The organism is Bacillus sp. JJ1773 (assembly GCF_036962035.1).
Taxonomy (GTDB): domain Bacteria; phylum Bacillota; class Bacilli; order Bacillales; family Cytobacillaceae; genus Cytobacillus.
This window is the reverse complement of record NZ_JBALNX010000067.1, coordinates 3,189-47,205: the sequence shown is the minus strand read 5'-3', so window position 1 is coordinate 47,205 and position 44,017 is coordinate 3,189. Positions and strand designations below refer to the sequence as shown.

At 37.8% G+C, this 44,017-nt stretch carries 45 protein-coding genes; 38 read left to right on the top strand and 7 right to left on the bottom strand.

The window, feature by feature from the left end; all coding sequences use genetic code 11:
• From V7127_RS19525 to cysK, 4 genes are all read right to left on the bottom strand, one after another.
• Nucleotides 1–1,037, bottom strand: a 1,037-nt coding sequence (locus V7127_RS19525; protein WP_335488780.1) for an aliphatic sulfonate ABC transporter substrate-binding protein, incomplete at its 3' end; no start/stop codon positions are given.
• Nucleotides 1,022–1,774 (bottom strand): ABC transporter permease, encoded by a 753-nt coding sequence (locus tag V7127_RS19520; RefSeq protein ID WP_335488777.1) that lies wholly within the window; start codon nucleotides 1,772–1,774, stop codon nucleotides 1,022–1,024. The genes V7127_RS19525 and V7127_RS19520, both read right to left, overlap by 16 nt.
• Entirely contained in the window at nucleotides 1,707–2,549 is an 843-nt protein-coding gene (locus V7127_RS19515; protein WP_335488774.1) for an ABC transporter ATP-binding protein, read from the bottom strand. Before V7127_RS19515 ends, V7127_RS19520 begins: the two co-directional genes overlap by 68 nt.
• A gap of 88 nt (nucleotides 2,550–2,637) precedes the next feature.
• Nucleotides 2,638–3,567: a cysteine synthase A gene (gene cysK / locus V7127_RS19510; RefSeq protein ID WP_335488771.1), complete on the bottom strand. Its 930-nt coding sequence runs from the start codon at nucleotides 3,565–3,567 to the stop codon at nucleotides 2,638–2,640.
• A 205-nt stretch (nucleotides 3,568–3,772) separates the two neighbouring features.
• Between cysK and V7127_RS19505 the strand changes: the two genes are divergently transcribed.
• The 19 genes from V7127_RS19505 to V7127_RS19415 all read left to right on the top strand — a co-directional run bounded on the left by V7127_RS19505 (nucleotide 3,773) and on the right by V7127_RS19415 (nucleotide 23,578).
• The gene (locus V7127_RS19505; protein ID WP_335488768.1) at nucleotides 3,773–4,417 is read left to right on the top strand and encodes an HD domain-containing protein; all 645 of its coding nucleotides are present in this window, start codon (nucleotides 3,773–3,775) and stop codon (nucleotides 4,415–4,417) included.
• Complete coding sequence (locus tag V7127_RS19500) at nucleotides 4,414–6,291, top strand: ABC-F family ATP-binding cassette domain-containing protein (RefSeq protein ID WP_335488803.1); 1,878 nt, start codon at nucleotides 4,414–4,416, stop codon at nucleotides 6,289–6,291. The genes V7127_RS19505 and V7127_RS19500 overlap by 4 nt, the downstream gene beginning before the upstream one ends.
• Nucleotides 6,292–6,410: 119 nt before the next feature.
• Nucleotides 6,411–7,538, top strand: coding sequence for a conserved virulence factor C family protein (locus V7127_RS19495; protein WP_335488765.1), 1,128 nt, complete (start codon nucleotides 6,411–6,413; stop codon nucleotides 7,536–7,538).
• Between the two features lie 94 nt (nucleotides 7,539–7,632).
• Nucleotides 7,633–8,067 carry a BrxA/BrxB family bacilliredoxin gene (locus V7127_RS19490; RefSeq protein WP_335346302.1) on the top strand — a complete coding sequence of 145 codons (435 nt, stop codon included), beginning with the start codon at nucleotides 7,633–7,635 and terminating at the stop codon, nucleotides 8,065–8,067.
• A 60-nt stretch (nucleotides 8,068–8,127) separates the two neighbouring features.
• Nucleotides 8,128–8,904, top strand: a complete 777-nt coding sequence (locus tag V7127_RS19485; RefSeq protein WP_335488762.1) for a class I SAM-dependent methyltransferase — start codon at nucleotides 8,128–8,130, stop codon at nucleotides 8,902–8,904.
• 363 nt (nucleotides 8,905–9,267) lie between these two features.
• Nucleotides 9,268–10,446, top strand: a complete 1,179-nt coding sequence (locus tag V7127_RS19480; RefSeq protein ID WP_335354510.1) for an LL-diaminopimelate aminotransferase — start codon at nucleotides 9,268–9,270, stop codon at nucleotides 10,444–10,446.
• Between the two features lie 22 nt (nucleotides 10,447–10,468).
• On the top strand, nucleotides 10,469–11,074 hold the full coding sequence (locus tag V7127_RS19475) for a YpjP family protein (RefSeq protein WP_335346300.1): 606 nt from the start codon (nucleotides 10,469–10,471) through the stop codon (nucleotides 11,072–11,074).
• A 269-nt stretch (nucleotides 11,075–11,343) separates the two neighbouring features.
• Nucleotides 11,344–11,925, top strand: coding sequence for a TerD family protein (locus V7127_RS19470; RefSeq protein WP_335346299.1), 582 nt, complete (start codon nucleotides 11,344–11,346; stop codon nucleotides 11,923–11,925).
• A gap of 180 nt (nucleotides 11,926–12,105) precedes the next feature.
• Nucleotides 12,106–12,873 carry a TerC family protein gene (locus tag V7127_RS19465; RefSeq protein WP_335346298.1) on the top strand — a complete coding sequence of 256 codons (768 nt, stop codon included), beginning with the start codon at nucleotides 12,106–12,108 and terminating at the stop codon, nucleotides 12,871–12,873.
• A gap of 98 nt (nucleotides 12,874–12,971) precedes the next feature.
• Nucleotides 12,972–14,183, top strand: a complete 1,212-nt coding sequence (locus V7127_RS19460) for an HpcH/HpaI aldolase/citrate lyase family protein (protein ID WP_335346297.1) — start codon at nucleotides 12,972–12,974, stop codon at nucleotides 14,181–14,183.
• The gene (locus V7127_RS19455; RefSeq protein ID WP_335488759.1) at nucleotides 14,110–15,492 is read left to right on the top strand and encodes a phosphoribosyltransferase family protein; all 1,383 of its coding nucleotides are present in this window, start codon (nucleotides 14,110–14,112) and stop codon (nucleotides 15,490–15,492) included. Before V7127_RS19460 ends, V7127_RS19455 begins: the two co-directional genes overlap by 74 nt.
• On the top strand, nucleotides 15,485–16,600 hold the full coding sequence (locus V7127_RS19450) for a cysteine protease StiP family protein (RefSeq protein WP_335488756.1): 1,116 nt from the start codon (nucleotides 15,485–15,487) through the stop codon (nucleotides 16,598–16,600). Before V7127_RS19455 ends, V7127_RS19450 begins: the two co-directional genes overlap by 8 nt.
• Nucleotides 16,600–17,409 (top strand): HAD family hydrolase, encoded by an 810-nt coding sequence (locus V7127_RS19445; protein WP_335488753.1) that lies wholly within the window; start codon nucleotides 16,600–16,602, stop codon nucleotides 17,407–17,409. Before V7127_RS19450 ends, V7127_RS19445 begins: the two co-directional genes overlap by 1 nt.
• A gap of 477 nt (nucleotides 17,410–17,886) precedes the next feature.
• Nucleotides 17,887–19,524 (top strand): YceG family protein, encoded by a 1,638-nt coding sequence (locus V7127_RS19440; protein ID WP_335488750.1) that lies wholly within the window; start codon nucleotides 17,887–17,889, stop codon nucleotides 19,522–19,524.
• Nucleotides 19,525–19,528: 4 nt separating this feature from the next.
• The gene (locus tag V7127_RS19435; RefSeq protein WP_335488747.1) at nucleotides 19,529–20,641 is read left to right on the top strand and encodes a toxic anion resistance protein; all 1,113 of its coding nucleotides are present in this window, start codon (nucleotides 19,529–19,531) and stop codon (nucleotides 20,639–20,641) included.
• Nucleotides 20,642–20,737: 96 nt separating this feature from the next.
• The gene (locus V7127_RS19430; protein WP_335488745.1) at nucleotides 20,738–21,346 is read left to right on the top strand and encodes a TerD family protein; all 609 of its coding nucleotides are present in this window, start codon (nucleotides 20,738–20,740) and stop codon (nucleotides 21,344–21,346) included.
• A gap of 192 nt (nucleotides 21,347–21,538) precedes the next feature.
• Entirely contained in the window at nucleotides 21,539–22,240 is a 702-nt protein-coding gene (locus tag V7127_RS19425; protein WP_335488742.1) for an anthrax toxin lethal factor-related metalloendopeptidase, read from the top strand.
• Nucleotides 22,241–22,301: 61 nt separating this feature from the next.
• A complete protein-coding gene (locus V7127_RS19420; RefSeq protein WP_335488739.1) occupies nucleotides 22,302–23,096 on the top strand; it encodes a thymidylate synthase in 795 nt (264 codons plus the stop codon).
• Nucleotides 23,093–23,578: a dihydrofolate reductase gene (locus V7127_RS19415; RefSeq protein WP_335488736.1), complete on the top strand. Its 486-nt coding sequence runs from the start codon at nucleotides 23,093–23,095 to the stop codon at nucleotides 23,576–23,578. Before V7127_RS19420 ends, V7127_RS19415 begins: the two co-directional genes overlap by 4 nt.
• Before the next feature lie 29 nt (nucleotides 23,579–23,607).
• On the opposite strand, the gene V7127_RS19410 is transcribed toward V7127_RS19415, so the two are convergent.
• Nucleotides 23,608–23,844 (bottom strand): hypothetical protein, encoded by a 237-nt coding sequence (locus V7127_RS19410; protein ID WP_335348497.1) that lies wholly within the window; start codon nucleotides 23,842–23,844, stop codon nucleotides 23,608–23,610.
• Nucleotides 23,845–24,083: 239 nt separating this feature from the next.
• Between V7127_RS19410 and ilvA the strand changes: the two genes are divergently transcribed.
• The 4 genes from ilvA (at nucleotide 24,084) to V7127_RS19390 (ending at nucleotide 26,952) form a co-directional block, all read left to right on the top strand.
• Nucleotides 24,084–25,352: a threonine ammonia-lyase IlvA gene (gene ilvA, locus V7127_RS19405; RefSeq protein WP_335488733.1), complete on the top strand. Its 1,269-nt coding sequence runs from the start codon at nucleotides 24,084–24,086 to the stop codon at nucleotides 25,350–25,352.
• 178 nt (nucleotides 25,353–25,530) lie between these two features.
• Entirely contained in the window at nucleotides 25,531–25,725 is a 195-nt protein-coding gene (locus V7127_RS19400) for a twin-arginine translocase TatA/TatE family subunit (protein WP_066299667.1), read from the top strand.
• Between the two features lie 76 nt (nucleotides 25,726–25,801).
• On the top strand, nucleotides 25,802–26,560 hold the full coding sequence (gene tatC / locus V7127_RS19395) for a twin-arginine translocase subunit TatC (RefSeq protein WP_335488730.1): 759 nt from the start codon (nucleotides 25,802–25,804) through the stop codon (nucleotides 26,558–26,560).
• Between the two features lie 137 nt (nucleotides 26,561–26,697).
• Nucleotides 26,698–26,952 (top strand): DUF2535 family protein, encoded by a 255-nt coding sequence (locus V7127_RS19390; protein ID WP_335488800.1) that lies wholly within the window; start codon nucleotides 26,698–26,700, stop codon nucleotides 26,950–26,952.
• A gap of 82 nt (nucleotides 26,953–27,034) precedes the next feature.
• Here the strand turns inward: V7127_RS19390 and V7127_RS19385 are convergent, their stop codons facing one another.
• Nucleotides 27,035–27,544 carry a PCYCGC motif-containing (lipo)protein gene (locus V7127_RS19385; RefSeq protein ID WP_335488727.1) on the bottom strand — a complete coding sequence of 170 codons (510 nt, stop codon included), beginning with the start codon at nucleotides 27,542–27,544 and terminating at the stop codon, nucleotides 27,035–27,037.
• 332 nt (nucleotides 27,545–27,876) lie between these two features.
• Here V7127_RS19385 and V7127_RS19380 point away from each other — a divergent pair, with 332 nt between their 5' ends.
• From V7127_RS19380 to V7127_RS19360, 5 genes are all read left to right on the top strand, one after another.
• Nucleotides 27,877–29,379: an ATP-binding protein gene (locus V7127_RS19380; protein ID WP_335488724.1), complete on the top strand. Its 1,503-nt coding sequence runs from the start codon at nucleotides 27,877–27,879 to the stop codon at nucleotides 29,377–29,379.
• 96 nt (nucleotides 29,380–29,475) lie between these two features.
• Nucleotides 29,476–30,465, top strand: coding sequence for a nucleoside hydrolase (locus tag V7127_RS19375; protein WP_335488721.1), 990 nt, complete (start codon nucleotides 29,476–29,478; stop codon nucleotides 30,463–30,465).
• 103 nt (nucleotides 30,466–30,568) lie between these two features.
• The gene (locus V7127_RS19370; protein WP_335488718.1) at nucleotides 30,569–31,150 is read left to right on the top strand and encodes an SCO family protein; all 582 of its coding nucleotides are present in this window, start codon (nucleotides 30,569–30,571) and stop codon (nucleotides 31,148–31,150) included.
• Nucleotides 31,151–31,299: 149 nt separating this feature from the next.
• Nucleotides 31,300–32,076 (top strand): SGNH/GDSL hydrolase family protein, encoded by a 777-nt coding sequence (locus tag V7127_RS19365; protein ID WP_335488715.1) that lies wholly within the window; start codon nucleotides 31,300–31,302, stop codon nucleotides 32,074–32,076.
• A complete protein-coding gene (locus V7127_RS19360; protein ID WP_335488712.1) occupies nucleotides 32,073–32,690 on the top strand; it encodes a YpmS family protein in 618 nt (205 codons plus the stop codon). The genes V7127_RS19365 and V7127_RS19360 overlap by 4 nt, the downstream gene beginning before the upstream one ends.
• Before the next feature lie 57 nt (nucleotides 32,691–32,747).
• Here V7127_RS19360 and V7127_RS19355 read toward each other — a convergent pair whose 3' ends face one another.
• The gene (locus V7127_RS19355; RefSeq protein ID WP_335488710.1) at nucleotides 32,748–33,512 is read right to left on the bottom strand and encodes a DUF4397 domain-containing protein; all 765 of its coding nucleotides are present in this window, start codon (nucleotides 33,510–33,512) and stop codon (nucleotides 32,748–32,750) included.
• A 332-nt stretch (nucleotides 33,513–33,844) separates the two neighbouring features.
• Here V7127_RS19355 and rsgA point away from each other — a divergent pair, with 332 nt between their 5' ends.
• The 10 genes from rsgA (at nucleotide 33,845) to V7127_RS19305 (ending at nucleotide 43,878) form a co-directional block, all read left to right on the top strand.
• Entirely contained in the window at nucleotides 33,845–34,927 is a 1,083-nt protein-coding gene (rsgA, locus tag V7127_RS19350; protein WP_438824037.1) for a ribosome small subunit-dependent GTPase A, read from the top strand.
• Nucleotides 34,928–35,097: 170 nt separating this feature from the next.
• A complete protein-coding gene (locus V7127_RS19345) occupies nucleotides 35,098–35,319 on the top strand; it encodes a YjcZ family sporulation protein (protein ID WP_335488705.1) in 222 nt (73 codons plus the stop codon).
• Between the two features lie 186 nt (nucleotides 35,320–35,505).
• The gene (locus tag V7127_RS19340; protein WP_335488703.1) at nucleotides 35,506–36,867 is read left to right on the top strand and encodes an aspartate aminotransferase family protein; all 1,362 of its coding nucleotides are present in this window, start codon (nucleotides 35,506–35,508) and stop codon (nucleotides 36,865–36,867) included.
• Nucleotides 36,860–37,552, top strand: coding sequence for a CoA transferase subunit A (locus V7127_RS19335; RefSeq protein WP_335488700.1), 693 nt, complete (start codon nucleotides 36,860–36,862; stop codon nucleotides 37,550–37,552). The genes V7127_RS19340 and V7127_RS19335 overlap by 8 nt, the downstream gene beginning before the upstream one ends.
• Nucleotides 37,537–38,199 (top strand): 3-oxoacid CoA-transferase subunit B, encoded by a 663-nt coding sequence (locus V7127_RS19330; RefSeq protein ID WP_335488697.1) that lies wholly within the window; start codon nucleotides 37,537–37,539, stop codon nucleotides 38,197–38,199. The genes V7127_RS19335 and V7127_RS19330 overlap by 16 nt, the downstream gene beginning before the upstream one ends.
• A gap of 42 nt (nucleotides 38,200–38,241) precedes the next feature.
• The gene (locus V7127_RS19325; RefSeq protein ID WP_335488694.1) at nucleotides 38,242–39,510 is read left to right on the top strand and encodes a peptidase; all 1,269 of its coding nucleotides are present in this window, start codon (nucleotides 38,242–38,244) and stop codon (nucleotides 39,508–39,510) included.
• 58 nt (nucleotides 39,511–39,568) lie between these two features.
• Nucleotides 39,569–40,426: a putative beta-lysine N-acetyltransferase gene (ablB, locus tag V7127_RS19320; RefSeq protein WP_335488691.1), complete on the top strand. Its 858-nt coding sequence runs from the start codon at nucleotides 39,569–39,571 to the stop codon at nucleotides 40,424–40,426.
• Between the two features lie 101 nt (nucleotides 40,427–40,527).
• Nucleotides 40,528–41,949 (top strand): sigma-54 interaction domain-containing protein, encoded by a 1,422-nt coding sequence (locus tag V7127_RS19315; RefSeq protein ID WP_335488688.1) that lies wholly within the window; start codon nucleotides 40,528–40,530, stop codon nucleotides 41,947–41,949.
• Nucleotides 41,950–42,154: 205 nt separating this feature from the next.
• Nucleotides 42,155–43,579 (top strand): lysine 2,3-aminomutase, encoded by a 1,425-nt coding sequence (gene ablA / locus V7127_RS19310; RefSeq protein WP_335488685.1) that lies wholly within the window; start codon nucleotides 42,155–42,157, stop codon nucleotides 43,577–43,579.
• A 14-nt stretch (nucleotides 43,580–43,593) separates the two neighbouring features.
• Nucleotides 43,594–43,878, top strand: a complete 285-nt coding sequence (locus tag V7127_RS19305; RefSeq protein ID WP_335488682.1) for a YokU family protein — start codon at nucleotides 43,594–43,596, stop codon at nucleotides 43,876–43,878.
• Nucleotides 43,879–44,017: the final 139 nt, after the last annotated feature.

Sequence of the window (44,017 nt, the reverse complement as noted above, 5' to 3'; positions counted from 1 at the left end):
CCTAAATCTTGAAGATGTTTTAGATTAATCAGCCCATCAATATTGTTACTCGGAATATAGCCAGCTTCTTTACTTATATCGGCCATTTCTTGAATTACCTGTTCGTTCACATTTGTTGTTACTTGCAGCCTATTAAAAGCGGCAGTTGTCTCTTCCTTATTAATTTCTTTTCCTGTTAAATCTTTAATATGCTTGATAACCAGTTCTTTAGCTTTTTCTGGGTTCTCTTGAATAAAGGCAACCGCTTTTTTATGCGCAGTTAAATATGCTTGAACAAGCTCTTTATTTTCTAAGAATTCGTCAGTTGCTGCGACTACTGTATTTGTTGATTCTTTGCCCCAAGCAAACTGGTCCCAGTCAAGCAATAGCTTTCCATTTGCCTGCGTTTCTAGAAAATAACCCCACGGTTCTTGAGTGGCAGCCGCATCTACAGAATTTTGGACGAAAAGTGTAGCTGTATCTGCTGGAGCAGCTGCAAATAGTTCAACAGTTCCGCCGTTCGTTGTTGTATTTAAGTTCACATCCTGCAAGGCTTTCCTTAACATAACATCCTGAGTGCTTCCGATAACAGGAATGGCGACTCTTTTTCCATCAAGGTCTGAAAGCTTTTCGATTTGGCTTCCTTCATTGGCGACAAGCACTGCTCCGCCATTTACTGCCCCGGATATTATATGGAATTTAGGGTTTTTTACATAGAAATTCAGCAGAGGACCAGGACCGACCGTTCCCACATCGATTGCTTTCGTTGTCATGGCTTCCATAAATAAACCGCCATTACTAACTGTTTTCGTTTCAATTTTGATACTCTCTCCAAATTCATCTTTAAAATAATTATTTTCAAGCGCAACGATTGTAGCGATATGGGTCAAGTTGGGGAAATACCCGATTTTGACCGTTTGTTCCTCGGCTTGACTACTAGCTTCTTTACCATTTTGTGTGCAAGCACTTAGAAGACCGATTAATAAAAAAGCACTGACAGCGATTAATAACTTTTTCAACTCACTCCAACTCCCTTTAATAGTTAATTCATTCCCCATTTTGTTTGTACAGATCGTTCCAGTCGGACAAATACAATGTTATCCATGATTGTTCCTATGATGGCAATCACGATCATTACGGATATAACAAGGTCCATTTGTCCAAGCGACCTTCCTGTTTCTAAAAGTTTTCCAAGTCCACCGCCTGCTCCAAGCAATTCACCAGCCATTAATGCTCTCCACGAAAAAGCCCATGCAATTCGGAGACCCGATAGTAATTGCGGAACAGAAGCAGGCATAATGACTGTCCGAATAAAATGAAAGCCAGTGGAACCAAATGTCCTTGCCACACGCTGATACAGCTTTGGCACATTTTTAAATCCGCTCGTGGCACTGATTGTCATTGTCCACGTAGCACCAATCGTAACGATAAAAAGAATGGCAAAATCATTCAGTCCAAACCAGATAATCGCCAGAGGAAACCACACGATGCTTGGGATTGACTGGAGTGCCGTCACCAAGAAGCCAAGTGTATCTTCAACGAATTTATACTTCCAAATTAAATAGCCCATGAATGTGCCTAAAATTATTGCAATCAAGAAGCCAATTAAAATTCTGCTGAAGCTAACGCCAATGGCTGCCGTTATTTGTCCGTTTACGATCCCATTGAACATTGTTTCGAATATTTGCGTTAGCGGCGGAAACATAAACGCGGGGAGACCTGAAAATCTAGATGTGATTTCCCAAATCGCCGCTATGATTACTATGAAGCCGATCCGCCTTAAAGCTGTAGTCATCACCCATTTCCTCCTTCAGCACTTTTTCTATTTCCTCTTCTAAAATCGACAAGATTCTTTGTTCGGAATGAAGTGTAATACTGTCTGGCATGACTCCATCTTTAGCCGACTGAACAGTAATGATTTCTTTTACTTTTCCCGGACGAGTGGCAAACACAATGACTTTTTCCGAAAGTAACACAGCTTCGCGAATATTATGAGTGATAAAAAGAATCGTCACTTTTGTTTTACGCCAAATGTCAAGCAGCTCCTTATGAAGGACCATCCTTGTTTGTTCATCAAGCGCCGAAAAAGGTTCATCCATAAGTAAAATGTCTGGCTCCATCACAAGTGCGCGTGCAATGGCCACTCTTTGCTTCATTCCGCCGGAAAGCTGATGGGGATAGGAATCGGTATAGCGGCTCAAATGAACCATTTTTAATATTTCAAGTGCCTTCGCTTCTGCTTGTTTTTTCGGGATTTTTTTTAGAAGTAAGCCGTAAGTTACATTTTCGAGTACGGTCAGCCATGGAAATAATCCAGCCTCTTGAAAAACAACTACTCTATCAGGTCCTGGATGAGTTACCCTTTTCCCATCCATCTTGATTTCGCCTTCATCAGCTTTTTCCAGCCCTGCAATCAAATAAAGCAATGTTGATTTACCACAGCCAGAAGGACCTACAATCGAAATAAAACTTCCTTTTTCAATGTTTAAATTGATGTTATCTAAAACTTTGATTCTATCATTCTTTTCGTTATTAAAACTTTTACTAATGCGATCGATAGTTAAGTACATGTTTTCACCTCAACTTTATCATAATTATTCATATGAAATTAATCGGATATAGGTGTAAAGAAAACAGGATGAAAAGACCATCCCGTTATTAATATTCAAAAAGATCACTTGATAAATATCTTTCACCAGTATCAGGAGCGATACAAACGACAGTATCTGACTGCGTTAATCTTTCTGCCACTTTAAGGGCGGAAAATACCGATGCTCCACCAGAGGGACCTAGTAAAATTCCTTCTAGGGCTGCAAGCTTTCTTACAGTTTCATATGCTTCTTCATCTTTTATCTGAAAAATTTCATCGTACACAGACGTATTTAAAATAGGAGGGACGAAGCCTGGGCTCGTGCCAACTAGCTTATGTTTACCAGGCTCTCCGCCTGACAATACTGGAGAACCTGCGGGCTCCACAACATGTACAGTTATCGAAGGGTCATATTTTTTTAATTCCTCACCTGTACCTGTAATCGTTCCACCCGTCCCCGAAGTTCCAACAAACGCAGCCAGCTTCTTCCCGTTTTCTTCCATAGCCTCAATGATTTCTATGGCTGTAGTAATGCGGTGAATATTAGGGTTTGCTTCGTTTTCAAACTGCATAGGTACAAAGCTGTTTTTCGTTCCAGCTGCAATTTCCCTAGCTTTGTTTATAGCACCGGGCATTTTTTCATCACTAGGTGTAAGCACTACTTCTGCTCCGTATGCTTTTAAAATATTTATTCTTTCCGCCGTAGCTGAATCGGGCATAACAATAATTGCTCGATACCCTCTAGCAGCCGCATTCATAGCAATACCAATCCCTGTATTACCGGATGTCGGTTCGATAATCGTTGCACCGCTTTTTAAGAGTCCAGCATTTTCCGCTTCGACAATCATATTATAAGCAGCCCGATCTTTCACGCTGCGGCTTGGATTAAAGTACTCGAGTTTCACATAAACCTCTGCTCCATCTTTGGAAGGCAGTCTATTTAATTTAACTAATGGGGTTTCACCAATTAATTCAGCTATATTATTTACAACCTTCATCGTCTCACCTGCATTCGTTTTTTGAAAATTATCATTTTTATATATATTACCAGATTAATATCACATTAACCATACCTTTTTACTGAGGATTATACAAAACACTAAATTTTATAGTTTGGTTGTCATGCAGGCTACGTAATTTTTTTAACTATCCTCTTCCTTCATGGTAAAATGGTTCTTGATGATAAGTGAAGGTGGAGTTGTTATGCAGGCTGTTATACAAAAAACAGAAAGCTTTGTACGAGATCTTCTTGGAGAAGACTGTACAGGTCATGATTGGTTTCATATTGAACGAGTTCGCAGAAATGCTTTATATATATGTGAAAAGGAAAACAAAGGTGACCCATTTATTATTGAAATGGCTGCCTTGCTCCATGACGTTCCTGATGAGAAGCTTAATTCTTCTAAAGAAGAAGGGGATAGAAAGCTATTTGAATTTCTTGAAGCACTTCCACTTGAACAAATAGCTCGGGATCAAATTATTGAGATTATTGGTTCTATTTCTTTTAAAGGCGGAAAAAAATCCGAATTAACAAGTATTGAAGCTAAAATTGTGCAGGATGCTGACAGGTTGGATGCGATCGGTGCGATTGGAATTGCGAGAACCTTTGCTTTCGGAGGGAAGAAGGGCCAGCCCATTTATTCCCCTGATTTTCAAATAAGAGAGGCGATGACAGAAGAGGAATATCGCAAAGGAAAGTCATCCTCTATTCACCATTTTTACGAAAAGCTGTTAAAGCTGAAGGACTTGCTGAACACTGATACTGCAAAGGAAATAGCTGAAAAACGCCATCAATTGATGGAAAATTATCTTGAAGAATTTTTTAATGAATGGAATGGTCAATCATGAAAATGATTTCAGTCGAAAATATTACAAAAACATATGGGGAGAAGGAGCTATTTAACGATATCTCATTCACAATTTCAGAAAAAGACAGAGTTGGTTTAATCGGTGTTAATGGTACAGGGAAGTCATCCTTGTTAAAAATTGTAGCGGGATTGGATTTGTCGGATTCTGGAGAAATCATGACACCGAAGGATTATACGATCTCTTATTCGGAACAAGAGCCTGATTTGGACCCTCATATGACCGTGTTAAATCAAGTATTTGCGGGTGATGCGCCGGTTCTTATTTTGTTGCGGGAATATGAGCAGGCATTGATCCAAATGAACAAAGACCCTGAAAATCAAGTTTTTCAAGAAAAGCTATTTGAGCTGCAGAAGCGAATGGATGCGTTGAATGCTTGGGATGCAAGCACAAATGCAAAATCGATTTTAACGAAGCTCGGAATTGAAGACTTTAATAAGAAAATTGGGGAGCTTTCTGGTGGACAAAAGAAAAGGGTTGCTCTCGCACAAAGCTTAATTCAATCACCAGATTTGCTTATTCTTGATGAGCCGACAAATCATCTTGATTATGATTCCGTCAAATGGCTTGAAGAATATTTAGGCAGATATCAGGGCGCACTTTTATTAGTTACCCATGATCGTTATTTTCTTGACCGAGTGACGAACAGAATGTTTGAGCTAGAAGGCGGAAAGCTATATAGCTATAAAGGGAATTATGCGGCCTTTTTAGAAGCGAAAGCGATTCGCGAAGAAAATGAGGCAGCAACAATTGATAAACAAAAAAATCTATATAGAAGAGAATTAGAATGGATAAGAAGGGGAGCAAAGGCGCGGACAACGAAGCAAAAGGCGAGAATACAGAGATTTGAAAGCTTAGATAACGAGCTCGCGTCTGTGAAGTCGTCCGAAAAGCTCGACATGTCATTAAGCGGCAGCCGGCTCGGAAAGCAGGTTTTTGAACTGAAATCTGCCTCAAAGAAATATGGAGATCAAGTCATCTTTAATGATTTTGATCTGCTCGTAAAGCCAGGAGACCGGATTGGCATCATCGGAAAAAATGGCTCTGGAAAATCAACGCTTATGAATGTTCTTGCTGGAAAAATCCCGTTAGATTCTGGTGAGGTTATTATCGGCCAGACTGTCAAAATCGCTTATTATACACAGGAAAGCGAAGACATGGATGAAAATAAGCGAATGATTGAATATTTAAAGGAAACAGCAGAAGTTGTTGAAACATCGGATGGGAAGACCATTTCCGCGGCGCAAATGCTGGAAAGATTTTTATTCCCATCCTATACTCACGGAACACCAATTAGAAAACTCTCTGGAGGAGAGAAACGCCGGTTATATTTATTGAAAATATTAATGTCTGAGCCGAATGTATTACTGCTTGATGAACCAACGAATAATTTGGATACACAAACTTTAACGGTCTTAGAGGATTATCTCGAAGATTTTCCTGGTGTAGTCATAACTGTATCACATGATCGCTATTTTCTCGACAAAGTCGCTGATCAGCTTCTCGTCTTAAATGGGAAAGGGCTTATTGGTTCCTTCTACGGAAACTACACGGAATATCTAGAAAAGGAAGCTGAGAAATCCAATATCCAGGAAAAAGCGGCAGCTCCAGTACAGAAGGAAAGAGAAAAACCGAAGAAGAAAAAGCTTAGCTATAATGAGCAAAGAGAATGGGACGGAATTGAAGATGCAATCGCAGGGGTCGAAGCTCGATTAGAAGAAATTGCCGAAGAAATGGCGAACACAGGAAGCGATTTTGAAAAAGCGCAAAAACTTATGGACGAGGAAGCAGAATTAAACGAAAAACTAGAACATTTGATTGAGCGTTGGACATATCTTTCTGAGCTTGTAGACTAATAGTCTATATCGAACACGATAAGTTGGTAGTCGAAGCTTGTAAATGCTGTTTTTTCACCACTTTATGTTAAAATAAATGTAATTAACATGCTGATTATAGTGTAAAGGGTGATTTTGCCGTGAAAATATTGTCAATTGAACCAACTCCAAGTCCAAATACGATGAAGGTTATTTTGGATGAAGAGCTGCCTATGGGGAAAAGCAATAATTATAAAAAGGAAAAGCAAGAAGGTGCTCCAAAAATCATTCAACAGATCCTTATGATTGATGGAGTGAAAGGTGTATATCATGTAGCAGACTTTTTAGCGGTGGAAAGGAATGCTAAATTTGACTGGAAAGAAATTCTTCCTCAAGTTAGAGTGGCATTCGGTGAATCTGCAGAAGCGGAAAAAAATGATGGGCCGAAGACAAATGACCACTTTGGTGAAATCAAAGTATTTGTACAAAAATATAAAGAGATCCCCATGCAAGTGAAGCTGACAGATGGAACGGAAGAAAGGCGCTTTGGACTGCCGGATGTGTTTATGAATGCTATTTCGGCAGCTCAGTCAAAAGAGGATAACGTTGTATTAGTACGTAAATGGGTGGAAGTTGGAGTACGCTACGGTGACTTTGATCAAGTAGGGAAAGAGGTTGTTGAAGAGTTAATGGCAGCCTATCCGGATAGCCGTCTTAACCTGTTTGTTGAGCAAGCTAAAAATCCTGAAAAAAGCAATCAAAAGCTTGTTCGCAATCTAATAAAAATTAATCTTAATGATTTAGATGACCAAGATTGGCGCATCCGTTACCAGAAGCTTGAGCAAATGGATGATCCCGAAATTTCTGATTTGCCAGTATTGGAAAAAGCTTTACATGATGAAAAGGCCTCTATTAGAAGATTAGCAACCGTTTATTTAGGAATGATTGAAGATAAAAAAGTTCTTCCGCTGCTCTATAAAGCGTTGAAAGACAAAACTGTCACTGTAAGAAGAACCGCAGGTGACTGTCTTTCTGATTTAGGATTTAAAGAAGCCATGCTAGAAATGATGCAAGCCTTAACGGATAGCAGTAAGCTTGTTCGTTGGCGTGCAGCCATGTTTCTGTACGAGGTTGGAGATGAATCAACTCTTCCTGCACTTAAAGCAGCTGAAAATGATCAGGAATTTGAGGTAAGTATGCAAATAAAACTTGCTATCGAAAGAATCGAGCAAGGAGAAGAAGCGAAGGGTTCTGTTTGGAAGCAGATGACGGAAGCCAGAAAGAATTAACTTTATCTTTATCGATCCAGATAATATTTTTGAAATTGAGCATAGGTTATAGTATTCTAACCATATAAAATGACAAACGGGAGATGTGTGAAAAATGTCAATGGCTTATGAAGAATATATGAAACAAATGGTTAAACCAATGAGACAAGAGCTTGTACAGGCGGGTTTCAAAGAATTATTGACAGTTGAAGAGGTTGAACAATTTGTAGAAAACGCAGAAGGAACGACACTTGTCGTTGTCAACTCTGTTTGCGGCTGTGCAGCAGGCCTAGCTCGTCCAGCAGCAACTCAAGCAGTGCTAAGAACGGAGAAAAAACCTGATCATTTAGTAACTGTTTTTGCTGGCCAGGAAAAAGATGCGACTGCGAAAATGAGAGAATACTTCGAAGGATTCGAGCCATCTTCTCCATCAATGGCTTTATTAAAAGGAAAAGAAGTGGTTCATTTTATTCACCGTCATGATATTGAAGATCATTCAATGGAAACCATTATGGAAAATCTTCTTGCTTCATTTGAAGCAAATTGTTAAATACGAATTGACTAGGATGTCTTATGACGTCCTTTTCTTTTTAGATACAGGTGACGTGAGATGATTATAACAACAGCTGGCAGAACAAATGAAGACATGACTACTTACGCAATTAATATAGCAAAAGAATTAGAAAGTAATTACGTTGAGAGAAAAAAGCGTTCTGTTGCGGCTATTCAAAAGATTGAAAAAGATGATTGTATCGTTGTTGGGAAAGAGAGACTTGAGCTTTATCCTATCGGTGAAAAAGACCCTTTCTTTTTTCATCCGAATTCAGCCATGTTCAGAATAAAGAGGATCATGAAAGGAGAACATGATCCTTTTATTGAGGCAGCGTCCATATGTTCAGGGAAAACAGTTCTTGATTGCACATTAGGACTTGCATCAGATAGTATAGTGGCAAGCTTCGTGGCAGGGAAGGAAGGGAAAGTAACGGGAATAGAAGCAAATCCCTTTTTGGCTTATATGGTTAATAAGGGTCTGAAATCTTGGAATGCGGACATACCCATGATGAATGAAGCTATGAAGCAAATAAGGGTAGTAAATATGTTCTCTCTATCCTATCTCGAAAGTCTTCCAGATCATTGCTATGATATCGTTTATTTTGATCCGATGTTTGAAGAGCATATTCTAGAATCTGATGGCATAAAGGCGTTAAGCCGTTTTGCAGTCTACGAGGATATCACCCAGAAATTAATAGATGAAGCTTTAAGAGTCGCAAGGGAACGGGTCGTATTGAAGGATCATTTTCGCAGCTCTAGATTTGAAAGGTTTAAATTTGACGTAAATATAAGAAAATACTCCAAGTTTCATTTTGGAGTATTGAAAAAAGCTTGATGTACTAAGGAAGGAAATATTTTTACATACTCCCTTCCTTTTTGTTTTGGCATTAATCTGCGATGGCTAAATAAACAAAATACCCTAGCATAATAAAAATAATGAATGTGATAACAAGTGACAAATCCACAGAAATATCCCCTTTCACTGTTATTATTTAAGTTATATGGAATTTTCAGTATACTATACCCGAAAATACTTGCAACTATACAAGCTTTATACTTTTAATATCTTTGCTTTTTTGAAAAATAAATCCATAATTATTATTTTTATTTAAAAGTGAAACCATTTTTCCTTTTTATCGTAAAAGCAAGTATAATAGAATAATAGTATTGATACCGTATAAATAGAGAGGGAACCATGATGAAAATAACAATGGCAGAGAGAATGAATTCTTTTCAGGAAAGTATCTTTTCAGAATTAGCTTATTATAAAAAATTAAAGCTTTCAGAAGGACAGGAAATTGTGGATTTAAGCGTTGGCAGTCCGGATACTCCGCCACCAGCTGTTGTGACGGAAACGATTGCTGAATTAGCGAAAAACCCCAATTTATATGGTTATTCGATGAGAGGGACTGATGATTTTCACGAAGCAGTAACCACCTATTATGACCGACGATTTCGTGTATCGCTTGATCCGAAATCAGAGGTTTCGCTTTTAATGGGTTCTCAGGACGGTTTAGTCCATTTTCCAATGGTTCTTTGTAATCCTGGTGATTATGTGCTCGTTCCTGATCCAGGCTATACTGCATATGAAACTGGAGTTAGTATGGCAGGAGCTAAATTATATCCTATGCCGCTAAAAAAGGAAAACCAATTTCTCCCTGATTTTTCCGAAATTCCAGAGGAAATAAGCGAAAAAGCAAAGTTAATGATTTTGAATTTTCCAGGAAATCCTGTTCCAGCAATGGGAACGCAAGCTTTCTTTGAAGCGGCCATTGCTTATGCAAAAAAATACAATATCGTTATTTTGCACGATTTTGCTTATTCTGAGCTTTATTATGATGAACAGCCAATTAGCTTTCTTGCAGTTGACGGAGCGATGGAAGTTGGTATTGAGATGAATTCATTATCAAAAAGCTTTAATATGGCTGGCTGCAGGATTGCTTATGCGGCAGGAAATCCAGAAATTATTACGATGCTTGCTAATTTTAAGTCAAATGTGGATTACGGAGTGTTTTTTCCGATTCAAGCAGCTGCTGCTAAGGCATTAACAGATGAATCTAATTTCCTAAATGATCTGCGAGCGATGTATAAGAATAGAAGAGATGTTCTTGTGAATGGCTTGCGAGAAATTGGCTGGAATGTCAGTGTGCCTAAAGCCTCTATGTTTGTCTGGGCAGAAGTACCTTCATCCTTTTCTTCAAAGGAATTTGCCATCGAACTAATAAATCGTGCAAATGTGGTCGTCACGCCTGGAAATGCATTTGGCTCTTGGGGAGAGGGTTATGTGCGAATTGCACTTGTACAGTCAGAAGAAAGATTACAGGAAGCGGTTCGTAATATTAAGCAGTCAGGGATATTAGAAGCAGTAACGAATTAGTAACGGTAGGAGGGTTTAATCTATGCCTAATTGGCTTCGTAAATCACTCGTTGTCATGGTAACCATTTTAACCTTTGGATTGGTTACACCTTCACAAGCTTTTCTTTATGATGATTCTAATGCAGTAAAAACATCGAAAAAAGATATTTTTGATACTTCTCCGGAAGATAAAAGTGTAATAAATAATCCTGCATTGGCAGATGAACCTGTTGGGTATATTAGTAAAGAGGATTTTATTAGGCAAATGCTCATGAAAGCCGAAGCTCAATCTTATACGAAGTTTGGGGCAAGGATTAAACCAGTCATCGAAAATGAATTCTCTGAAGTAATCCTGCCTAATATTGAAAAAGCTATAATGAATGTTGCTGCACAATACCCTGAAGAAGAGTTAGCCTATTTAACAGTAACTGAGAGCCCAGGTAAAGGTCACTCAGAGAAGATTTTTAATATATCTAGTGAAAAAACAAGCGAAGATGTTATTCGCTTTCATGTTAGGAGAGATCAGCCTCCGCAGCAAGGCTACTGGTTTAACTTTCATTACCATACACATCATGATCAATTTCAAGCACACCATGAGCTTGGGAGTATTTATTGGGATAAAAATACCCCGCCAAAATGGATGAGTTAAATAGAAAAGCGGAAGCGCCTTCGGAACAATCAAAGGACAATTGTTCCTGCGATAAATATTCGCAGAAGCTTTCCCTTGTGCTCACCCCCGACAAGCTAACGCTTTTACTCGTTCGATGATTTTGCTGCCGAAGCATTCCTTGTGGAGCTAGACAGTTCTCAAACTTAAGAAAGTTTTACTATATTTTTAAAATTTTTTTATAGTAAATTGAAACTTTTTTAGAAAAGCATCGTAAATAAAACATATTCTTTTTTTTGGAGGTAATAAAAATGGCTGTAAGTTTATCAAAAGGTCAAAAAGTAGATTTAACAAAAACAAATCCTGGACTATCAAAAGTAGTTGTAGGCTTAGGATGGGATGTAAATAAATATGACGGCGGCAATGATTTTGACCTGGACTCTTCCGTATTTCTGCTTGGAGATAATGGAAAAGTAGCATCTGATAGCGACTTTATATTTTATAACAATACGAATGGCGGAAATGGTTCTGTTGTACATACAGGTGATAACCGTACTGGTGCAGGTGATGGCGATGATGAACAGGTAAAAGTTAATTTAGCGAATGTTCCAGCTGATGTACAGCGTATCACGTTCACAATTACCATTCATGATGGAGAAGCTCGAAATCAAAACTTTGGACAGGTTTCCAATGCTTATGCTCGGATTTTAAGCGAAGATTCTGGAGAAGAGTTAATCCGCTATGATTTAGGGGAAGACTTCTCAATAGAAACGGCAATCGTTGTGGGTGAATTATACAGACATAATGGTGAATGGAAATTTAATGCAATTGGAAGCGGCTATCAGGGCGGCCTTGCTGCATTAGCAAAAGATTTCGGTTTGCAAGTTGGATAAAAAGCGAAGCTGCTAGATCAGGTGCTTAAATAAAAATTCTATCGAATAAAATTTTCCATTGGATATGCTGGTAGTTCATTCCTTTTGTTTAAAGGCAGTATACTGCATATCCTTTGATACGATAAAATGTGAATTAACCTACAAACATAAACTAGACATTTTCGGGAGGAACAAACAAGAATGACGATATTAGAAGGTATATTACACACTTATTCCCAGTTTTTTAATTGGGAAATGTGGGTTCAGGTTTTATCAGATCCAGTTAGCTGGGGATTAATAGGAACACTTGTTATTTTAGAAGGGCTTTTATCAGCAGATAATGCTCTAGTTCTTGCAGTAATGGTAAAGCATTTGCCGGAGAAACAACGTAAGAAGGCACTTTTTTATGGATTACTCGGGGCGTATGTTTTCCGCTTTATCGCAATCGGTATTGGCGTTTTCCTAATCAAGCTATGGTGGGTAAAAATATTAGGAGCCGGATATCTTGCTTGGTTAGCCATTAAATACTTTATTGATAAAAAGAAAGAAGCAGAAGCAGATGACGATGAAATTAAGGGTATGAACCAAAGCGGTTTATTAATTCGTCTCTTCGGAACATTCTGGGGAACTGTAGTTGCTGTTGAATTAATGGATATTGCCTTCTCTGTTGACAGTGTATTAGCTGCATTCGGGGTCAGCCAGGAAATCTGGGTATTATTATTAGGCGGTATGCTTGGCGTTTTAATGATGCGTGGGATCGCAGGCGTGTTCCTAAAGCTAATCGATCGAGTGCCAGAGTTAGAAACATCAGCTTATGTTCTTATCTTGATTATCTCTGTGAAGATGCTATTAGGTGTTGCAGGTATCCACATTGACCATATTTATTTCTTCATCATTTTACTTATTACATTTGCAGCTACGTTCGTTGTACATTTCATGAATAAAAAGAAAGCAGCAACTGGTGAATAATAGATTACTATATGATTTTTAGGGAACAGACAATTGTCCGCTCCCTTTCTTTTTACCTATTTTACTTTTGTTAATTTATTGGAAACGGAGCAAACAGGATGAGATTATTTACAAACCTTAGCGATATTCATTGCAATGAAATTTTTTATAAAAAGCCTCAAGAGTTTACAAGAAATTCAAGGAAAGACATCCTATCCAATGCGCTGGGGGCAACGCTCTATATGCCGGCAACCCGTCCAAATATTCATCAGGACTTACTAACAAAAAAACATTCAGGGTTGACCTCTATGGTTATTTGCTTAGAGGATGCAATTGGTGATGATGAAGTAGAACTAGCTGAGTCTATGCTTGTACAGGAACTAAGAAATTTAAAAGAAGATATGGAGAAAGGCCTTTTAATAGAGGATGACCTGCCATTAATGTTTATCCGTATTCGCAGTTATGAACAGCTTAAGCGATTAATGAATAGTATTCAAAAAGGTTTGGATTTATTAACGGGCATCGTCATACCGAAATTTTCTCCAGAAAAGGACAAGCTAGTTTTAGAGGAAATTAGAAGGCTTAATGATGCAGGCCATAGACTGTTTGCACTTCCGATATTAGAAACAAAAAAGGTCATTGAAAAAGAAACAAGACTAGATGAGCTAATGGCCATTAAATATTTGGTGGACCAATATGAGGATCTCATTCTCAATATTCGAATTGGGGCAACTGATTTTTGCGGATTATATGGCATTCGCAGAAATTCGGATACGACTGTTTATGATATAGCGGTTATTCGCGATTGCATCTCAGATATCGTTAATGTTTTCTTGCGCTCTGACCATCCATATGTTATATCCGGGCCTGTTTGGGAGTATTTCTCTTCAAAGGAAAGGATGTTAAAGCCACAGCTAAGACAGACACCTTTTCGCGAGAAATATGGGCAGGAAGGAATTCATTTTAGGTCAGAATTAATTGATAAACATATGGACGGGCTGATACGAGAAATATTGATGGATATTACAAACGGTTTGACAGGGAAAACGATCATACACCCTACCCATATAAGACCGGTACAGGCATTAAATACAGTATCATTTGAAGAATACCTTGACGCAAAAAATATTATCGATAAGGCTGATGGGAAGATCGGTGTTATGAAAAGTAAATTCTCTAATAAAATGAATGAGATTAAACCACATTACTATTGGGCGCAAAAAATTCTATTAAAATCTGAAGTTTACGGGGTGCTAAATGAAGAATACACTTACATCGACTTGCTCACCAACGAAATTTACGCTTCCGATCCTCAACCGGTTGAGCGTTGAAATTGAGATAACCGACAATCCATATCAGCTGCCAATCGATGAATTGTTTATTATGGCAGCGAGAATTAATAAAAAGAGATCCTTTTTATTTGTTAGCAAGGTTTTAGGAAAGCATATCCCTATTGAGCCTAGGATGGGAATGTTAACAGGGGCTTTGCTGGCAAATCGTTATTTAGAGAAGGTTACATTTGAAAAAGCGGGTTTAAGGGAAAAGCTAGTTTCCTTGTTTAATAATGGTTCAGATAGTTTTGCTGAACAGCCTTTTGTAGGTGAACATTTAAATCCAGTTATTATCGGTTTTGCAGAGACGGCAACTGCACTCGGACATGCCTTTTATCAATATTTCCAAAAAGCAGATTTCTTCCATACAACGAGGGAAAAGCTCGTAGGGTTAGAACCAGTTATAACCTTTGAGGAGGAGCATTCCCATGCTACCTCACACCGTTGTTATATCGATGAATCACTATTAAATAATCAGCGGGAGGTTATATTAGTCGATGATGAAATGACAACGGGAAAAACGGCCATAAACATTATTCGATCCATTCAAAAACAGTTTCCACGAGATAAGTATACAGTTGTGTCTATTTTGGATTGGCGTTCTGAGGAGGACCAGCTTTTATATAAGGAGCTTGAAGAGGAGCTTAAAATCACGATTCAATCAGTAAGTTTGCTTAAAGGGTTTATGAAGGCGATTGGTTCACCGGATATTGAATGTCGAACACCTTCACCATTAAGCGTTGCTTCCGTTTCCCAAACGGTGGAAAAGATTGTGCTTCATGATATCTTCCCAGAACATACTACCGCTATCCACTATTCATCTATTTCATTAGAAGGGAAAATAAAGAGCATTCCTTATGTAAAAGAAACAGGCAGATTCGGAATAAATTCTGTGACAAATCATGAATGGAATCAGTCAATGGAGGAAGTGGGAAGGTATTTAAAAAATCATAGACTAGGGGAAAGAACACTTTGCCTTGGAACAGGCGAATTTATGTATTTGCCGATGATAATCGCCTCGTACATGGGAAATGGTGTCAGCTATCAGTCTTCTACTAGAAGCCCTATATACGTTGAAAATCGTCAATCATATGGAGCAGCATTTGGTCTATCATTCCCTAATCCAGAAGATTGGAAAGTCGACCAATTTGTTTATAATATCCCCCCAAATGAATACGATGATCTGTTTGTGTTTTTTGAAAGAGCGGTATCGGAGGAAGAACTGAAGCCATTCCTTAATGAATTGAAAAAGACAAACATTAGAGACATAAAAATAGTATTCTTTAATGGAGGTTTACGAGATGAATAGTTCAATAAATAATATAACAAAATTTGGATCATATGCTGAAAATGACGTGATTTTTCTTTTGAAGGATCTAAGCCATTTTCAGTTGGAGGGTTCGATTGATAATCGGGAAAAGCAAATTCAGTTAGGACAGCATTATAGCGAAACTTTACCGGTTGAATATCAGCCACCAGACTATTATATAGAATTATTTCGCGAAACATTGCTCGAATATAAGCAAAAAGTCGCTTTATGCACGGGGATCGTTGCGGAACAAATTTACAAGTTAAAAGGAGAAAATACTGTTCTAGTTTCCTTGGCACGGGCCGGTACTCCGATCGGGATATTAATCAAACGTTATATTGAGGGAAGATATCATGCAAATTTACCTCATTATAGTGTTTCTATCATTCGCGATAAAGGTTTGGACGAAAATGCAATTCAATATATTTTAGAGAAACATCCGGGAAAAACCATTCAATTTGTCGATGGATGGACAGGTAAAGGTGCTATTTCGATTGAATTAATAAAGGCTTGTAAGGATATTTCAGAGAAATATGGTGTTGCGCTTGATGATAGCCTCGCTGTACTTGCAGATCCTGGACATTGTACGACTCTTTATGGAACTAGAGAGGATTTCTTAATTCCTAGTGCGTGTTTAAACTCAACAGTATCTGGATTAGTAAGCCGCACAGTACTAAATAAAGAACTTATAGGTCCCAATGATTTTCATGGAGCAAAATATTATCAGGATTTAGCTGGTTCTGATGTTTCCAATGAGTATTTAGATGTAATTACGAATGAATTTCCTGCTATTTATGAGGAAGCTGCTAAATCTGCGGCTTACCTGCTTGAGTACCATGAAAAGGCAACATTTCAAGGTATGCAAGATGTGAAAAAAATAAAAGAAGAATATTATATTGAGAATACAAATTATATTAAACCGGGTGTTGGAGAAACGACAAGGGTTTTACTAAGAAGAGTGCCGTGGAAAATTCTCATGAAGGATATGGAAAGTCCATATGTCAGACATATATTAATGCTTGCTAAAGAAAGAAATGTTGAAGTTTTACATTATCCGGAGATGAGCTATACATGCTGCGGATTAATTAAAAAGGTAGGAATGAAATAATGAAAATGTTTGCGTCAGATTTAGATCGTACACTTATTTATTCAGAGCGGGCTCTGGCAGACTTCAAACAAACAGAAGTGAATGATCTAATCGGAGTGGAGAAAAAAGCAGACCGGGAAGTTGCGTTTATGACAAAAAGGTCTGCAGAAGCTCTTCGCCAAATTGCAGACCATATGTTGTTTGTTCCTGTAACGACTAGGACTTGGGATCAATTTAATCGAATCTTTATATTTTCGAACTACATTCCACTAACATATGCAATCACGTCAAATGGTGCCAATATCATTTATAAGGGGGACCCTCTGATCGAATGGCAAAGATTAGTCAAGGAGCGTCTGACAACTGAATGCAAACCCATTAAAGAAATGGAAGAGGATTTGCGGGAATTAAATATACCGGGAACGATAAAAAGGGCTGAAGGATTATTCTTTTACTATATTCTTGAAGAAAACTTGAGCCTGGAAGCAATCATGATCGTGAAACATAAAGCGGCTGAATCTGGCTGGAGAGTTTCATTACAGGGAAGAAAGCTCTATTTTATGCCAAATCCAATAAGCAAAGGCGAGGCTGTTAAGTTTATTAAAGAGCGTGAGGGAATCTTAACTGTTTATGGGGCTGGTGATTCACTGCTTGATCATGATTTTTTAAAAGATTGTGATTTTCCATTTGTTCCATCTCATGGGGAATTGGCCAATGAGAATATTGAGGATGGTAATTATATGTTAACTAATAAAAGAGGAGTAATGGCTGGGGAAGAGATTTTATCAAAAATATTTAGGAATATAACAGATGTAACGATTAGCGGCTAATCCCCAAGCCACTTTCTTAAAATTAAGAATAGGCCTCCTCCAAACATGTATGAAGTAAAAAAGATAATAGAACCCCATACTAATGAGAAATGCAGAGACATTGTCATAAATGTAATCAGTAAGGACCAAAAAAATAAATCTACTAATACAAAATATCCCGAACCCAAAACTGATTCAACGGGCTCTAAATCTGATTCTTGTAAATGGTATTTCGCCCTTCTAAATAGGAACCTCATTTTATTCACCTTCTTTAATTCAACGTACTTAAACATATGCAGGGACGAGAAAAAGGGTGAAAGATTGAAAATAGAAGAATTTCATTTGAAGTTTTTTGGAATATTGATGGAATCGTTTTAGAAAACTTCTTCAGATGTGATATGATGGTAATAACTTTACATATTCATATTTTTTTCTGCTTATAGAAAAATTTATACATGCTTTTACCATCTTTCGCTTGCAAAGGGAAGGGAAAATAAAATGAATCATTCTTATAATCAAATAAAAACGAATTTATTGCCAGTATCTAATGATAATTGGTTGAGTACCTTGAAAAAGCCATTGAGGGAAAGGCCGCAATTTTCTATTGAGCAAGGCACCATTCATTTAGGTCAGGTGGTTGCCCGCTTTTTAGGTGTTCCTTTAGATGAAGATGAGTATTATAATCGTCTTTATGATCTAATCCATACGGAGCAGGCTGATCTCATATTAATTAGCGAAGAGGCACTTGATAAATCAATCGATAATCATCACTTTCAAGCCATCCAAAAGGTGTTAAATATTAATAGGGATCAAAAGCTATCCATTAATCGATTTGTGGCATTCCTTGACGGTGAACAGCTATTATTAAAATCCAATATCCCCTCTTTGCATCGGAAAACAAGGGAAGCGATGATTTCGACATTGCAGCTGTTTTCAACAGTGGAGCCAGAGGGGCTAAACAGTCAAGAATTGAGAAGGGTCCTTGTCGATGTTATTAAATGGACATTTAACCATCTTGGACAAAATTGGAATCATATCGATCTGGAAAAAGCGATGCCGAAATTTTTATGGTATGGAGAAACGAATAATAGCCAAAAATACTTCCTTTATTATTTAATGAATTTAGGGTGTGATCTTGTATCTTTCTCGCCATCAGGGAGTGATTGGCTTGCTGGTTGGAATGAGGGGTTAGAAGGAACCTTTGTTTACAGCTATCCTGAGAGAAAGGACCCGGAGCGATTTCCAACTGAAAAGAGCAGACGCTCGGCTACTGTTGCCTACCGGGCTTCAAGAGAGATTGAGTCTATATTAAACCATGAAGGGTCTGGTCTTTATAAGCCATGGCAGCTCCGAGATTATACGCCTTTATCTGTCACGTTGAAAACAACATACGATGAGCTTTTTATTTTAATTAAAGAAAAGGCAATGGTACGGCCAAATTTTGAAGTGAAAAACGGACAAGTCAAAATTCCTTCTATTTTTGCTAAAGTACAAGGTGTAAGCAAAAATCGGAAGGAATATTGGGACCGCTTACAATTAATATCAGAGTACGATTATAGTCTTTTAATTAGAAGATTCCCATTTACAAATAATGTGAACAATGATTTTCGATTTCATTATCGCAATGCCCTCGGTAAAGATGGGTTGCTTGATCCTCATAAAATGGTGACGGCGCACTACTGGAAATACCAGCACTTGCCAACCGGACTTCAAAATGGAATAGCAACAGCCATTCGAAATATATGTGCACGTCCATATATTAAACCAATCTATCACGAAAATATCGAGGAATTGAAAACCTACTTATTTTCACAAGGCATGCAGATTCCAGCAAGTGTTTTGCAGCTGCTCCAAAAATTTGACTATTCACAGGATGTACCGAAGCTCATTCTCTATAACAATGAACTCAATGGAACAATGACAAGGACAGATGCAGCATTGTTATTGCTGCTAAATCAATTTGGAATTGACATTGTCCTTTACAATCCGCCAGGACATAATGATTTAGAAAACTTTATAGAGGATGGAATATATGATGTGCATTGGCTGGAGGATGTTGTATTTGAACAGGAATTTAAAGAACCTTCCATATTAAAAAAGGTAAGAGGAATATTTAAAAATTTAAGGGGAGACTGATGTCATGAATCAATTGCAGCAGACAAATCTAGATCTTACTTTGAATAAAACGCAAGAGGATAAACTTACAGAAGCATCAGCATCGGAAATTAAACTAGCTCTTAGAAATGACCCTGAGGTGCAAAACTTAGCAAGGTCTATTGATGAGAGAGATCAAATCCAAATTCTTGAATTTGGTAAAGAGCCAGCTACTCAAATTTCACGTTTCTCTGATCAAATATTAAGTAATATGAGATCCACAAAAGTTGAGGACTCTGGGGAATTATTAAAGCAGCTCGGCAGAATTATGGATAAGTTTGATAAGAAAGACTTTGAAAAGACATCTGGAGGGTTATTCGGTAAGCTCTTCAAAAAAGGCGAAAAGCTTATTGATAAGCTCTTTGGGAAATACCAGACGATGGGCCAAGAAATTGATAAAGTATATGTGGAAATATCAAAATATCAAGGTGAAATGGTCGACTCTACTACAATGCTTGATCAAATGTACGAGCAAAACTATCAATACTATTTAACATTGGAAAAATACGCGGTAGCAGGACAAATGAAGATTGACGAGCTTAAAGCGAATCAGCTTCCTCAGCTTGAAGCACGAACGGCTGCAGGAGATCAAATGGCTTCCATGCAGCTAGATACATTGAGAAATGCCATTGACCTTATGGAACAAAGAGTATACGACTTGGAAATGGCGAAAATGGTATCACTTCAAACAGCACCGCAAATTCGTTTATTACAAAGAGGAAACACAAAGCTCATTGGAAAGATTAATTCTGCATTTGTTACAACGATTCCTATCTTTAAAAACGGGTTAATACAAGCGGTTGCAGCTAAACGACAAAAGCTTGTTGCAGATTCTATGAATGAGCTTGATAGAAGAACAAATGAGATGCTCCTTCGCAACGCCCAAAATATTTCATCGCAAAGTGCAGATATTGCTAGACTTGCTGGTGCGCCAAGCATTAAGATTGAAACGATAGAGGAATCATGGAATATTATTATTAAGGGAATGCAGGAAACAAAAGCAATCGAAGAAGAAAACAAACGTATGCGTGAAGAAGGTACAAGAAGATTAGAACAGCTTCAAGATAATTTTAAAAAAATTAAGCACCAAGGAAGCTAACCAAAAAGATTCTCCCTTACTTGTGCAGCATAAAAAAGCTAAACTAAAAGAAGAAGAGAAAGATCTAAATGATCAAAAATTTAATGAGGTGAAAACATGGCTATTAATTTACAAAAAGGTCAAAGAGTCGATTTAACAAAAGGAAATCCTGGATTATCAAAAATTGTAGTAGGACTTGGATGGGATCCAGTACAAAGCCGCGGCGGTGGATTATTAGGATCACTATTCGGGGGTGGTGGCGGAGCAAATATCGACTGTGATGCGTCCGTAATCATGTTAGGTGAAAATGATAAAATTAGAAATAACAGTGATGTCATTTACTTTGGTAATTTAAAAAGCAATGACGGAAGTGTACAGCATACAGGTGATAACTTGACAGGTGACGGAGATGGCGATGATGAGCAGATCTTAATCGATTTAAGCCGTGTTCCAGCACAAGTTCATAAACTTGTATTCGTTGTTAATATTTATGACTGTGTAAAACGTAAACAGCATTTTGGGATGATCCAAAACGCGTTCATTCGCATTGTGAATTCTGCAAATGGACAAGAAATGATTCATTACAATTTGACAGATGATTATAGCGGCAAAACATGCCTAGTTGTTGGTGAAATTTACCGCCACGGTGCAGATTGGAAATTTGCAGCAGTCGGAACAGGCACTTCCTCACCAGGCTTAGCTGATGTAGTTCGTTCCTATAGTTAAGTAAATTTGGTTAACGAGCTCTGGCAAATTTGTCAGGGCTTTTTCATATTTTCGACTATTTGAAAAGGAATTTCCAAATTTTCGCTAGACTGCGATTATATAATGCTATTTTTTCATATGGTATAATTTAAATAAAATATATTTTAGATAGTTTAGAAGTTTTCCTTAGTGCTGCGGGAGGGGGAGTCTACGATGAAAAGAATAGTGGCATTGTGTATATTAATGACTCTTACCCTTACTTTAATGGGCAGTTCGCAAGCAGCAATGGGCGGTATTCAACTGAAGAATTACCCGCACAATTCTCTTCTTCACCAATCCCTAGTTCTCCAATCTCCAAGTTTAATCGGAAGTATTATTATCCTTCCGTTTGATCCTTTCGATGAGCTTAAAGCAGCTGAGATTATCGAAAGGGTTGACCATTTACCTTATTTTCTATTGAAAAAAATAGCCAAAGAAGATATTAAACTGAAGCTCTTTGTCGGCAAATTAACGGACAATCCAACGGCACAGTATTTATCCGGGATGATTCCGAGGGGGTACAAAAGTCAAACTACTTGGGATGATGTTCCAGGAATAGGCGGGTCAAAAACTGTTTTAGTTAAGATAGGTTTTAGCGAAAAAGGAAAGGGGCACGGCTCTGTGAATTTAGAGCTGCATGAGCTTGCCCATTCGATTGATAAATATGTTTATAACAGTATTCGCTACAATCAAAAATTTCTTTCTGTCTGGAAGCTTGAAAGTGCAAAATTATTTCCTAATCAAGACTATTTTTTAACATTTCCAGAGGAGTATTTTGCAGAAGCCTTTGCTTATTATTATCTGGATAGCGATACAAATGAACTATTAAAAGATAAAGCACCGGAAACCTATCATTTTATCAAAAATTTAAATTAGGAAAAAATGTTGGTTTGTTATAGAATAATAACCATGTATGAATAGAAAAGGTTGGATGTAAATGAAACAATATTTAGAGCTTTGCAGGCACGTGCTCGAACATGGAGTCAAAAAAGAAGACAGAACTGGAACAGGGACAATCAGTACATTTGGCTATCAAATGCGCTTTAACCTTCAGGATGGGTTCCCGGTCATAACAACAAAAAAACTGCACTTAAAATCCATTATTCATGAGTTGCTCTGGTTTTTACAAGGGGATACAAATATTAAATATCTCCAGGATAACGGGGTTAGAATTTGGAATGAATGGGCCGATGAGGAAGGCAATTTAGGACCTGTCTACGGTTATCAATGGAGATCATGGACAGGAGCAGACGGCAATACAATAGATCAGATCAGCGAATTAATCCATCTATTAAAGACAAATCCTGATTCTAGACGGATGATTGTGAATGCATGGAATGTTGGAGATATTGAGAATATGGCGCTTCCTCCGTGCCATTGCATGTTCCAATTCTATGTAGCTGACGGGAAACTATCTTGTCAGCTTTACCAAAGATCAGCCGATGTGTTCTTAGGGGTGCCATTTAATATCGCTTCCTATGCCCTTCTTACCCTCATGATTGCACAGGTATGTGACTTGGAGCCAGGAGAATTCATTCATACCTTTGGGGACACTCATATTTATTTAAATCATTTAGATCAAGTGAAACTGCAGCTAACCCGCGAGCCAATGGCATTGCCGAAAATGAAAATCAATCCTGAAGTGGAGGATATTTTCTCATTTAAGTTTGAGGATTTTGAATTAGTCAATTATGAGGCCCATCCTCATATTAAGGGGGAGGTAAGTGTATGATTTCTTTAATATGGGCAATGGACGAGAATCAAGTCATCGGCAAGAATAATCAGCTGCCATGGCATCTTCCAGAAGACTTGAAATTCTTCAAAAGGACAACAATAGGACATCCGATTGCGATGGGGAGAAAAACGATGGATTCAATTGGAAAGCCTCTTCCCGGAAGAGAGAATATTGTAATAACACGCAACCATGATTTCACAAAAGAAGGCGTTATGATATTCCGCTCAGTTGAAGAATTTATTCAATATAGCAATAAAAAGGAAGAAGAAATATTTGTGATTGGCGGTGCTGAAATATTTAAAGTATTTCTTCCCGTTGCAGATCGTCTTTATATAACCCGGATTCACGCACAATTTGAAGGGGATACGTTTTTTCCAGAACTGAAGATGGAAGAATGGGAGCTGCTTACGAAGGAAAAAGGCATCAAGGATGAGAAAAATCCATACGACTACGACTTTGAAATTTATGACAGAAAATAGAAAAGACTCCTGCGCGGAGTCTTTTTCTACTAACCATTAGGGTTGACTAAATAGTCCGTCAACTTTTTGACCATTGCCTGAAATTCCGTAGGGTCACAAAACTCATCAGCGGAGAAATTACTTTTAACCCATTGAATGAGCTCGTGGGGAGTATTGAAAAATTCCCCGCTTGAATCACTTTTCCTTATCATGTACCGCCCGTTATCCTCATCTAATGTTACTTCTACAGGCAATGCACAATCAAGACTGCATAACGAAAACTCCATTTGCCCCACCCCCTATTAATCATACAAAATTATCGTTTCATCTAAACATTTCAGCTAATCAGCGACAATCGATTTCTTCCTAATGTTAGAAAAATTTACTTTGCATATTATATGATAAATTCTTAGATTGCTATTCAATTAATATCGGAAAAATAAAAAAATTTAATTTATATGGGTTGAAATCAAGTATACAAGTGGTATAATAGAAAAATTAAATCGAAATAAGTGAGGGTGACAATATGGAACAGAAAGTTTTAAAGAAAAAATGGGTGCAACTGGAGGATATTCTTATTGCATACCAACAACTGAAGGATATCGTCGCCCATACCCCGTTGCAAAGAAATGAGCGTCTTTCTGAAAAATATGAGTGTAATGTGTTTTTGAAAAGGGAAGATTTGCAGCATATCCGATCATTTAAGCTTAGAGGTGCTTATTATGCAGTTAAGTCATTGGGTGAAGAAGAAACAAAAAATGGCGTTGTGTGTGCAAGTGCGGGCAATCATGCTCAAGGTGTAGCATACGCATGCAGACATCTAGGTGTTCAAGGGAAAATATTTATGCCGACAACGACACCGCGTCAAAAGGTAAGCCAAGTTGAAATGTTCGGCCGAGGCTTTGTTGATATTATACTAGTTGGTGATACATTTGATGATTCTTATGCTGAAGCCAATAAATGTGCTGAAGAAGAAAATCGGACCTTTATCCATCCTTTTGACGATGAAAGGGTCATATCAGGACAAGGGACTGTGGCAGTTGAAATATTGAATGACAGTGAGGAGCCAATCGATTTTGTCTTTGCTAGTATTGGCGGGGGCGGATTAATGTCAGGGCTAAGTACTTACATAAAAAGTATTTCCCCCAAGACGAAAATGATTGGTGTTGAGCCTGAAGGTGCAGCATCGATGAACGAATCCATAAAGAATAAAACTGTAACTCTACTAGAAGATATTGATAAATTTGTTGACGGAGCTGCAGTCAAAGGTGTCGGAGAAAAAACTTTTGACATTTGCGAAGAATTTGTTGATGATATTCTACTCGTGCCTGAAGGGAAAGTATGCACAACGATCTTGGAATTATATAATGAACATGCGATTATTGCAGAGCCTGCGGGTGCTTTGCCAATTGCTTCACTTGATTTTTATAAAGAGAAAATTAAAGGGAAGAATATTGTTTGTGTCATTAGCGGAGGTAATAATGATTTCGGCAGAATGCAGGAAATGAAGGAAAGATCCCTCTTGTATGAAGGACTTTTATATTACTTTATTGTTAATTTTCCACAGCGTGCGGGTGCATTGCGCGAGTTCCTTGATGAAGTGCTTGGACCTAATGATGATATCACAAGATTTGAATATACAAAAAAGAATAATAAGGATAATGGCCCGGCTTTAGTAGGCATTGAGCTGCAGAATAAAGAGGATTACCCTGGTTTAATCCAAAGAATGAATAAAAAAGGTTTTGCCTATACAGACATTAATAAAGACAGTAATCTTTTCCATTTACTTGTTTAAAATAGCATCCAATATTATAATGAAAATGGTAAACAGATTTATAAGCTATTATAGTGACAAGAAGGTAAAGCGTTTTGTGAACTAAATATGAACTTTCTTGATCTTTTACCACAAGCGTTGTTAAAAGCACTATAATTGAATTTAGGTTTATCAGTAAGTTATTTTGAGGAGGATGTTTATGCTTTCAAACATCGGAGTTCCTGGATTAATTCTAATTCTTGTTTTGGCATTAATTATATTTGGCCCAAAAAAATTACCTGAGATCGGCCGTGCTTTTGGTCAAACACTTAGGGAATTTAAGAAGTCTACTCGTGATTTAACAAGTGACGTGATGGAAGAATTAGAGGATGACAAGAAAAAAACGCTTAAATAAGATGGCAAGATGAATGTCTTGCCTTTTTTTCGTCTTTTTGCCGTTATTCCAAACATAGTATTTTCAGGAGAAGAAAATGGAAGATAAAGAACTGAACTTAGTTGAGCATTTGGATGAATTAAGGAAAAGGTTAATTATAACCATAGCAGCCTTTTTAGTTTTCTTTGTAGCAGGTTTCATGTATGTGGAAGAAATTTATCATTGGTTTGTCCGCGACCTTGATGTGAAACTTATTGTACTTGGTCCAAGTGATATTATCTGGGTTTACTTTATGATTGCATCTGTTGTTGCCATTGCAGCGACAATCCCGGTTTTAGCTTTGCAAATTTGGCTATTTGTTAAACCAGCTTTAAGTCCGGCAGAAAGAAGAATTTCACTCTCATATATTCCTGCATTATTTATTTTATTTATCGTTGGTCTTTGTTTCGGCTATTTTGTTATTTTCCCGACAGTGTTGGGCTTTCTTGTTGATTTAGGTGGGCAGATGCTGGAAACGAATTTCACTGCGGAAAAGTATTTCCGGTTTATTATGAATATGACCATGCCATTCGGAGTACTGTTTGAATTGCCGGTTGTAGTCATGTTCTTGACATCACTAGGAATACTTAACCCATATGCCCTTGCAAAAATTCGAAAATATGCATACTTTATTCTTATTGTTATTGCCATTGTTATTTCCCCGCCTGACTTTATGTCAGATTTCCTTGTAGCCATTCCGTTATTATTCTTATATGAAATTAGCATCAACTTATCAAAAATTGTCTATAAGCGCAAATTAAAGAAGGAACAGCAATGGGAAGAACAGAATGATTACGAACCTTTAGACGAAAATTAATGGGTCTGAAGTAATTTTACGGGCATTTGAAGAAAAATTATGCGAAAAAATATTTTCATATACACATATTTAGACACCTTTCGAGAGCAAAATTCATGTATAATATAGTCAAACGGGTAAAAAAGAGGATTGATATTTTGCTATTTAAAAGCCTGGAGTTCAAAAATGCTGTTGGACAGAAGGTTAAGATTACGGAAATTCCTGTATTAGAGAGAAATAGCCCATTTTACTTCATGATTCAAGTCCGTTTGCAAACTTTCATGACATCCCTATATAAGGATTCCAAGAAAGTTATGAAGAATCACTCTTTTCGAGAGTATTTAAAAAGAGTTTTAAAATGGCCAGTGTATGAGGAGCTATTTAAGACTCCAGAATTAAAAAATAACGCTTGAACTATTTTTGAGTATCGGCTTAGCAGCAGGTACTCTTTTTATTTTGCAAAAAAAACCTAAGCGACTATCGCTTAGGTTGAGATTAGCTTGGAAATGGGGTAGGGGTAGGTTCCGCATATCCTTCTTTGTACTTATCATCAATGTATTGGCGAATCTCTTTTATCGATTTTCCATCTTTGTATTGAATAATGCTTTCAGCAGCTGTTTCTAAACAAACGCCGCAGCGTGTCCCATGGTCATCCCAGACAACTTCACCAGATTGTTTATTTTCATATACAAAACAATCATAATTATCCATATGACCTCCTGATTCTCCGCATCCGCAATAACATGGAATCGCCTCTAATAAATCCTTGTGCTGGGCAGCTGCCCCGTATATGATTTGCATTTGCTCGGGCTTTTCATTCAGAAAATCCGGAAGCACTTCATTAGATTTTGTCAATTCGCGCAAGTCTCCATTTTCTGCATGGAAAGTATGAACACTCTCATCCTTATTTGAACCGGCAGATTCTTCTATTTTGGATGAGCAGGCTGATAAAAGGCTAAAGATGCCGAAAACTGTCAGGAAATAAGCAAATAATTTAATCCTCATCAAATCACCTGAATTCTACTTATTTTAATCCCTACTACTATAACATAATTTATTGAAAAATATAAAAATGATCCCCATGGTTCATTGATTTGTCATATATAATAGGTAGTAGTACGCGAATGTTGTAACTTTTACTAGACTTTAAAGGAATTATGATTGTCTTTGTCGAAAAGATTACTTGGTTGAGAATATTAGGATTCGGGGACTGATTTATGAAGGATCATATAAATAACTTACCTTTGTCCAGAAAAGTTTTTCTATTCTCGTTTATTATAAGTTTAATTCTAGTTTCTATTACAGCTGGAATAAGTTTAATCCTACAAACAAACCAGATGGAAAAGCAGATGAAATATCGGGTTGTTGAAATGTCAACATTATGGAGTACGACTTTCAATGCGAAGGATATTAAAAGGATAAATGATGATAGAAATACAGAACATCCTATATTTCAAAATTTTACTGAAAAGCTGTCACTTGTAAATGAGAAGGCACCTAATACAAATGCCATTCTTCTATCAACGGATGTTATGAATGAGGATGAAATTTTTATTCTGGCCACTTCCAAAAGCCATAAAAAGATCGGGCTTCTCCCATTTTCTTATCATGAGGCGGTTAAGGTGTACTTAGACGGTTATAAGAAAGCTATTTCGTCAAAAAAAGTCATAGCTACTGAAGTGTACGAGGATAAATATGGAACTTGGATATCAGCTTTTGTTCCAATTCTAAAAGATAATGTGGTTGCCGGTGTTATCAGCTTTGATATAAACGCACACCTTATCAGGGAATACCGAAATAAGATGTCAGCCTATTTAATTGCCCTCTTGCTTCTGATGACAGTCAGTGGTTATTTAATATTAAAAAGAGGCTTGAAAAAAGTATTGTATCCGGTTAATGAAATAATCGTAGGCTTTAATGAAGTAAGCAATGGAAATTTCAATGTGAAATTAAAGTCTCCAAACCAAGCTGATTTGGGTATTTTAGCCGAACGATTTAATAATATGACGAGTCAGCTATCCTTGCTTTTTGATCGTTTATCTGCCACCTCTGTGGAGTTTGGAACGACTCATAAAAATGCTGTTTCCATGCACAGATTTGAAGAAGCTATAGATGAAATGGAACAAATCTTACATAAAACAAAAATTCTGCGAGAACTTCAAAGAGCAGAAAAAATGAATGCAATTGGGCAGCTTGCAGCCTCTGTTGCCCATGAAATAAGAAATCCTATGACGGTTGTCAAAGGATTCCTGCAAATCTTTTTGGCTAAAGATCAAATGAGCGATGAAGAGCGTATGTATATTCGATTAATGATAGAAGAAATGAGTCGTGCCGAAACGATTATCAATGACTATCTTTCTTTAGCAAAGCCAGATATTGAACATACCGAAAAGGTGGATGCAGCCGAAACAGCTTCAAAGGTACTGGACCTGATGAATTCATATGCCATGATGTCAAAAAATATTATGGTCGTTCCTACTTTGAATGAAGGGGTTTTTATTCAAGGGAATATTAGCGAGCTAAAGCAAGTACTGATTAATATTTTAAAGAACGGAATCGAAGCTATGAAGGTCGGAGGTACATTAAGTATTTCGGTTTATAAGGATGAAAAGTATGGAGTTTTTGAAATAAGTGATACAGGAATTGGAATGAGTGCGGAAGAACTAGAACGGTTAGGGACGGCATTTTATTCATTAAAGGAGAAAGGAACAGGAATCGGATTAATGGTCTGTTACCAAATCATCGAAAGAATGAAAGGGAAAATTGAAGTGCAAAGTCAAAATGGGAAGGGAACAACCTTCAAGATTTTTATTCCTTTAGTGGATGATCATGCAGAATAACAATAAGTACTCCTAGCAATTGATCCTACCCTGAAAATTGGATGTTTCTTTCTAATTATTCAAGCTATGTGAATATGATAAATAGCAGGGGGATTCATGATGGGGATGAAAAATGTCCTTATATTTAGCGATTATGGGATTGATGATATTGTAGCAATGTTATTTGCTTATTTTTGCCAGGAAATTAATATTGTTGGGATAGTTGCAAATTATGGAAATGTGTCAAGAAAAGATGCGATTCGAAATGCGGCTTACTTGCAGGAAGTAACAGGTATTAAAAATATCCCTATTTTTGGAGGGGCTGAATTGCCGCTAACAGGTGAAATGCCTGAATATGTTCCAGAGGTGCACGGACTTGAAGGGCTAGGTCCCATAGTGCCTAATCTCGATGTAAATGAAAATTTATTTGAAAATTTTTATGAGGTAAAATTTCTGATTGACAAGTACAAACATAACATCACGATTGTCAATATTGGCAGAATATCCTCTTTGGCAACAGCTTTCATATTGTCCCCGCGAATAATGGAACAGGTAAATGATTATTACATTATGGGCGGGGCCTTTTATGTTCCTGGGAATGTGACGCCAACTGCTGAGGCTAATTTTTTTGGTGATCCATATGCTGCAAGAATTCTCATAAATAATTCACATAAGAAAATTCATCTTTTTCCTTTAGATGTAACAATGTCTGCTATTATTACACCAGCTATTATTGATTCGCTTCACCAATATTACCTTTCAACTAATAATAAAATAGGCCTTTTAGTAAAACCAATGGTCGATTATTATTATTCCTTCTACCAAAAATCTAACCCAGGCATTAGCGGAAGTCCTTTACATGATGTTTTATCTCTGTGGGCATTACTGGAAAGCTCAGAAATTAAATATGCAGAGGTACCTATTCAAGTAGTTGTTGAAAAAGGGATTGCATTTGGGCAAAGCATCGGAGATTTTCGGAAGAAGCCTGATTTACAATCAAAAGATTATAAAATTCATAAGGTTGCTGTTCAGTTTAACTATTCAGCATTTATTAAATCATTCTATGACATAATGAGAACACCAGTAGATGGAATTCTTGAAAAATAAAATGGAATCTGCATAATGTCACAGGTTTGCCATATTTTTTTCTTTCTTCTTTCTCTTCTGTCTGCTAGAATAGGTTCGAATATATAGAGGAGCGGATACAGAAATGAAATCTAGAGTCATGACAATCATCATATCGATCTTAACAATCTTTCTTCTGTCGGCTTGTGGCAATGGTGAAATAAAAGATGCCAAAAACTGGCCAGTTGCCGATTTTACTTTTACAGATCAAAATAATAAATCCCTTGGACTATCCGATTTAAATGGAAAGGTTTGGGTAGCTGATTTTATCTACACGAACTGTCCTGATGTTTGCTTACCAATGACTTTTAATATGGCTAAGCTGCAGGACTTGGCGAAGAAAGAGAAAATCGAGAATATCGAGTTTGTTTCCTTCAGTGTAGATCCGGAAATCGATACCCCAGAGGTTTTAACGAAGTATGCGGGTAATTTTGACGTGGATTTTAATAATTGGCACTTTTTAACTGGCTATAAACAAGAGGAAATTGAGAAATTCGCCATGGATAATTTTAAAACTATTGTTAAAAAGCCTGAAAATAACCCTGATGTTATTCATCAGACATATTTTTATTTAGTTAATCAAGAGGGGAAGATCATGAAATTATATTCCGGCCTTGAAGACATCCCTTTTGAAGAAATTATTAATGACATTAAGACTTTACAATAGACCTTTCATAGGTCTGTTTTTTTTGTCATGAATATAGATGAACGTGTTATAATAATCAATACGGTAAATAAACGTACCCCCACCTCAAGGATTTCTACGATTTTAAAAAGGCGGGTGATTACATGAGATTCATATTCCCCATGTTCATTATGAGCATACTAATTCTTGCTTCATGCAATATTCATTCCTCTTCGGAAATTGGTAAACTAAATCAAGCAAAACAAACCGTCCTGACGGCAAAAAATATGCCGGCTGAGGATTTTATTCCCCATGACATCACAATTGTTTCTGCTGGAGACTCACTAACTGAAGGTGTAGGGGACAGTACAAATAGAGGTGGCTATATTCCATACTTAAAAGTAAAATTAGAGGAAGATAAGGGAATAAGTGATGCTCATTTTTATAATTTTGGTGTCAAAGGCAATCGTTCAGATCAGCTCTTAAAAAGACTAGATTCAAATAAGATAAAGACTGCAATTGGAGAAGCAGATATCGTCATTGTAACAATAGGCGGAAATGATATGATGAAGGTCGTCCATGAAAACTTTTCAAGTTTAAATTTGAAGGCCTTTCAAAAACAAAATCAACTATTTAAAGATAATTTGGATGATACGCTCTTCAAGATTCGAAAGGAAAACCCTAGTAGCCTTGTTGTTTTGGTTGGATTATATAATCCGTTCTTTACTTGGTTTGCTAATATTAATGAAATTAATGAGATTGTTGATGAATGGAATACTGAGAGTAAAGAAATCCTTGAAAAATATCCAAATACGTTTTTTGTAGAAATTGATGATCTTTTTCAAAAGAATGCGGAGGATTTACTCTTTACAGATTATTTCCATCCAAATGATAAAGGCTATGAACTTATTGCTGGCCGTGTTTATGATAAGTTGAAAGAAGAAGCTTTAACTAAGCTATCAGAATGATTTTACACAGTGGGGAATGGAGAGAATTGAAATTGAAGGAACAGAAATGGAAAAAACTCTTTTTCCTTTTACTGGTGATTAACATAATGGTCATCGCGGTGTTATTGGCGGTTGTCAATTCTCCTGTTGAAGATGATCATTATTCACCACAAAACATTGATTTAAATGCACATGTGCCATTTAGAATTCAAACTGATAAGGCAGACTTAAATCAAGTAATCAACCATTATCTTGATAAGGAAGGATTAACGGGGCCAATTGATTACCAAATTTTCTTAGATAATGAAGTTGAGTTATATGGGTCTGTTCCAGTATTTAGTCAAGAAATACAAATGAAGCTTACATTTGAACCGATTGCTTTAGATAATGGGGATATTCTTCTACAGCAGAAGTCAATATCAGTCGGTCAGCTTCAATTGCCAGTATCTTATGTTTTAAAGTTTGTAAAGGAGAAATATAAAGTGCCCAATTGGGTTACCATACAGCCAAACGAGGAAAGAATCTATGTTTCATTACAAACAATGAAATTGAAAAGCGATATTCATGTAAAGGTTGATGAATTCGATTTGAAAAATGATGATATTCGTTTCACGCTGCTCGTACCGATCAAGTAATAATAATCGATCAAAAAGTATAATGCAAAGGCAGGTCTACCTTTGCATTATGCTTTTTTAATTTTTAACGATGACAACTTCAAGTCCGGGTTCGCTCGTAATGGAACCAACGATAAGGATGGAATATGCCTTGTTGGGCTTTAATTGTAGTTGTGGAATTGGCAGGGCAATATTAGAGGACCCAGCAATTCTTGCTTCGAGGTCCACTGTCGCAGGAGTCAGTCTAATATAGCTTGTATGTTTACGGAAGGATATATTAGAAAAGATAACATCTCTATCCTTAACAGCGATATCTAAGGCAGGTGCATCCGGAGAAAGATGAATGAATCTAATCTTTGTTTCACCTCTAGGCACACGTGGGTCGTCCTCTAGGGCAAGCCACTTTAGATTCTTTACATGCCCAGAAGGAATTAAGGTATAATGTTTTCCATGCTCAATCGTTACTTTTCGGCTAAGGACGGTCGAAACCATATTGCCTGTTGGATAAATATCAATTTGATGTTTGCCTGCAGGCAAAGAAAGGTAATTACTTACTTCTTTATGGGAGAAATCCTTTAATATCCGAATGCCATCAATATAGATATCTACATTAGGGGCATCAATGGAAGCATGGATGAAACGCACTCTTCCTAGAACGTTTCTATCTTGTTGGTTGGGCAATATATGAGTACGCATCATTTGAGCTGCCATATTCATATAGTGCAAATGCTTCTGATAATAAGCAATGTGGTTGGAAGGATTTATATATTTATAATAATTTGCAAGCAGGTCATAATAACTAGCCTTTTGTAAAAAATCATGATAATTTTGATTTCGAGACATACCCCTCGCTCCTATCTAGATGTGTATACGTCAATAACTTATGCGAAAGGGCATAGGTTGGTGTCATCTCCTTGTTATTTAACAATCATTTAGGCATAACCAATTTTGGATGCAAAAACACTTTACAAATGGTTAGAAGTTCCATATAATAAATTTAATTAGATGAAAGGCGGGTGAAGTGCAATGACAAAATTATTAATTGTAAGCAATCTCATTGTTTCTAATATTTGCACAGCCCAATCTAATTCTGTTTAATGTGATAGGAATGTTCTTTTTCTATGCTTATTAAACCATGGGCTGTGGTGCCTATGGTTTTTTTATATTTTATTTGCATGGAGGAAGAAAACTTGAATTTAAATTTAATTGGTTTTAATGATTTTTTTGAAAAGGAATTTGAAGCATACAAAATAGAGGGCTATTCAGTAGGACGCGTTTCACTTGAACATAAAAGAATGTATCGGGTTTGGACGGAGGAAGGCGAATTATTGTGTGAAGTGGCTGGAAAGTTTGCTTATATGGCAGCTTCTAGAGAAGATTACCCTGCAGTTGGAGATTGGGTCGTTTTGAAAGCTCGTCATGATGAAGGTCGTGGCACCATTCATAAGGTGCTGCCAAGAAAAAGTAAATTTTCAAGAAAAGCAGCCGGTGAAAATACAGAAGAGCAAATTGTCGCTACGAATGTGGATACAATCTTTCTTGTAAATTCTTTAAATGATGATTTAAATTTACGCAGAATCGAAAGATATTTGCTTTTATCATGGGAAAGCGGTGCAAATCCAGTTATTGTTTTAACGAAAGCTGATTTATGTGATGATCTTGAAGGAAAGTTTTCTGAAGTAGAAGGTATTGCAATGGGTGTACCGATTGTTTCGGTTAGTGTGCTGGAGGAAAAAGGAATTGAAGGTCTAAAGCCTTATCTTCTCCCAGGAAAATCTATTGCACTGCTCGGCTCATCAGGTGTTGGAAAATCAACCTTAACGAATTATCTGTTAGGTGATGAAAAGCAAAAGGTACAGGATATTCGTGAAGATGATGATAAGGGACGGCATACGACAACCCACCGAGAGTTAGTTCTGCTGCCAGGTGGAACAGTGTTAATCGATACCCCGGGAATGAGGGAGCTTCAGCTTTGGGAAAGTGCTGATGGATTGTTGGAAAGCTTTACAGATGTTGAAGAGATAGCAGAGCAATGTAAGTATCGGGACTGCAGCCATACTCGAGAGCCGGGATGTGCTGTTGCACTTGCTATTAATAATGGTTTGCTCGATAGCAATCGTCTTGCGAGCTATAAAAAGCTGCAACGGGAATTGGCTTATTTAGAAAGAAAACAAGATCAGCGGGCACAGCTGGAAGAGAAGAAACGCTGGAAAAGCATAAACATAAGCATGAAAAATTCAAAAAAGAAAATGTATTAATGGTTAGTGAATGAGATCTCAGTTTATGAGGTCTCTTTTGCATATTGGAGGAAATTCTTTTATTCTTATGTGTAACTTTGAAAAAATAGGCAAATACCCGTACAGGTCAAGCTCCCAATTCATAAGGTAATATGGAAAAATGCCTTAAAAAAGATGAGGAGTGAAGGAATATGTATTATGGAAGTGGCTTTGGTGCAGATCCTTGCTATCCTGGAACCGGATATCCAGTAGCAGGTGCCTTTGAACCTGGTTATCCTGGTTATGGATATCCAGTAGGGGGTGCCTTTGCTGGACCAGTAGGCGGATGTGGCTTTGGAGGCGGTTTTGCCTTAATTGTTGTATTGTTTATTCTATTAATCATCATCGGTGCCAGCTGTTTTAGTTTTTGTTAAGACATCTAATATATTCAAGACTGTCTTCGGATTCGGAGCGGTCTTTTTTTATTTTACCTCCCTGTTTCTATCTGCCTATTTTATTTTCGTTTTCTCCATGAAAGATTCAAACATTCTTCTCATATAATCTAGTATTGTCCTAAACGTAAGAATTTGCTTTCTCAAGTGGATGGAGGGGGAGGGCTTATGAATAAGTCCAATTTAATTAAACCAGTGCTGGAGAATGAATATCCAGTGATTGATTATGGCAAAGGAATATACTTATACGATCAAGATGGGAAGGAATATTTGGATGCATCATCTGGTGCCATTACAGCAAATATCGGTCATGGGGTAAAGGAAATTATTGATGCCATGCATGAGCAGGCTAAACGGGTTTCATTTGTCTATCGGTCACAGTTTACGAGTAATGCAGCCGAAAATCTTGCACGAAAAATTGCGGAGCAAACAATTGGAGACTTAAACTGGTGTTTTTTTGTAAATAGCGGTTCAGAGGCAACGGAGACAGCAATGAAAATTGCTATTCAATATTGGCAAGAAAAGGGAAGCCACACAAAGACAAAGGTATTATCAAGATGGATGAGCTATCATGGGATTACTTTAGGAGCCTTATCCATGTCGGGGCATACAGGCAGAAGGGCAAGATTTATTCCGCTTCTTGAAGATTTTCCGGTTATTCATCCTCCCTATTGTTATCGCTGTCCATATAATCGAGAGGCGCCAGACTGCGGGTATGTTTGTGCACATGAGCTTGATACAGTGATAAAACGTATAGGCGCCGAACATATTGCAGCCTTTATTGCTGAACCGATCATTGGAGCTTCTGGTGCTGCTATTACCCCTCCAAAAGGCTATTATCAGGTCATTAAAGAAATTTGTGATAGAAACGGGATTCTTTTTATTGCGGATGAAGTGATGACCGGCTTTGGCAGAACGGGTGCTATGTTAGCCTGTGAGCATTGGGGCATCGAGCCAGATATTGTTGCATTAGGAAAAGGAATGGGTGCCGGGTATGCCCCAATTGCAGCTGCGTTAGTAAGCGAACGGGTGATGGAGCCCATCCTCTCTGGTTCAAAAATCGTCATGAGCGGACATACTTTAAGTGCAAACCCCCAGTCATGTGCAGTTTCCCTAGCTGTTCTTGAATACTTAGATAAAAACGAAATTATTAAAGAGGTTGATCAAAAGGGTAATTACTTAATAGAAAAACTTGCTAAATTACAAGAAAAGTTCCCGTTTATTGGAGATATTCGTGGAAAAGGGCTTATGATCGGGTTGGAATTTGTCCAAAATCTAGAAGATAAAACGCCTTTCCCGCGATCCCTTCTATTTACGCAAAAATTAATCCAGCTTGCGCAAATTTATGGGTTGATTATCTATCCGGCAGGTGCAGGCATTGATGGAATGAATGGGGATGCCGTTTTAATTGCACCTCCTCTTACGATTACTTTCCAAGAAATAGATGAATTACTAAAGCGTTTACAAATCACTTTTGAATCGTTTGCTGAACAATATTTATCAACTGAGGAGGGGGCAAGTAATGGATAATTCCTTCAAAAAAATAATTTCGATCGAAGCAGCATTAGAGTATTTCACTGATGGAATGACCATCTTGTATGGCGGATTCGGAGGAATAGGCTCTCCTCCAACGATTATCGATGGGATTCTAGAGAAGGGAATAAGAAATCTTACATTGATTGGGAATGATACTGGATTTCCTCATATTGGGATAGGTAAAATTGTTAGCCAAGGGAGAGCTCGGAAAATTATTGCTTCTCATATTGGATCAAATCCAGTTGCTGGACAATTAATGACAGAAGGAAAACTAGAGGTTGAATTTTCTCCACAAGGAATTCTTGCAGAGAGAATAAGAGCTGGTGGAGTGGGATTAGGTGGAATTCTATCAGATATTGGGATGGATAATGAAATGGTATCCAGCAATAAGCAGAAAATCATTATCGGCAATAAACAATATCTAGTCGAAACAGCATTAACCGGTGATGTATCCATCGTATTTGCAAAGAAAGCCGACTCGTTCGGAAATCTCATCTACGATAAAAGTGCACGTAATACAAATCCCCTTGTCGCAATGGCAGGAGACATAACCATTGCCGAGGTGGAGGAAATTGTCCCTGTTGGAAGCCTAGATCCAGATGAAGTGGTAACACCAGGAGTTTTTGTTGATTATATTGTTCCTTCTAAAGGGGTGAATTGGAAATGGGCATGGGAATAGATATTCGCAATAGAATTGCTAAGCGTGCAGCAGAGGAGATTAAAGATGGAATGGTCGTGAATCTAGGTATTGGCATTCCATCCCTTGTCCCTAATTATTTGCCTGAACAAATGAACGTTATTTTTCATGCGGAAAATGGCATCACTGGTATGGGGCCAAGCCCAATAAAAGGGGAGGAGGATGAGAATCTTTGTAATGCTGGCGGGTTTCCAGTAACAGTTATCGAAGGTGCCTCCTTTTGTGATAGTGCTATTTCCTTTGGCATGATCAGGCGAGGAAGAGTGGATATGACCATCTTAGGATCACTAGAAGTAAGCGAAAAAGGCGATTTAGCCAATTGGATCGTTCCTGGTAAGAAGGTCCCTGGAATGGGCGGGGCAATGGAACTCGCCCAAAAGGCCAAAATAGTTATTGTTGTAATGAGTCATACGGATAAGCATGGAAAAGCGAAAATAGTGAAGAAATGCTCCCTTCCATTAACCTCTTCAAGCTGTGTTAACATCATTATTACAGAGATGGCTGCCTTTCAAGTGACGGCAGAGGGGCTAGTGTTAACCGAAATATTCTCACCATATACAATTAATGAAATAAAAGCAAAAACTGGCTGTGAATTTCAAATAAGCGATCACCTTAGATTCATAGATTAACATTAACAAGCAGAATTTGGTAGCATAGAGAGGAGCGGTGGGATGCAAGGAGGAATAAAGGAATGGCTGAACAGGAATCGAAAAAAAGGGATATATCTTCTTCAAAGACTTGTCCAGGAAGGCAGCATTCGCGGAAATGAAAGCAGAGCTCAGGCGATCATCATTGAAAAGTGCAGAGAGCTCGGTCTTCAAGTTGATATTTGGGAAATAGGCGATGAACAGGTAATTAATCACCCCAAATTCTGTTCTGATCGAAAGGATTTTACAGGAAATCCAAATGTGATTGGGGTCCTTAAAGGATCTGGCGGAGGAAGGTCACTCATATTAAATGGACATATCGATGTAGTTCCAGAGGGGGACCGGAATGATTGGATTCATGACCCTTTTAGTGGCCACATCGAAAATGGAAAATTATATGGCAGAGGATCGACTGATATGAAAGGGGGCTCTGTGGCACTGCTTCTCGCTATAGAGGCCATCATCAATCTTGAGATACAGCTTAAAGGGGATGTAATTTTTCAAAGTGTCATTGAAGAAGAAAGCGGGGGGGCTGGAACTCTGGCAGCTGTGTTAAGAGGGTACCAGGCAGATGGTGCCATTATCCCTGAGCCGACAAATATGAAGCTGTTTCCAAAACAGCAAGGATCCATGTGGTTTCGCATCACAGTAAAAGGACGTTCAGCCCATGGTGGAACTAGATATGAAGGAGTAAGTGCGATAGAGAAAATGGTGCTTGTCATTCATAAATTACAAGAATTGGAGAAAAGAAGAAATGAGAAAATATTAGACCCCCTTTATCAGCATATACCAATCCCAATTCCTATTAATATTGGAAAAATTCACAGCGGAGAATGGCCATCCTCTGTCCCTGATATTGCGATCATTGAAGGAAGAATGGGTGTTGCCCCTCATGAACAAATGGAGGATGCTGAGAAGGAGCTGGCAGATGCCTTAGAGGAATTGGTTAAGAAAGACCAGTGGCTAAATGAAAATCGGCCAAAAGTTGAGTGGTTTGGCGGCAGATGGCTGCCAGGAAATTTAGATGAAAATCATCCTCTAATGGAAACAATTTCGGAAGCATTTGAACAAGTAAAAACGACAATGCCGATTATTGAGGCATCTCCATGGGGAACAGATGGCGGAATCCTTTCGGTTGTAGGTAACACGCCTGTCGTTGTATTTGGTCCAGGGGTCACCGCGGCTGCCCATGATGTAAATGAGTATATTTCCATTGACGAAATGTTTGAAGCTGCGGAAATCATTGCCTTATCGATCATTAATTGGTGTGGGGTTTACGAGGAAATGGCATAAAAAATTTATTTTAAAGGGGCCGGAGGCGGGGCCCCTTTTTAGAAATGAGGAATGTATTATGGAATCAATTGCTGAAGTGCAATTGATTAAAAATGAAAATTATACGATGAAGGTGTATATTGATTTGTTTAATAAACGAATTCGTGTAGACGATATATATGGAGATATTTTACAAGTAATGGCGAAAGCTGAAGAAATGGCAAAAGAGCTGCAAGTGGAAAAATTGATTCTGAAGGGAAGAAGAGAACAATTCCCCTTGCTGATTATGTATGGTTATTCGTGTGAAGCGATGATTGACCGCTATTTTCTGGGCTCTGATATGTTTTTTTTCTGCAAATATTATACAACTGAGAGAAGGACAAGCGCTCAATGGCTAATAGAAGATTCCATTACAGAAAACGTCATTAAGCTTGAACAATACTTAAAATCAGTGAAGCCGCCACAGGAATATATACTTAAGAAGCTAAGCCCAGAAGATGCAAAAACACTTGCAGCACTTTATCAAGAAGTGTTTCAAATTTATCCAACACCCCTTAATGATCCAAATTATATTATTGAAACGATGAAAGAAGGAACAATCTATTATGGCTTCCTGTTCAATGGCAAAATTGTAAGTGCCGCCTCGGCTGAAGTGAATGACTTTTACAAAAATGCAGAATTAACCGATTGTGCGACATTGCCTCAACATCGAAAGCATGGTCTCATGAAAATTTTATTAGAAAAGCTTGAAATTGAATTGAAAGCGAATGGGGTGTACTGTGCCTATTCGATTGCAAGGGCATTATCATTCGGAATGAATGCAGCACTTCATCAGCTTGGTTACTGCTATAGGGGCAGGCTTACAAATAATTGCTATATTTTCGACAAGCTTGAGGATATGAATGTATGGGTAAAGGACCTTTCTCTAAATAGATGAATTTCATATGATTCTCAGGTGTTGTAAATTGTAAATGCCAAATTTTCGGCAGCAAAATGACTAATTTTAGGCACATGCTCATATATATTAGCGGGGAGGGGATGAGGATCACTGAAATACATGTGAAATCAAGAGAGGTTCTCTCTGCAATATTGAACGGAATAGATGAGGGAATTCATGTAGTAGATATAGACGGGAAGACGATTTATTATAATGAAATTGCCGCGAAGCATGATGGAATGAATGTAGATGAAGTATTAGGAAAGCCGCTGTTAACAGCATTTCCTTCATTAACTGATCAAACAAGTACACTATTAAAAGTAATCAAAACAAATAAGTCCATTTATAATCAATCACAGTCATATGTTAATGCACATGGCCACCAAATCGATACGATAAATACAACATTGCCTATTAGAGTAAATGGGAAAACGGTTGGTGCAGTTGAAATTGCAAAAGATTATTCCAGACTAAAGCTCCTTTCTGAGAGCTTAATTGATTTACAGAAAAAGATGAAGTCTGCTGCGAAGAGTAAAAGAAAATCTTCTAGCAGCACGCAATACACACTAGATAATCTAATAACTGTGAGTCCTGAGCTTATTGAAGTTAAACATGAGGCTAAGAAGCTGGCAAAATCAGACTCTCCCATCATGGTATTTGGTGAAAGCGGCTGTGGGAAGGAGCTATTTGTACAAGGAATTCACCATGCATCATTAAGAGCCAATGGTCCATTTATTGCTCAGAACTGTGCGGCCATTCCGGAATCATTGCTGGAAAGCATTTTATTCGGTACTTCTAAAGGCAGTTATACAGGTGCTGTTGACCGTTCTGGTTTGTTTGAGCTTGCAGATGGAGGCACGCTTTTTTTAGATGAAATTCATACAATGCCTATTGAACTCCAAGCAAAGCTTCTTCGTGTTTTGGAAGATGGGCATGTGAGAAGGGTTGGAAGTACAGAGAGTACCTTTGTTGATGTTCGAATTATTGCAGCGATGAATATTCATCCTCAAAAGGCTATGGAGAGTCAGCAAATAAGGGATGATCTTTTCTATCGATTAAATGTTTTAACCTTCAGATTGCCACCATTAAGGGAAAGGAAAGAAGATATCATATATCTGCTCGATCACTTTGTTTCATTCTTTAATAAGGTATTAAAGAAAATAGTTAAAGGTGCGGACAATCAAGTTCTTGAACGATTCCTTGCCTATAAATGGCCGGGGAATGTTAGGGAATTTAAGCATGCCATTGAATACATGATGAATGTATGTGAAGAAGATTTTCTGACCACGGATGACCTCCCTGTGATGATGAAGCAAAACTACCGCACGTTGAAAATAGACGAGAAAAATCACAGCTTATCCTTAAGAGATAATTTGCAGAAGCTTGAAGAAAAGCTTATTCTGGACGCTCTTAAGAAATCAGATGGTAATGTTAAACAGGCTGCAAAGCTCTTGGAAATTCCCAGACAGACCTTACAATACAAGATGATAAAGCTCGAAATAAACAAGGTTCACCAGCTTTAACCATATCCTCAACGAATGCCGGATTATCGGCATTTTTTTCTTGTTCTCTTTGCTGAAAAATGCCCCCTCAAAAAAAAATCCATAGCTCTAAGCCTTAATAATACAGGACCTATTAAGCCAATTAGGCATAAATTGTATGAGGATTTAATAATTTGGCACAGTACTTGCATGTTTTGTTAATAAGAAATTTTTGAGGAGGAGTACGATGAAATCATTTTTATATAAGCCTGATCGCCATTGGAAGGATATTGAGCTTTGGAAAGATGTAACTGAAGAGCAATGGAACGATTGGTTATGGCAATTAACAAATACTGTTCGTACGGTTGATGATTTAAAGAAAGTTATTAATCTTACCCCTGCTGAAGAAGAAGGAGTGAGAATTTCAACTAAGACTATTCCTTTGAATATTACTCCTTACTATGCTTCATTAATGAATCCAGATGATCCCCGCTGTCCGATTCGGATGCAATCAGTACCCATTTCACATGAAATTTACAAGACGAAATATGACCTAGAGGATCCGCTCCATGAAGATGAAGACTCACCAGTTCCCGGACTAACGCATCGTTATCCAGACCGTGTTCTCTTTCTTGTGACCAATCAATGCTCCATGTATTGCCGCTATTGTACGAGACGCCGTTTTTCCGGACAGATTGGCATGGGTGTTCCTAAGAAACAGCTGGATGCAGCGATAGACTATATTAGAAATACCCCACAGGTTAGAGATGTTCTCATATCTGGCGGTGATGGGCTTTTGATTAATGATAATATATTGGAATATATTTTAAAAAACCTGCGCAAAATTGATCATGTTGAAATTATTCGAATTGGAACAAGAGCGCCTGTCGTGTTTCCACAAAGAATTACCGAAAACCTCTGCAATATTTTGAAAAAATATCACCCAATCTGGCTAAATACTCATTTCAATACATCGATTGAAATAACAGAAGAATCGAAAAGGGCCTGTGAGATGCTGGCAAATGCTGGTGTACCGGTTGGAAATCAATCTGTGATACTAGCTGGAATAAATGACAGTGTACCAATTATGAAGAGACTTATGCACGACCTCGTAAAAATTAGGGTCCGTCCATATTATATTTACCAATGTGATTTGTCTGAGGGAATCGGACATTTCCGTGCACCGGTTTCAAAGGGGCTTGAGATTATTGAAGGTCTTCGAGGGCACACATCAGGTTATGCTGTTCCAACCTTTGTCGTTGATGCTCCCGGAGGCGGTGGGAAAATAGCCCTGCAGCCAAATTATTTAATATCACAAAGTGCAGATAAAGTAGTTCTCCGAAATTTTGAGGGTGTTATTACGACTTATCCAGAACCAGAGAACTATGTTCCAGGTCGCGCGGAAGGATACTTTAAGGAAGTGTATCCAGATATGGAAGAGAAGCGATCAAAGGTTGGTATTGCAGCATTAATGAATGATCAGAAATTTAACCTTGTCCCTGAAGGCTTAGTACGACTTGAGCGCCGGGAAAAATATGAGCATGATCCATCACACGTATCATTAAAAGATAAAAGAGAAAAGCGGGATCAGCTAAAAGAGAAGAAGTTCATGGCACAGCAAGTGAAGCAAAAACCTGTTGATTCAGAAATAAAAGCAATTGCGAGCGAATAGGAGGGGGGAATTTAGTGAAGGATACATGTGCCTGGTGTGCTAGTGAAAAGATTAATACCGGAAACGGGGATGTTTATTGGGAGCTGCCCGATGGTTCAAGAGCGATAAAAATTAGTGAGGTCCCAACCGTCTTTTGTCACGATTGTCAGATGGAATACCAAACAGATCAGCTAGTTAAAGAAATTGATGACCAATTGTTCCTTATCAATACGAGAGAGATCGGCCAAGAAACAACTTTTACAAATTTAATGGCGCAGCCTAGATTATTGAAAAGAAATTATTTTGATTTTTCAACGTAATTTGTGATTTATCGCAGATTAACGGGCTGTAAGATCCCCACTTCAAGAAGTTAAGTAAAAAATTCTAAGTGGGGGATCAACAGCCCGTAAAGGCCCGATTATAGGAGCACAGACTAAGATCGCCACGTCCTGTGGCAAC

Bases quoted from the DNA above. Each gene is read 5' to 3' on its own strand.
- V7127_RS19520 (WP_335488777.1), bottom strand. From the start codon at position 1,774: ATGACTACAGCTTTAAGGCGGATCGGCTTCATAGTAATCATAGCGGCG.
- V7127_RS19515 (WP_335488774.1), bottom strand. From the start codon at position 2,549: ATGTACTTAACTATCGATCGCATTAGTAAAAGTTTTAATAACGAAAAG.
- cysK (WP_335488771.1), bottom strand. From the start codon at position 3,567: ATGAAGGTTGTAAATAATATAGCTGAATTAATTGGTGAAACCCCATTA.
- V7127_RS19505 (WP_335488768.1), top strand. From the start codon at position 3,773: ATGCAGGCTGTTATACAAAAAACAGAAAGCTTTGTACGAGATCTTCTT.
- V7127_RS19500 (WP_335488803.1), top strand. From the start codon at position 4,414: ATGAAAATGATTTCAGTCGAAAATATTACAAAAACATATGGGGAGAAG.
- V7127_RS19490 (WP_335346302.1), top strand. From the start codon at position 7,633: ATGTCAATGGCTTATGAAGAATATATGAAACAAATGGTTAAACCAATG.
- V7127_RS19485 (WP_335488762.1), top strand. From the start codon at position 8,128: ATGATTATAACAACAGCTGGCAGAACAAATGAAGACATGACTACTTAC.
- V7127_RS19480 (WP_335354510.1), top strand. From the start codon at position 9,268: ATGAAAATAACAATGGCAGAGAGAATGAATTCTTTTCAGGAAAGTATC.
- V7127_RS19475 (WP_335346300.1), top strand. From the start codon at position 10,469: ATGCCTAATTGGCTTCGTAAATCACTCGTTGTCATGGTAACCATTTTA.
- V7127_RS19470 (WP_335346299.1), top strand. From the start codon at position 11,344: ATGGCTGTAAGTTTATCAAAAGGTCAAAAAGTAGATTTAACAAAAACA.
- V7127_RS19465 (WP_335346298.1), top strand. From the start codon at position 12,106: ATGACGATATTAGAAGGTATATTACACACTTATTCCCAGTTTTTTAAT.
- V7127_RS19460 (WP_335346297.1), top strand. From the start codon at position 12,972: ATGAGATTATTTACAAACCTTAGCGATATTCATTGCAATGAAATTTTT.
- V7127_RS19455 (WP_335488759.1), top strand. From the start codon at position 14,110: ATGAAGAATACACTTACATCGACTTGCTCACCAACGAAATTTACGCTT.
- V7127_RS19450 (WP_335488756.1), top strand. From the start codon at position 15,485: ATGAATAGTTCAATAAATAATATAACAAAATTTGGATCATATGCTGAA.
- V7127_RS19445 (WP_335488753.1), top strand. From the start codon at position 16,600: ATGAAAATGTTTGCGTCAGATTTAGATCGTACACTTATTTATTCAGAG.
- V7127_RS19440 (WP_335488750.1), top strand. From the start codon at position 17,887: ATGAATCATTCTTATAATCAAATAAAAACGAATTTATTGCCAGTATCT.
- V7127_RS19435 (WP_335488747.1), top strand. From the start codon at position 19,529: ATGAATCAATTGCAGCAGACAAATCTAGATCTTACTTTGAATAAAACG.
- V7127_RS19430 (WP_335488745.1), top strand. From the start codon at position 20,738: ATGGCTATTAATTTACAAAAAGGTCAAAGAGTCGATTTAACAAAAGGA.
- V7127_RS19425 (WP_335488742.1), top strand. From the start codon at position 21,539: ATGAAAAGAATAGTGGCATTGTGTATATTAATGACTCTTACCCTTACT.
- V7127_RS19420 (WP_335488739.1), top strand. From the start codon at position 22,302: ATGAAACAATATTTAGAGCTTTGCAGGCACGTGCTCGAACATGGAGTC.
- V7127_RS19415 (WP_335488736.1), top strand. From the start codon at position 23,093: ATGATTTCTTTAATATGGGCAATGGACGAGAATCAAGTCATCGGCAAG.
- V7127_RS19410 (WP_335348497.1), bottom strand. From the start codon at position 23,844: ATGGAGTTTTCGTTATGCAGTCTTGATTGTGCATTGCCTGTAGAAGTA.
- ilvA (WP_335488733.1), top strand. From the start codon at position 24,084: ATGGAACAGAAAGTTTTAAAGAAAAAATGGGTGCAACTGGAGGATATT.
- V7127_RS19400 (WP_066299667.1), top strand. From the start codon at position 25,531: ATGCTTTCAAACATCGGAGTTCCTGGATTAATTCTAATTCTTGTTTTG.
- tatC (WP_335488730.1), top strand. From the start codon at position 25,802: ATGGAAGATAAAGAACTGAACTTAGTTGAGCATTTGGATGAATTAAGG.
- V7127_RS19385 (WP_335488727.1), bottom strand. From the start codon at position 27,544: ATGAGGATTAAATTATTTGCTTATTTCCTGACAGTTTTCGGCATCTTT.
- V7127_RS19380 (WP_335488724.1), top strand. From the start codon at position 27,877: ATGGAAAAGCAGATGAAATATCGGGTTGTTGAAATGTCAACATTATGG.
- V7127_RS19375 (WP_335488721.1), top strand. From the start codon at position 29,476: ATGATGGGGATGAAAAATGTCCTTATATTTAGCGATTATGGGATTGAT.
- V7127_RS19370 (WP_335488718.1), top strand. From the start codon at position 30,569: ATGAAATCTAGAGTCATGACAATCATCATATCGATCTTAACAATCTTT.
- V7127_RS19365 (WP_335488715.1), top strand. From the start codon at position 31,300: ATGAGCATACTAATTCTTGCTTCATGCAATATTCATTCCTCTTCGGAA.
- V7127_RS19360 (WP_335488712.1), top strand. From the start codon at position 32,073: ATGATTTTACACAGTGGGGAATGGAGAGAATTGAAATTGAAGGAACAG.
- V7127_RS19355 (WP_335488710.1), bottom strand. From the start codon at position 33,512: ATGTCTCGAAATCAAAATTATCATGATTTTTTACAAAAGGCTAGTTAT.
- rsgA (WP_438824037.1), top strand. From the start codon at position 33,845: ATGGAGGAAGAAAACTTGAATTTAAATTTAATTGGTTTTAATGATTTT.
- V7127_RS19345 (WP_335488705.1), top strand. From the start codon at position 35,098: ATGTATTATGGAAGTGGCTTTGGTGCAGATCCTTGCTATCCTGGAACC.
- V7127_RS19340 (WP_335488703.1), top strand. From the start codon at position 35,506: ATGAATAAGTCCAATTTAATTAAACCAGTGCTGGAGAATGAATATCCA.
- V7127_RS19335 (WP_335488700.1), top strand. From the start codon at position 36,860: ATGGATAATTCCTTCAAAAAAATAATTTCGATCGAAGCAGCATTAGAG.
- V7127_RS19330 (WP_335488697.1), top strand. From the start codon at position 37,537: ATGGGCATGGGAATAGATATTCGCAATAGAATTGCTAAGCGTGCAGCA.
- V7127_RS19325 (WP_335488694.1), top strand. From the start codon at position 38,242: ATGCAAGGAGGAATAAAGGAATGGCTGAACAGGAATCGAAAAAAAGGG.
- ablB (WP_335488691.1), top strand. From the start codon at position 39,569: ATGGAATCAATTGCTGAAGTGCAATTGATTAAAAATGAAAATTATACG.
- V7127_RS19315 (WP_335488688.1), top strand. From the start codon at position 40,528: ATGAGGATCACTGAAATACATGTGAAATCAAGAGAGGTTCTCTCTGCA.
- ablA (WP_335488685.1), top strand. From the start codon at position 42,155: ATGAAATCATTTTTATATAAGCCTGATCGCCATTGGAAGGATATTGAG.